This window comes from Tenacibaculum sp., assembly GCF_050290165.1.
GTDB lineage: Bacteria > Bacteroidota > Bacteroidia > Flavobacteriales > Flavobacteriaceae > Polaribacter.
In genome coordinates, this window is the sequence record NZ_JBNKHD010000002.1 from 1 (window position 1) to 57671 (window position 57671).

Here is a 57671-nt window from a genome sequence, read left to right on the forward strand (position 1 = left end):
ATATTTTCCCAAGAAGCAGAGCAGTGGGGGGGTGAGTTTTGTAATGCAACCCAACAAACATACCGATACACTTTTTATAGTTGATGAAGCGTCAATGATTTCTGATGAAAAGCAGAATGCTAAATTGTTTGAAAATGGTTCATTATTAGATGATTTAATCTCTTATGTGTATTCAGGGAAAAATTGTAAAATTATATTTATAGGAGATACTGCACAGTTGCCACCTGTAAAACTAACGATGAGCCCCGCTTTAGAAGCGGATAATCTGTCTTTTGAGTTTAATAAAGAAGTTACCGAAATTGAATTGGATGAAGTGGTACGACAAGAAGAAGGCTCAGGAATATTGGCAAATGCAACAGATTTACGTTTGTTAATTCAGAATGAGTCTACACATTTTCAATTCGATTTAAACTATCCTGATATCATCCGTTTACAAGATGGGTATGATATTCAAGATGCCATAACGATGGCTTATGACGGAGATATAGGAGTAGAAGATACTGCTATTATTGTGCGTTCAAATAAACGAGCTAACCAATACAATCAACAGATACGAACTAAAATCCGTGGACAAGAAAACGAGATTTCTACAGGCGATTATGTAATGGTGGTAAAAAACAATTACTATTGGTTAAAAGATTCTTCATCTGCAGGATTTATAGCAAACGGTGATATTTGTGAAGTGATGCGTATTAATGCAATTAAAGAATTGTACGGATTTAAGTTTGCTGAAGTGGAAGTCCGAATGATTGACTATCCTGATATGAAACCTTTTGAAACAGTATTATTACTTGATACACTTACAAGCGAAAGCCCATCATTAACTTATGAAGAATCTAACCGATTATATGAAGCGGTAAAAGAAGATTTCGCTCAAGAAAAATCGAAGTATAAACAATTTATGGGCGTAAAGAAGAATAAATATTTCAATGCACTACAGGTTAAATTTTCATATGCTATGACTTGTCATAAATCTCAAGGAGGACAATGGAAAACAGTGTTTATTGAACAACCCTATTTACCAGATGGAGCTTCAGTTGAATATTTACGTTGGTTATATACAGCTGTTACCCGTGCCCAAGAAAAATTGTATCTGATAGGTTTTAAAGACGAGTATTTTCTAGATTAGAAGAAATAATAAACCAGTTTTTCTCTACTTGTAAAGTAATCTACATTTTGTTATAGAAGTGTTAGCGTTTTGTTAATATGATTTAAACTCAAACTAAAAAAGTTACATTTGTGTATTACTCAAACTATTAAAAATGCACAAAAAAGTACTGCTTTCCTTTTCTTTTTTATTGATTTCGCTAACAATAAACGCTCAAAAACCACAAAAATTAAACTCAAATCAGATTTATGAGAAAATACAAAAGTTAAACTTTTTAGGTTCAGCTTTGTATATAGCAGCTCATCCTGATGATGAAAACACACGATTAATAGCTTATCTATCGAATCATGAAAAAGCAAGAACTGCCTATTTATCGCTAACACGAGGAGACGGTGGTCAAAACTTGATAGGTCCTGAAATGCGTGAATTGTTGGGAGTAATTCGTACCCAAGAATTGTTAGCAGCGAGAGGAGTTGATGGAGGAGAACAACGCTTTTCAAGAGCTAATGATTTTGGTTATTCAAAACATCCAGATGAAACGTTAAAAATTTGGGACAAAGAGAAAGTGTTAGCAGATGTAGTTTGGGCAATTCGTACTTTCAAACCAGATGTAATTATCAATCGCTTTAATCACAGAACACCAGGAACTACACATGGGCATCATACATCTTCTGCAATGTTGAGTGTTGAAGCTTTCGATTTAGCTGGAGATAAAACAAAATACCCAGAGCAGTTACAACATACAAGTACATGGCAACCAAACAGGTTGTTCTTTAATACTTCTTGGTGGTTTTATGGAAGTGAAGAAAAATTTGCAAAAGCAGATAAAAGCAAGATGTTAAACTTTGATATAGGAACCTATTATCCTTTGAAAGGATTGTCTAATAATGAGGTAGCGGCTATTGCAAGTAGTCAACACTTATGTCAAGGTTTTGGAAGATTAACCACTAGAGGAAGTCAAACGGAGTATGTTGAATTTTTAAAAGGAGAATTCCCAAAGGATAAAAAAGACATTTTTTCAGGAATCAATACCACTTGGAATAGAGTAGAAGGAGGTGGAGAGATTGGGGATATTTTATATGATGTAGAGCAAAATTTCGATTTTGTAAATCCGTCAAAACATCTTCCAGCATTATTAAATGCGTATCAAAAGGTTCAACAATTAAAAGATGAGCACTGGAAATCGATTAAGACTAAAGAATTAAAGGAAATTATCGAAGCCTGTGCAGGATTGTATTTAGAAGCCTCAGCAGTGAACTCTAGTGCAACGCCAAATAGTACTGTTGATATCGATTTTGAAGTTTTGAATAGAAGCGGATTGTTAATAGAATTATCTTCTATAAAAATACTTCCAGTGCATAAAAAAATAGAGAAAGATATAGATTTAGTTAATAACGAAAAGAAAACGTTTAAAGAAACAATTTTGATACCTGAAATTTCGTATTCATCACCGTATTGGTTACAGCAACCTTGGAGTATGGGGATGTATACAGTAGAAAATCAGGAATTAAGAGGGAAACCTGAAACTCCAAGACCAATTCAGGTTCAATTTAATTTGATGATTGAAAATCAGGCTATTTCTTTTGTTAAACCAGTAGTCTATAGGTATTCAAAACGCGATAAAGGAGAAATCTATGAGCCTTTTGAAATACTACCTAAAGTAACTACAAAGTTGAACGATAAAGTATTGATTTTTGCTACTTCGGAACCAAGAAAAGTAAGTGTAGAAGTGAGAGCTGGTGATGTGAATACTACTGGAAAAATAAGTTTACTAGCTCCAAAAGGGTGGAAAGTGCTTCCAAAAGAAGCAGATTTTTCAATCGCACAAAAAGGAGATATTCAATTGGTAGACTTTACAGTAACTCCAACTGAAAATGAATCAGAAGGATTACTTAAAATAAAAGCTCCGGTTGGAGGGAAAGACTATGATAAAGAATTGGTAGAAATCAATTATGATCATATTCCAAAGCAATCGGTATTATTAACTTCTCAAGCTAAAGTTGTTCGTTTAAATATAGAAAAGAATGGAAGACAGATAGGGTATATTCAAGGTTCAGGAGATGCGATTCCTGAAAGTTTACAACAAATTGGTTATGAAGTAACAGAATTGAATGTAAATGAAATCAACGGTAATTTAGCTCAATTTGATGCGGTAGTTGTTGGAATTCGTGCCTATAATACTAATAAAGAGTTACAATTTAAGCAGAAGTATTTATTGGATTATGTTAAAAATGGTGGAAACTTAATAATACAGTACAACACGAATAGAGGAGTAGATGTGCAAGCACCATATGAATTACAATTATCACGCGATAGAGTAACTGATGAGTATTCTGAAGTAACTATGTTAGCTAAAGATCATTCTATTTTAAATTATCCAAATAAAATTACCGAAGCTGATTTTAATGGATGGGTACAAGAACGTGGACTATATTTTCCTGACAAATGGAGTAAAGAGTACACTCCGATATTATCTATGCATGATAAGGGAGAATCTGCTAAAAATGGAAGTTTGTTAGTAGCAAAATATGGAAAAGGAAACTATATCTATACAGGCTTAAGTTTCTTTAGAGAGTTGCCAGCGGGTGTTTCTGGAGCCTATAAGTTGTTTGCTAATTTATTATCTGTAAAAGAAAATATGGTGGTTGACGAAAAATAAAGCTTTGTCAAATACACAAAACAAAAGAAGCTAGGTTTTAACCTAGCTTCTTTTGTTTATAAGTAAAATAGTACTAACTATTCAATTACTATTTTAACTAGCAAACCTTTATAACCAATAGCGATGAAAGTATTTTCGTTTAGTGCTTCAACATCATTCCAAGCGGCAGTAACAAATTCATGGTTAATACGTTTCCAATGATCACCATTGTCTTTTGAAAAAGTCATAAATTCACCGTCTGCTAAATTATTTGATTTATTACGACCAACAACTATTATATTTTTCGACCTTCCGGTACCTAATGCTACAGCTGTTAAACGGTTATTGTTATTGTAATCAAAAGTTTGCCAATCGTATGATGAATAAGTACCATAAATTCCACCTCGTTCATTTTCAGCATTTACAATACCATTGCTACCAATAGCCATAACTATTCCATCCTTACAGGCAATATCATTATAACGTATAGCTTGCTGAGTTTCTATTAATTCATACTGACCTTCATACTTTCCTACTAGAACTCCCTTATCATTTAAACCACCACCAATAACCATATAACCTGTTTCTTTAATATAGTCGACACTACTAAGCATGTTATTTTCCATCATTTTTTGAAATTCATCGTTTCCTACGTATTCATTCCATAATTCCCCTTCATTCCAAGATAAGAAAATAACTCCTTTTTTGATAGCTTCTTTATATCCAACGATATAAATTTCATCATGAATATCATAAGTAATATCCTTTAAGATAATTCCTTTGTTAGTTAAAACGTTATTAATATCCCAAGTTTTACCCGAATCTTTTGAGATTATAATTTCTCCTGTAAATGCTATTGCTACAATTAAATTAGACTTTAAAACTTTAATTTTTTCTATATAAAAAGAACCGTCGGTAAATACTTTTTCCCAAGTATTACCTCCATCAATAGTTTTAAATATTTCTGAAGCTACAGATTTGTTATTTAACATAGAAGCAGCAACATAACCTATTGTTTCATTTTCAAAATCTATCGATTTTAGAGGAAGTTCTGTAAAAGAATTCATTTTTGTAATTTTTACAGATTCGTTAGGAGGTGTAGTACCACCATCATTGCCTCCCGAATTTGGAGTGTCATCATTGCTAGAGCAAGAAGTAATAAGGACTAGGCTAAGAATAATAATAAAGATTTCTCTTAATTTCATGTTTTAAATTTTTTGTGTTTTTAATTATTTTTCTGCAATCAATCTTTTATTAAAAAGCGAAGAATTTATGGGGTACTTAAAAAGAAAATAAAAGACTATTACCCACCTTTTTAAAACTTAAAATAAGTATAGCGATTAAAAGTTAGGTTACTATTAATGGTCAAAGTAAAATAAGTTGAGACATAGCTTTTTCGCGCGAAGGTAAAGCGAAGCAATAGAAAGAAGTGTTTTGTGTTTGTTAAAAGTTTATTAATTTCTAATACTGACTTTCTATCTACTTCTGAAAGGAAATCAAAATAAAAAAGGTTTATTATTTCTCAAAAGAATAATAGAAACTGTAGCTAATTCTGAGTAAAGATATTTTATTTAAAATAAGTGAAGTCTATGTTTATTTTGTGTGAAAAACAAAGAGGGGTAGTTTTTTTATTGAGTGAGTTTTAACTACTTTTGGCACCGATTAAAAAAAATTATATGAAAAGACTACTACTTTTTACGCTAGTCCTTTTTGGCGTATATGTAAATGCTCAAGAAATTTCTCAAAGTGATAAAGATGCTTTAATAGCGCTTTATAATGCTACAGATGGAGCAAATTGGACAAACAAATGGGATTTGAATGACTCTCCACAGAATTGGTATGGAGTAAAAACAAATGTGGTTTTTGGTGCATCGGGTGCCGAAAGACATGTTGATGAAATTAACCTACCTAATAACAACCTAGTGGGGACTTTACCATCAGAATTAGGAAGTTTGAAGAGTTTGAATGTATTAAATCTTTCAAATAATTCAATTTCTGGAGCTATACCAGGCGGTTTAGGTTATGCAAAAGATTTAAATTATTTATATCTTCAAAATAATCAATTATCTGGAGATATACCTGTTGAACTTTTTACGCTTACTGAAAGACACTTTGTAGAGATAAATTTAAGTTCAAACCTGTTAACTGGTAAACTACCAGTTGAAATAGGTAATGCAATTGCAAACGTGGGTGATGTTTATGTATCAAACAATTTGCTTACAGATTTACCAGATTATACAGCGAGTACTTTATTTAGAATAAAAACCTTAGATGTAAGTAATAATAATATTCCTTTCGCTGTGTTTGAAAGAGCTTCTTCTTTTGACAACATAGCTAAAGTATTAGAAGATAATGTAGCAACGCTTACTTATAGCCCGCAGAACAAAATCAACGAGGAAGAAAACATTGTTTTTGAGGAAGGAACAAATGTTAGTTTTTCGGTAACAGGCTTGTCAAGTACTAATAATACCTATCAGTGGTTTAATAATAGTGCTTCAATCACAGGGGCTACTAGTGCTACCTATCAAATAACTAGTGCTAGTTTAGCAGATGCAGGTACGTATTATTGTGAAATACAAAATCCAAGTGTACCAAACTTAACTTTAAAAAGGAATAATATTGTTTACAGAACAGTAGAGTCTATTAGTGACAAAAATGCTTTGATAGCATTTTATAATACTACCGATGGAGCTAATTGGACAGATCCATGGGATTTGAATGCAGATATAAGCATTTGGAAAGGAGTAACAACAAACGCTGCTGGTAGGGTAACAGAATTAAACTTAAGTAATAGAGGACTTAATGGAACATTGCCTGTAGAGATTGGTAATTTATCAGAATTAAAGAGGTTATTTTTGTACAAAAATCAATTAACAGGAATCATACCTTTAGAAATTAAAAACTTAACCAACTTGACTTATTTATGGTTGAATAGTAATAATTTAAATGGTGTTGTGCCTGAAGAAATAGGAGATTTAACCAATTTAGAAAGTTTGGATTTAAGTTATAACGAGTTAATGGGAAGTATACCTTCTGCAATAGAAAACTTAACTAGCCTAACCAGTTTAAATTTAAGAACAAATAAGTTAACAGGAAACATACCTTCAGAAATTGGGAATTTAATTGATTTAACATCTCTAATTTTGAGCTCTAATCAACTAACAGGAGTTATACCTACAGAGATTGGAAACTTAACGAACTTAAGAAATTTATGGTTATATAAAAATAAGTTAACTGGAAGTGTACCACTAGAAATTAGAAATCTAATTAATTTAAAAAAAATATTATTAGATAATAATGAGTTAACTGGAAGTATACCATCAGAAATTGGTAATTTAATCAATTTAACAGATCTAAGTTTATCTAGTAATCAACTAACAGGAAGTATACCTACTGCAATAGGAAACATAACTAACCTAACCAGTTTAAATTTTAGTACAAATAAGTTAACAGGAAATATACCATCAGAAATTGGTAATTTAATTAGTTTGACATCTCTAAATTTAGGTTTTAATCAACTAACCGGAGTTATACCATCAGAAATTGGTAATTTAATCAACTTAAAAGTTATATACTTAGGTCATAATAAATTAACTGGGGGTATACCTTTGGAAATCACAATGTTATCTAATTTAGAAAGTGTGATCTTACGTTACAATGAATTGACAGGGGTAATACCATCAGAAATTGGTAATTTAATCAATTTAACAGATCTAATTTTATCTAGTAATCAATTAACAGGAAGTATACCATCAGAAATAGGAAACTTAACTAAGTTAATAAATTTAACTTTAGATGGTAATCAATTAACAGGAAAGATTCCTGTGATATTTAAGGATATGATAAATCTTAGTAATTTATCTATCCATAATAACAGTTTTACATTTGTCGATTTAGAAGATAATTTTTTATTGTTAAAAGACAAATTGAGGAGTTATGACTATCATCCACAATCTGATATAGGTGTTCCAGAAGTACATAACATTGATCAATATAAATCTATTACTTTTACAGTAAATAGTACTTCTAATAATAATAATTATCAATGGAAGTTCAAAGGAGAAAATATAATAGGAGCAACCAATAAAAGTTACACTTTAAATAGTGTAACCACATCTGATATAGGAGAGTACAACTGTATTATTACTAATAGTATAGTTTCTGGTTTAATATTATCTAGTGAACCTATCACTTTAAATGTTAATATTATTGATACGGATAATGATGGGGTAAATGATGATATAGACAAATGTTTAGATACACCAGCTGGAGAATCAGTAAATGTAGACGGATGTTCGGATAGTCAATTAGATGATGATAACGATGGAGTAAATAATGCTATAGATTTATGTCTAAATACTCCAATAGGGGCGATTGTAAATGAAAAAGGATGTTCAGAAAATAATAGTGATAAAGAAGCACTTATAGCGCTTTATAATGCTACTGATGGAGTAAATTGGACAGAAACATGGGATCTTAATGCTCAAATGAGTACATGGAAAGGTGTTGTCTTAGATACTTATGGTAACGTTACAAAATTGGATTTATATTTTAATAATTTAAATGGGATGTTACCCTCTGAAATAGGTAATTTAACTAGTTTGATATTTTTAAATATTTCTTCTAATAAGTTAATTGGAGAAATTCCGCCAGAAATAGGTAATCTTATCAATTTAAAAAAATTAAGCTTTTCAAATAATCAACTATCTGGAGTAATACCTAAAGAGATTGGAAAATTAACCTTTTTAGAGGAATTAAGTTTGGGGGGTAATCAACTTACAGGTGCTATACCAATTGAAGTAACTAATTTAACTAAATTAAGAGACATCTCTTTATCACAAAATCAATTATCAGGAGAGATACCCAAAGAAATAGGAAAATTAACCTTTTTAGAGAAATTAAGTTTATATACAAATCAACTTATAGGAGATATTCCACTAGAAATAGGTAATCTTACGAACTTAACATACTTAAATATAGCTAATAATAAATTGACAGGAGCTATTCCAAAAAGTATAGGAAATTTAATAAAAATACAAAACATTTCTATAGGAACAAATCAACTTACAGGAGAGATTCCACTAGAAATAGGTAACCTCACTAATTTAAGATTTTTATATTTATTCAATAATCAATTAACAGGAGAAATACCATCAGAAATAGGTAATCTTGTTAGCTTAGAATACATATCGTTAAATAGTAACAATTTAACAGGAATAATACCAGGAGAATTAGGTAACCTTATTAATTTAGAATTTCTGATGTTGGAAAAAAATAAATTGTCTGGATTTATACCTTTTGGGATAGAAAACTTAGTGAAGTTAAGATGGCTTAGTTTAGCTGAAAACGAATTAACAGGAATAATACCAATTGAAATAGGTAATCTAATTAATTTAGAATATTTGTCATTAGATAAAAATAATTTATCAGGACCCATACCTTCTGAGTTTGGAAATCTTAATAAGTTGGAAAGTGCATATTTGAGAGGAAATCAATTATCAGGAAAAATACCTTCTACTATTAAAGATATGGATAGTTTTGATATTTTAGTTATAGAGAACAATAATTTTGTTTTTAAAGATTTGGAAGATGAATTCTTGCCAATTAAAAATAAATTAAAACACTATGTATATGATTCACAAGCGCACTTAGATGTATCAAAAGAAATAACAGTTAAACAAAATGAAAGTATAACCTTTAGTGTTGAAGGAACTTCAAGTCCAAATAATATTTATACTTGGCGTTTAAATGGAAAAAACATTCTAAATACTAAAGATAAAACGTTTACTATAAGTAAAGCTGACATTGATGATAATGGAGTATATGACTGTCTTATAACAAATAGTGTGGTTACGAATTTAACATTAATTAAAAAACCAATCACCTTAAATGTAGAAATTATAGATGCAGACAATGATGGAGTTAATGATGATATTGATCAATGCCCGAACACAGTTGAAGGTAGTGTCGTTGATGCTAATGGTTGTGCTCAATACCAATTAATTGATATAGCACCTAGTGATATTCAGGTTATGGTAAACAGTACAACTTGTCCAGATAAAAGTAACGGTATTGTAAACCTTTTATTTAAGAAAGATTATACTTATAAAGTAATTTTGGTAGGACAAGATGTAATAAATAAAACTTTTGAAAATGTAAACTATACTTCTGGATTAAAAATTACAGAGTTACCTGTTGGAAGTTATGAAATATGTGTTACCGCGTCAGAGTTGCCTAGTTTTAGCCAATGTTATAATGTAATGGTTAGCACTCCAGCAGCCTTAAAAGTTTCGCAAAAAAGTTTAACAGGTACTTCAATTACGTATCAAGTTTCAGGAAGTGAAAGTTATAAAGTAACCGTAAATAGTAATGAATATTCATACTCTTTTAAAGATGCTGGTAAACAAGAAATAACTGTTAATTTGGACAGTGGAAGTAACTCTGTAGAAATAACAACAAATAAACCATGTCAAGGTGTTTATAACAAGAGTATTATTGTTAATGGTATTACATTGTATCCTATTCCTGTTACAAACTATCTAAACATTTCTGGTGTTACAGATAATACTGCTATGGTTACAGTAAGAAGCCTTGAAGGAGCTACTGTATTATCAACTAAACTTGATGTTTATAACGGAGTAGCTAAATTACCAATGGATACTCTAGCTACAGGAATGTATCTTGTAACAGTTACTACTTCAACACAAACTGTTAACACTAAAATATTCAAAAAATGAGAAAACTAATATTTATACTATTTACACAATTAATTTTAACTTCTTGTGGAGGAGGAGGTAGTGAAGACCCAATACCTTCAGAACCAGAATTAGGGGCTTTTGAATTAGTCTTTCCTGAAAATAATACGCTTTGTACAGAAGGAACTAAAATATCTGACAACGAAGTTTCTATTCCCCTAAAATGGAGTAACTCTACAAATGCTACATCTTATGAAGTAGTACTTACTAATACTGAAAGTGGAAATAGAATTGAAAAAATAACTAACATGAATTTTATGAATATTACTTTGCCAAAAGCGACAAAATTTTCTTGGAATGTTGTCGCTATTAGGCAAGATAATGTAAAGCAAAGTAATAACACATGGAATTTTTATACAGAAGGAGTTTCTACTTCTAACCATGCGCCATTTCCTGCAAGTATAACTTTAAAAGATAATAAAGATAGTACCATTAATATTAGTTGGGTAGCATCAGATCTTGACAATGATATTTTAAAATATAAAGTATATTTAGGGGAGTCAAAAGATACAGTTGAATTAATTAAGGAAACAGAAAGTAGTATTATAGAAAAACAAAGTATTGATTATAATACAATCTATTTTCTAAAAATTGTAGTGTTAGACAAAAATGGAAACTCATCGTCTAGCACTAAGGAGTTTAGGTTTAATATTTAAACACATATAAATTTATACTTTAAAAAGCTGCTGTAGTCTAATTACAGTAGCTTTTTTTATTTAAAAAGATTGATAGAAACTGTAGCTAATTCTGAATTTGGAAACTTTTTAAAGGTGTTTTTATCAGAGGTTAATCCAATAGATTCCATAGCATTCATGTATTCATCCAGCTCAATAATGTATTGATCAGAATAACCATGTGTAGCATCATAAGCGGTGGCAGCTGTCTTTCCTAAGTTTTTAGCAACCAATTCTGGTTTTGATGTATGTAATTCGATTAGTAATAAACCAAATTTACTGATATATGGTTTCCACTTGGTAAAATGTTGTTTTAAAGACTCTACTACCAAATTGTTGTTTAAACGTTTTCCTCTGTATGCATAAGCTCCTGTTGAACTGGTAATAGCCAAATTGTTGGTTGGAGCAGGCTCTTGCCAAATTCTATTGTGATCTAAAAATGTTCGAACATTCAATAAGTCAGAAAGATTGATTCCATATTTATCATGTAAATCTTCTGATAGCGCCTTCGGATTTCCAATATCTCCCCAAATCACTTTTGCCCAAATATCTGCTTGTACTAAGTTTTTTCGAGTAATTTTTAATGCAGCTTCATTATAATCGACACCAATAAGCAATAGTGGATAGTCCTCCAACATAGTACCTCTTTTGGTTTGGTTTTCTATCACATTGAATAAATGCTTTAAAAACGCACCGTTACCACAGCCAACATCTAAAATACCTTTTGGCTGCTCATTGATAGGTTTGTTGAACAGATTGATGATAATTTCATCAATTACCTTAAAATAGGTTGAATGTGCACCACCGCTTCCCCAAACATTCATTTCTCTATCTACATGAATTTCGTCATTTCCAATGTCAGAAGTTCTAAAAATATCAGGATTTCCAAAAATAAGTTTGTCTAGTTTTCTAAGAGTTGGAATGTAAGATACTGTAACTCCATAAGCACTTGCTCTCCGGGCAAAAAACAAGCCTTCATCGGTAAATTCATACGAATCTTTTGTTTTGGTAAACCATTTTAAACGAGTTAACAAGTCTAACAACCGACCAAAGTTTTCAGCATCTTTATGAAATTCATCTGCGCTAAATTTAGTTTGCATAAAGTATTTATGAAACATACCGCTCATTCCTAATAAAACAGTAGTTGGACCAACGATAATCCCTTCAATATGTGTAAGAATTTGGTTCAAAATTTCTTTTTCTTTGGAAGTTGAAGGAGGTTCAATTCCAAAATTATTGGTAAAATTTTGATACAAGCTTTCTAACTTTTCAAAAGGCTCAATTTCAAACTTTCTAGCACTGTAATTTTCAGAGAACTTTAATAAAATAAAAGCTTCTTTATAAATGTGAAAGTATGAAAATGCAATAGCAGAAACTTCTTTGATTTCAAAATGTACAGTGTTATGCGTATTATCTACATGTTGTATTAACCAACCTTGCGAACATAATGTTCTTAAAGCCACATTCAAATAGCCATCGTTAGCATTAAACTTGGAAGCTATTTCATTTAAACTAGCTGATTTTTTCTCTAATAAGTAGTTTGTGATTCCTTTTTCGTGTAAGATGTATGCTGCTGGACAAGTCACAATTCCGTCTAAGTGACGAAACAACCTACTTCTTAATGCAGATTTTTCTTGTTTGGTTAACATATAAGAATGATTATTTGTCTTAAATATAGCTATTTAAGTTTAAATGTTTTTCATCTTATTTTAAGTTTTAAATATTATTTATAAGTGAATGTAAAAGATGTAACCCATATGGTATCTGAAGAGGTAGATTTCTTCTTTTGTTTAAGACAATTTCCTCTGCTGTCTTTTGTGATACACTCAATATTAATTGTATCTACAGGATTGTTGTCTTTATCCGTAATAACTATTTTGTTAAGGTCACCGTTGGTATATTGATATTGATGTGTGTAGAATGTAGAAAAATTATCTACTATTTTATCAATTATATCGTCTTGAGTATAATGTACAATAATTTCATTTTGTTTATACTGTTTTTGAGTATAACAGCTAATACGTTCTCGTTGTTTTGGTTTCCAACGAGTTTTACAATAATATGGAAGTTTGTTAGGGTACGAATGCTTTTCAAACCAAAGACGCTTTTCGGTCTTTTCAATAAGATTACCAAGACTATCAATAGTTTTTGATGTTTTTACGCGTCCGTTTTTAGTAAAGTGTATAGTTTTGGTTTGAAGTAATTTTTTTTGATTGTTTTCAACGATATATACTTCTTCTCTTATGCTTTTAATATCATCTGAAAAACCATGTTTTTTTAGATATTGTTTAGAAACACATGATTGTAGTATGCAAAGAAGTAAACAAAATAGAAGCTTTTTCATGTGTAATGAAATTTGACTCTATAATATACTAAAGATTATTTAGAATTTGATCATATACAAAACAGTAATAGTCTTGATATTGAGGGAGTAAAAAGTTTTCGTAGTCTTTAGTATGTAAAATGGTCTCTAAGTTGAATAATTTTAGCTCAGCAACCTCTTCTTCTTGCAGTGTTAAGTCTTTAAGAGGAATTGTTAATTCAGCAATAAATACATGATGAAATTCATTATCAATAATTCCATTAAGATGATTTACCATGTGTTTACGTGTACCTATTTTGTGTAGATTTTCAGTAAGTATATCAAAACCTATTTCTTCTTTTACTTCTCTAAGAGCTCCAGTTATGACATCTTCACCTGCAGCAATATGACCTGCAACCGAAATATCCCAAAGTCCAGGAAATACTTTTTTGTTTAAAGCACGTTTTTGAAGCAATATTTTTTTATCAGAAGTGTATAACCAAACATGAATGGTAGGGTGGAAGTACCCGTGTTTATGGGCCTCAGATTTTAAACAGGTTTTGCCTGTATAATTTCCATTTTCATCAACGATATCTATTAATTCATCCATTGTATATTAAAATCCATTCTTTAGTAGTTGTTATATCATCACTTTCAGCATGCATCGTAAAACCATTCTGTTCGTAAAAATAACGAAGATTTTCTTCTTCAATAGTTAACCAAAACTTTTGATTTGGATAATCTTTTTTCAATAAGGTTAAAAATACACTAGCATAGCCTTTATTTCTATATTTTTCACAAATCCAAATATAGCCTAAATATAGATACCCCTTTTCGAATAAATAACTGTTACTTTTTTCAAAATTAGTAGCATAAGGAGGCATTTTGCGAAACAAAATACCTCCTCCTATAAGTTGATTGTTTACATATAATCCCACTATTTTAGAAGTGGCTTTATGTTTTTTCCAAACCGGAATTATTAATTCTTGCCATTCATTAGATAGAATAGAAAAATAATGAGTTTCATTATTAATAACTTTAATTAGTATGGAATCAAATTTCTTTATAAGAGTCCCCATGCCCATAGTTTATCTGAATCTTCTAGCCAACGATCACCAATATCAGTTCGATAATAACTATTGTTAATAATGATGTTATTTATTCGGTTTTGCATCATTTTTTGAGCGTCTTTCATAGTAACACCAGTACCAGTAACCAAAAGAGCAATTCCATCATTACCTGTTATTAACCATTCTGAATTTACTTGTTTTATATGGATAGGATGTACTCCTTCCTTCATTTCTTTTTTAAAGAGAATTACTGAATCTTTTGAAAACAATTCAAAACTTTTTTTATCCTTAAAAGGAAATGGAGGAACTACCATATAAGCACCTACTTGAAAACCTTTTTTAGTGTTGATAATAAAGTGTTTTCCTGTAGTAATTTTGTAAAAAAGAGTTCCTATAGGTTCATTAATTCCATCTCTTTGTATATATATCTGTGGGTACCCGAAACGAGAAGTAAACTCAAGAGGGTAAATTCCATTACCATTTACAATACAGTTGATGTCAAGATGTCCTACAAACCCTTTTTTTTCTAACGTATGCTCAAATTTACCGAGTGTTAGTTCAAAAATAGGAGAATCTTTTGTCCAAAACATGCTAGTTCCCATTTCACCAGTAGACACTCCTAATTCTTTTGGAAAGAACTTTTTATGCTCGAAAGAGATGTTATAAGGTTGAATAAAATTAGTACCATTAAAAAAGGCTGAAACAGCTATTTCTACACCTTTTACTTTTCGTTGTAATTGGAAATTTCCAAAACTATCTCCCCAAGATTTTTTATAGGCCTTTAGCATTCTAATTACGTCTAAGCCTTTATCATCAGTGCCTACAAATAATAATTGCTTTAAGTCTTGTGTTTCTCCACAAGGTTTTACCACATAAGCATCTGGATTTTTTTCAACATAATTGATAGCTTCTTCAAAATTGAAAAATTCTCTAGAAGGAAGTGTTTTAATCTTATGTTTTTTTAATTCTTCTTGTCCGAAATTTCTATCTAATTCAAGCAAATCGGTATATTCAGATCCACCAAAAACAAGTTTCCCATTATTTCTAAGCTCATCGCATATTTTCCCATATCCAGTGTAATCAAAAATGATAATGGTAGCCCAGTCAATGTGCTTTTTCCAGTCGCTTACTTTTGTAATAAATCCGAAACCAATTTCTCGTGAAGATTTGTCTTCGATGAACATTTTAACCGAATGTCCTTCTTGTTTAATGGTATAAGCGATATCAAGTGATTCGCCCCATTTAGAAACGAATAAAAAATTCAATTTTTCATTCGTTTTTAGGTCTGTTTTAGCTTTTTGAAGAGATGCCATATAGACCTAGCAAAAAAGTAAAATCATATAGTTTAAAGTGATACAATATTTACTTCAAAATTACTAAATTGTTTGATACAAAATTGATGGGATGAAATAAAAAAAGCCTGTTTAATTAAACAGGCTTTTTGAGATTATTTAAAGTAAGAGAAGTTTTCTCCATCTTCAATTTTTAATAAACTTTCGTAAATCATCTTAATTACGTTTTCAACATCTTCACGATGAACCATCTCAACCGTAGTATGCATATAACGTAAAGGCAATGAAATTAAAGCAGAAGCAACACCGCCATTGCTGTATGCAAAAGCATCTGTATCAGTACCTGTAGCTCTCGATAAAGCTGAACGTTGGAAAGGAATTTTGTTTTCTTCGGCAGCTTCAATAATTAAATCACGTAGTTTTTGTTGTACAGCAGGAGCGTAGGCAACTACTGGTCCCTTTCCTAACTCTAAATGACCTTCTTTTTTCTTATCGATCATAGGAGTGGTAGTATCGTGTGTTACGTCTGTAACAATAGCTACGTTAGGTTTAATGGTTTGTGTAATCATTTCAGCACCACGTAAACCAATTTCTTCTTGAACAGAGTTGGTGATATATAAACCAAAAGGTAATTTCTTTTTGTTTTCGTGTAATAAACGCGCTACTTCAGCAATCATAAATCCACCCATACGGTTGTCCAAAGCACGACATACAAATTTGTTGCCATTTAAAATATGGAATTCATCAGGATAGGTAATTACACAACCTACATGTACCCCTAGTTCTTCAACTTCCTTTTTGGTATTGCAACCACAATCGATAAAGATATTTTCAGGTTTTGGTGCTTCTTCGTTAGCTTTGTTACGCGTATGAATTGCTGGCCAACCAAAAACTCCTTTTACAATTCCATTTTTTGTGTGAATGTTTACAATCTTACTTGGTGCAATTTGGTGGTCACTTCCTCCGTTACGAATAACATAGATTAATCCATCATCAGAAATGTAATTTACATACCAAGAAATTTCATCTGCATGTCCTTCAATAACTACTTTATATTTAGCTTCAGGGTTAATTACACCTACAGCACTTCCATAAGTATCTGTGATGAAATCATCAACGTATGGTTTTAAGTAGTCCATCCATATTTTCTGACCTTCCCACTCATATCCAGTAGGAGCTGCATTGTTTAAGTATTTTTCTAAAAAGTCTATTGACTTCTTAGTTAATATTGATTTTTTAGCCATAGTATTGTATGATTAAAAGCTTTTATAATTGAATTAACTCCAAAACTTTCGTTTTTCGTTCAATTCTTCTTGTTCTTTAATTTGTTCTGGTGTTAATACCTTTAAAAAAGAAGGATGCTGTTCAATTGCATATTGAATCTTTTCAACGATATTTTCAACAGTTTCGTTTTCGTAATCTATTTCTAAAGGTTCTTTGATTACCATAGATTGTAATACATTACGTTTTTTAATTTGTAATCCTTTTTTATCAAAAGAACGTCTAAAACCGTCGATTACTATAGGTACAACAACAGGTTTATAGGTTTTAATAATATGTGCGGTACCTCTTCTAATAGGTTTAAAAGCAGTGGTTGTTCCTTGAGGAAATGTTACTACCCAACCATCATTTAAGGCTTTACCAATGTTAGAAATGTCTGACAATTTTACTTGTCTGTTTACATTTTTTCCTGCACTTCGCCAGGTTCTATCAATAGATACTGAACCAGTATAGGCAAATATTTTAGGTAGTAAACCAGAACGCATGGTTTCACCTGCAGCTACATAATATACATTTAATTTAGGATTCCAAATGTATCCTATATTATTGATATTATCTACTCGACCTTTTAGAGCTGCATTAAAAACATGAAACATGGCAGCTACATCAGCAAAGTAAGTTTGGTGGTTAGAAATAAAAAGTACATTTTGTTCGGGGAGTTGGCGTATAATTTCTGAACCTTCAATTTGTAGTTCGTTAAAACGACGATAACGACCATGTGAAATAACCCCTAAAATACGGATTAACCACTTTTTAATCCATAAAATATGTCCAAAAGGATTCCTTTTAAATAAAGGCATTTTATAATCAGGTTTTATTAGTGTAAATGCTAAATTACAAAAGAAAAATAGAATAAAACTATTTAAACAAATCTTTAATTTCAGAGAGCATCATAGCTGTAGCGCCCCAAACGATGTAATCATTTAATTTAAAGCAAGGTACCTCAATGTTTTTCATATAAGAAGTTTCCATTTCTACTGAAGCTACATTTGAGTCGTCTAATAAATCAGCTAATAAAACTTCAATGATGCCAGCAACTTCGTCATTAGGGGTGAATAATGGAGTCTTACTAGAAACTCCAATAAAAGGAGCTACTAAAAAGTTACTAGGTGGTATGTAAGCATTTGAAGTTTGCCTAATAATTTGTATAGTTTCAGAAGCTATTCCAACTTCTTCATAGGTTTCTCGTAAAGCAGTAGTTTGTAAATTATTATCTGAATGGTCAAATTTACCACCTGGAAAACTGATTTGTGATGAATGAGCTCCATTGTAACTCGCTCGTTCTGTAAGTAAAAAACGAGTTTGATTATTACTGTCAGGGTAAAATAATGCTAAAACAGCTGCTTTTTTTGGTTGTTTACTTTTAATAAGTTCTTCTGAAAAACGAGCACGTAGTTTTGGAGCGAGCTTAAATTGTGATGTTAAACCACCCAATTGCTTTTTTTGTAATTTTTCTATTTGATTGATGAAATCAGAAAAAATCATTTGTTTTTTAGTATTTTAGAACAAACATATTAATTTACAAAACAAAATGTATATGTTCTGGCTTGAATTTTGATTTGTGAATTATAGAATTAATTTCAATGTAAATGAACAGAGAAAAAAAGTATCAAAAATTAGTATTGAGTTTGTTGTTTGATGTCATAGGATATGTATCGTACCTAATTCCGGGTATTGGAGAGTTGTCAGATATTGTATGGGCGCCAGCATCAGCATATATAATGACTAAAATGTATAAAGGGAACAAAGGTAAAATTGCAGGGGTTATAGCTTTTATAGAAGAAGCAATGCCAGGGTTGGATATGGTACCTACATTTACTTTAATGTGGTTGTATGCCTATGTGTTTTCATCCTCTAAAGAAGTTAAAAAAACAATAGAAGTTTAAATACTTTTCAATATATTAAAACAAAAAAGGCTACCAAAATGGTAGCCTTTTTGTGTCTTTGTAGGAAAAATTATTTTTTAATAATTTTTTTAGTAAACGATTTTTGACCATCATTTACCTCAAGGATATAGATTCCTTTATTTAAGTTAGCAATATTAATATTGTTATGAGTCACTTTTCCATTCAATACTTGTTGTCCTGTAAAACTTGTAATTCTAAAAGTAGCATTTCTGTCATCTGCCAATTGAATTTTTACTATATCTGCTGTAGGATTTGGCGAAACACTTGCGCTAAAAATAGGAGCTTCGTTTTCCAATTTTCCATCTATAGTAACGGTGTTATTCTCTAATCCTTTTGCACTACTACCAATATTAACTGTGTAATCTTCAACTTCACCATAAGAGAAAGTTTCACAAGCTGATGGAGCAGCATTCCACTTCATAGAAACACGCATTCTTGTCGTTCCTGATAAAGCAGAAGTAGGCACAGAAAAAGTATATGATAAGTTTCCTGAACTAGAAGAGGAACCACTTACAACTTCTTCTGAAGATTCAAAAGTTCCGTTTTTATTGAAATCAATCCATACTTTCCAATATTCTGTGTAAGAAGAACTAGCAAAACCAGCACTTACAACAATAGTATTATTTCCATAAGGAAGATTTGCTGTAAGAGAGGTAAAGTCACCATATCCACCATTAGCCCCTGTCGCATTTGAAACTCCTCCAATAACAACGTTATCTATCCATTCATAATTTGTATTATTTCCTTTAGAGCTACAGTAAGAAACGGTATTTGTTAAAGTTGTTACATTTACAGTGTTGCTTGCTGAAGAAATATTATTAGCAGCATCTTTGGCTTTTACAGAAAAAGTATAGTTTGTAGCAGCTGTTAAACCGCTAACTGAATAGTTTGTAGTAGTTACAGTTGCTATTACAGAACTACCTTGAAATACGTCATATCCAGTTACTTCAATGTTATCTGTAGCTGCTGTCCAAGTTAGACTAACCGAAGTTTGTGTAATATTAGAAGCAGCAACATTGGTAGGTGTAGATGGAGCTGTAGTATCTGGAGTAGAAGTTCCACCATCAATGTTGTGGTTTCCCAAGCCACTAAAGGTATCATTAGCTAAAGTATTCCATTCAGAAGTTGTATAATTACTGTTAGGAGAATTAATAGAAGATTTTCTTTGTAAAGTTACATCTTGAGCAAACGTAGATGAGCTATTAGGATTACCAATTAGATCAATTAATTTACTCCCTTTAAATAATCCTACAGCATCATTTCCGTTAAAAGAAAGTACTCCAGTATCAGTTCTATCTGCTTTGTTAAGTATTGTACTAGAAGCACTACTATTAGCAATTACGTATACATTACCATTAGCTAATTGACCACTTAAAGTAAGTGTATTTGTCCATCCACCGCCATTAGCAGCTTTCTTTAAAGAATATCCAGATAAGTCTACAGAACCTCCAGTAAAATTAGCTATTTCTATAGCTTTATTATTTGAAGAACCTTCTACATATTCAGAAATTAATAAATCTGTAGCAGTTCCATTTCCACCACCAGAACTTGGTTGAGTTGTTATAGAAACAGTATTACTTGCAGCAGATTCATTACCAGCAGCATCTTTAGCTTTTATTGAAAAAGTATAGTTTGTAGCAGCCGTTAAACCTGTAACATTATAAGAAGTACTTGTTACTGTAGTAACTTTAGTAGTGCCTTTATATATATCGTAACCTGTAACACCAATATTGTCTGTTGAAGCATTCCATGTTAAATCAACAGAAGTTTGTGTAACATTTGAAGCAGCTAAGTTAGTGGGAGCAGAAGGAGCTTGTGTATCTGAGCTGCTTCCTCCACCAAATAAATCTTCAGCTTGTGGACCTCCCCAAATTTCAGTAGCAAAAGCAGGATTATCAATAAATGGATTACGATTTCCTTGAAGGTTTTCAAGAATAGGGTTACGTTGTTTTTCAAAATCAGAAACAGGATCGTCAACATTCCATTGAATGAATAAGGTAAGCATGTTAGTATCTGAAGCCATTGTAGAACCTGTACCAACACCTGTAGGCAAACATTGACTGCCGTAACGTAAATACATGTACATCATCATACGAGCAACGTCTCCTTTCCATTCATCACCAGGGTACCATCCATTTGCAACATCACCAGCATTTCCTGAACCTGTAGCAAATTTTTTACTACTTCTTTGTGAATTGAAAGAGATATCAGCAGCTCTTAAATGGTGAGCATCAGCACCAGGACCAGAAGTTCCTAAGTTCGGATTTCCTAAGGATTTTGCATATACATGCTCTCTGTTCCATTGTGTGCCAGCTGTACCACCATTAGCATCTTTATCTCTTGTTCTATCTGTTACGTAATTACCATCAGTATCACTATATCCATATATTAATAGCACTTTATTAGGATTGTTAGGATCTAAATCTGTTTGTTTTAGAGCATCCCAAATACCAGGAGTATATGATAGGTTAGTAGTGTGAGTATTGATAATTTTTGTAGCTAGCTCGTTTTTCAACGCAGTGCCAGTTAAATTCAAATTCACATCGTTGTAATAAGAAGGAATTTGTGAAAATACTGATAACGAAGTTATCAATATAAAGAAGGGTAATAATTTTTTCATGTAAATGAACTTGTGTTAAAATTTTGTTAATACGCTACAAATCAACAAAAAAAAGTAAATATAGAAGGTTACCAAAATGTTAACATTCAATATCGTAGAAGCTATAAGAAACAAGATGATATTTTTTCCTTTATTTTACGTAAATTTGCAGGCTAAATTTAGAGATTGATTATGAAGATATCATACAATTGGTTACGACAATTTTTACAAACAGACTGGGAAGCTGAAAAAACAGGAGAATTATTGACAGACTTAGGTCTTGAAGTAGAAGGTATAGAAACTGTTGAAAGTATTAAAGGAAGTTTAAAAGGAGTTGTTGTAGGAGAAGTAAAAACTTGTGTAAAACACCCAAATGCTGATAAGTTAAAAGTTACAACTGTTGATTTAGGAGATGGTAATCCAGTGCAAATTGTATGTGGAGCACCTAATGTTGATGCAGGACAAAAAGTACCTGTAGCAACTGTTGGTACCATGTTGTATGATGAGAAAGGTGAAGGATTTAAAATTAAAAAAGGAAAAATAAGAGGAGAAGAAAGCCATGGAATGATTTGTGCCGAAGACGAATTAGGTTTAGGTAAAGGTCATGATGGAATTATGGTGTTAGATGAAAGTTTAGCTCCAGGAACTCCTTGTTCAGAAGTTTTTAATATTGAAACTGACTACGTATTTGAAATCGGTTTAACACCGAACCGTGCGGATGCGATGAGTCATTTTGGTGTATCTCGTGACTTACGTGCAGGTTTAATTCAACAAGGAACGAATATAGAGTTGATCTCTCCATCGGTATCAAATTTTCATGTAGACGAGCGTACACATAAAATTGATATTGAAATTGAAGATAAAGATTTAGTGCCCCGTTATTGTGGTATTACGATTACAGATGTTGAAGTAAAAGAATCTCCTGAGTGGATTCAAAATAAATTAAAAGCAATTGGGTTAACCCCTAAAAATAATATTGTAGACATTACTAACTACGTATTGCATGAGTTAGGACAACCATTACACGCTTTTGATGCTTCTAAAATTAGAGGAGGTAAAGTGGTAGTGAAAACCTTAGAAGAAGGAACAAAGTTCACTACGTTAGATGATGTAGAAAGAGAATTATCTTCTGAAGATATCATGATTTGTGATGCTGATAGCAAGCCGTTATGTATTGGTGGTGTTTTTGGAGGAGCAAACTCTGGAGTAACTGAAAGTACACATACTATCTTTTTAGAAAGCGCATATTTCAACCCTGTTTCTATTCGTAAAACAGCAAAGCGCCACGCGTTAAATACTGACGCATCTTTCCGTTTTGAAAGAGGAATCGACATCAATTTAACTAAGTATGCTTTAAAGCGTGCAGCGTTGTTGATAGAAGAATATGCAAATGGGAAAATGTCTTCAGATATTTTAGACTTTTATCCAGTTAAGGTTGAAGACTTTGAGGTATTCTTATCATTCGAAAATGCTTACAAATTAATAGGTCAAGAAATTCCAAAAGAAACCATTAAAAAGATTTTAGCTTCATTAGATATTAAAATTAATAGTGTTACCGAAGCTGGTTTAGGATTGGTAGTACCTTCATATCGTGTAGATGTACAACGTGAAGCAGATATTATTGAGGAGATTTTACGTGTGTATGGTTATAACAATATAGAGTTCTCTCATAAGCTAAACACTTCAATTTCTTTTGATAACGATAAAGAAGTTAAAGTTGAAAATATTGTAGCGGATCAGTTGTCATCACTTGGTTTCAACGAAACTATGGCAAACTCATTAACAAAGGCAGATTATATTGACTTGTCTGAGAGTTTGAATCCTGAGCACAATGTAGAGATGCTAAATCCGCTGAGTAACGATTTAAAAGTGATGCGTCAGTCGTTATTATTTAGTGGTTTAGAGTCAGTAGCTTATAACATCAACAGAAAACAAAATTCGTTAAAGTTTTATGAGTTTGGAAAAACCTATCACAAATACGAAAGCGGATATCAAGAAGATAAACATTTAACGCTGTTTGTTACAGGAAATAGAACTCCAGATAGTTGGAGAGTAGCAACTCAAGCATCAGATTTCTTTTATTTGAAAGGAGTTGTAACAACATTGTTAAGTCGCTTAGGAATTGATAATTTAAAAACAACACCAACTAAATCAGATGTATTCTCAGAAGGAATTACACTAAGTTTAGGAAAAACGAAATTGGTTGAATTGGGTGTAGTGAAGAGAGCTATTTTAAAAGAGTTTTCTATTAAGCAAGAAGTATTGTTTGCTGATTTAAATTGGCAAAATATCTTAGATTTAGTAGGGAAGAAGAAGATTAAAGTAACTGATTTACCTAAGTTCCCAGCAGTTAAGCGTGATTTAGCATTGTTGTTAGATAATAAGATAGAGTTCAAAGATATTTACAATTTAGCATTTCAATCAGAAAGAAAACTGTTGAAAGAAGTAGATTTGTTTGATGTGTATGAGGGAGATAAATTACCAGAGGGTAAAAAATCATATGCAGTTAGTTTTGTATTGCAAGATGAAAACAAAACGTTAGAAGACAAACAAATAGACAAAATAATGCAGAAATTACAGCAAACATTCGAAAAGAATTTTGAAGCTGTATTAAGATAATTCAGAAGCTCCATTTTTGGAGCTTTTTTTATATTTTTAAATAAAAAACACAAGAATATCACCTCAAACGTAGTCGAGAAGTCATAATTAAAACAAACCAACATAAACTGATGTACAAATTACTTATTCGCCCAATTTTCTTCCTTTTTGATCCGGAAAAGATTCATCACTTTACATTTTCATTGGTAAAGTTCTTATCAAAAATACCTGGAGTTCCATCTATTTTTAGAGGAATGTATCAAGTAAATGATAAAAAATTGGAGCGTAACTTATTTGGATTGACTTTTAAAAATCCAGTAGGATTAGCTGCAGGATTTGATAAAAATGCAGTTTTATACAACGAGTTAGCAGATTTTGGTTTTGGTTTTGTTGAGATTGGTACGGTAACACCAAAAGGACAAGTAGGAAATCCTAAAAAACGTTTATTTCGTTTGAAAGATGATAGAGGAATCATCAACCGAATGGGATTTAATAATGAAGGGTTAGCAGCAGCTGTTGAGCAATTAAAAAAGAACAAAGGAAAAATAATTATTGGGGGAAACATTGGTAAAAACACCAATACAGCTCCTGAAAATTATACGGAAGATTATGTTACTTGCTTTAAAGGATTACATCCGTATGTAGATTATTTTGTACTAAATGTAAGCTGTCCAAATGTATCTAGCCATGCAAAATTAGAAGACGCTGATTATTTGAAGGAATTGATCACTGAAGTTCAGAAATTAAATAATGCAGAAGCACAGCAAAAACCAATCTTGTTAAAAATAGCTCCAGATTTAAATAACCAACAATTAGATGAAATTATTGAATTGGTTGCAGAAACCAAAATTGATGGAGTAATAGCATCGAATACTTCAGTAAATAGAGAAGGTTTAAAGACTTCTAAGCAACGTTTGGAAGAAATTGGTAATGGAGGTTTAAGTGGACAACCAGTTAAAGAGAGAAGTACAAGAGTGATTCAGTATTTAGCAGATAACTCTAACAAAGCATTTCCAATTATAGGAGTAGGAGGCATCCATTCTGAAAAGGATGCTTTAGAAAAGCTGAAAGCTGGGGCAGATCTTGTACAAATTTATACAGGATTTATTTACGAAGGACCTAGTTTGGTAAAAAGAATCAATAAAGCTATTTTAGCTGAAAGTTAATTTATGCTAGAAACCCTCATTTCTTTTGTGTTCGCTACGACTACTTTAGCTATTTCACCTGGTCCTGATAATATTTTTGTATTAACACAAAGTATTGTTAATGGAAAAAAATATGGATTAGCTACTGTTGGCGGTTTAATGACAGGATGTATAATTCATACTACTTTGGTGGCTTTTGGAGTTTCTGAAATCATTAAACAAAATCCAAATTTGTTTTTTATCATTAAGTTATTTGGAGCAGGATACTTACTGTATTTAGCCTATCAAGTATATAAAAGCGATGCTAAAATTGCATTTTCTACTGAGAATGTTCAGAAAAAATCAACCTTACAATTATATAAAAGAGGATTTTGGATGAATGTGTTAAATCCGAAGGTGACTATCTTCTTTTTAGCTTTTTTTCCACAGTTTTTGTTCTCTGACACCTTGTCAAATGTCATACAGTTTTATGTACTAGGAGGCTTGTTTATATTAAGCTCATTTATCATCTTTTCTTCAATAGCTATCTTAGCAGGAAAGATATCGGAGTATTTAAAACAACACGATAAAGTAGGAGTATACCTAAAATGGGCACAAATAGTGGTTTTTATAGGTATCGCGATGCTTATTTTACTCTAAGAATGTTTAGTTCCAGTTCTTTCTGATTAACAATTGCTCAATATGTGCATAATGGTGGTTGCAATGCCAAGCATAAATACCAATATTATCTTTTAATCTCACATCTTCATTCCCATCTGGGTGAATAAAATGTTTGTTTAAATCTTCTTCTGTTAAACCTTTTAAGAAATAAACCCATTTAGCATGTAATGCCTTTAGTGCATCTAACGAAAGTTGAATTGGAGCTGTTTTAGAATCGAATAACTCTGCCCAACGGTCTTCAAAATACCCTTTAATAACAGGCTTATCTTCAGTGAGTGTCCATTTAAAACGAGTATAAGAATTATGATGACTATCAGCACAGTGATGTATCACTTGTCTAATAGTCCACCCGTCTTTTCTATATGGGGTATCTAATTGTTCTTCAGATAGGTTGTTAACAAGTCTCTTTAATTTTTCAGGAAAAAGCTCTAGGGTAGTAATCCACTCAGTAATTAATTCAGAAGATATTTCAGTAGGAATACTAGGTTTTCCAATAGGGTATTTTAATTTGTTCATTATTCTTCATCTTTAGAAGTAAGTTTCTCTAAAGCACGTTTAGAACTTCTATTTTCAGGGTTTATTGTTAATGCTTTTTTATAATATTCAATAGCATTTGCTGTATCTTTCATTCTAGCATAAGCGTCACCTGTACTATCGTAAGTATTAGAGCTATTTGGGTACAATTCGATATTAATCTTAAAAACGTTAATAGCATTTTTATATTCTTTATTTCTAAGGTACATATATCCCAAATCATTTAGGTTTTTTTCTCTAATTACAGGAGTTAAACTATCTTTTTCTTTAATAGCTTTGTAACCTTTTAAAGCAGCCTCAAAATTACCTTCAGCTAAATATTCGCTAGGTAGTTTCTCACCTTTTTTTAGTTTTTCAAAAACATACTTTTCTCCCTCATGTTCACGCTTTTCAGCTAATTCTATATTGTTTTTATCTGAATTAAAAATCAATTTTTCATTTAGTTCACGAACGTAAAAGGTAGAATCATTAACTTTTAAAGGCTCTAAATCTTGATTACGCCATTTTAAGAGTAGTTTATCATCATCATTAAAAGTAACTTCTATAATTTCATCGGCATTAAAGTAATAACGTCCTGTTGCTTTCTCTATAAAATCTGCTGAATTTTTATTAGAAGTACAGCTGAAAATTAGTACAATAAAGGAAAGAAATAAGAGTTTGGTTTTCATTTTATGGCTAGTTTTTGTTAACAATGATACCTATATGACGACTGACAACAAAATTAGTTACAATTTAAGTTATTTATAATTTTCTTGGCATAACAATTGACTAATAGAATAGAGGGTAAGCATTAGTGTACGTTTATTTATTGTTTATCAATAGTTTACAGGGTTTATTTAGTGGGTGTTATTTTTTTATATGATAAATAATGCCACTATGACAGAATATATTAAGATATGAGCAAATCAAAAATAATTCATTTAGACAATTTGTCGCTTCAAGATGTTTTTAATGAAGATTCTGAGTTAATACCTTTATTAACACCAGAAGACGAAGAATTAATAAATCAAGAAAGTATTCCAGAAGAGTTACCAATTCTTCCATTACGTAATACTGTATTATTTCCGGGAGTTGTAATTCCAATTACAGCAGGAAGAGATAAATCTATTCAGTTAATTAAAGATGCTAACAAAGGAGATAAAGTAGTTGGAGTTGTAGCACAAAAAGATACCGAAATAGAAGATCCTACGATTGATGATATTTATCAAACAGGTGTAGTAGCGCAAATTTTACGCGTGTTAAAAATGCCTGATGGTAATACAACTGTTATTATTCAAGGGAAAAAGAGATTTGAAATTGAAGAGATAACGCAAGAAGAACCTTATTTAAAAGCTAAAGTTCATGAAGCTAAAGATGAGCGTGATATTGACGATCAAAAAGAGTTTGATGCAATTATTGACTCTATTAAGGAGTTAGCTTTAGAAGTTATTAAGGAGAATCCAATGCTTCCTTCTGAAGCGTCTTTTGCAATTAAAAACATTCAATCTAGCTCGTTTTTGGTGAATTTTATTTCATCAAATATGGAGTTGAGTGTAGCGCAAAAGCAAGTGTTGTTAGAAAAAGATAATTTAAAAGAGCGCGCGCTATTAACACTAAAAAATTTAGATAAAGAACTTCAAAAGCTACAATTGCGGAATGATATTCAATCTAAAACAAGATCTGATTTAGATAAGCAGCAACGTGAATATTATTTACATCAGCAGTTAAAAACTATTCAAGATGAATTAGGAGGAGTATCTCACGATCAAGAGTTAGATGAGATGCGTACTAAATCTCAATCTAAAAAATGGAATAAAGAGGTAGCTGAGACTTTCGACAAGGAATTAAATAGATTGAAGCGTATGAACCCTCAAATGGCAGAATATGGGGTGCAGCGTAACTATTTAGAATTGATGTTAGAGTTACCTTGGAACGAGTATTCTAAGGATAAGTTTGATTTAAAGAGAGCTCAGAAAATTCTAGATAGAGATCATTTTGGTTTAGAAAAAGTAAAGGAACGTATTATCGAACACTTAGCTGTTTTAAAGTTACGTGGAGATATGAAATCGCCTATTATTTGTTTATACGGACCTCCAGGTGTTGGTAAAACATCGTTAGGAAAATCGGTAGCAGAAGCATTAGGTCGTAAATATGTACGTATGTCATTAGGTGGTTTACGTGATGAAGCTGAAATACGTGGTCACCGTAAAACATATATTGGGGCAATGCCAGGGCGTTTAATTCAGAATATAAAAAAGGCAGGAACATCAAATCCAGTTTTTGTATTAGATGAAATTGACAAACTAGGACAAAGCCATCAAGGAGATCCTTCATCAGCAATGTTAGAAGTATTAGATCCAGAGCAAAATACGCACTTTTACGATAACTATTTAGAAGTAGGTTATGATCTTTCTAAAGTGTTATTTATTGCTACAGCTAACAATATTGGTGAAATTCCATGGGCTTTACGTGATCGTATGGAAATTATCAATGTATCTGGATACACTATTGAAGAAAAAGTTGAAATAGCTAAGAAGTACTTATTTCCTAAGCAGTTAAAAGAGCATGGATTATCGAGTGAACACTTAACTGTTGGTAAAAAGCAGATAGAAAAAATAGTTGAAGGTTATACACGTGAATCGGGAGTTCGTGGTTTAGAGAAACAAGTAGCGAAAGTGGTTCGTTTTGCAGCAAAATCTATCGCAATGGAAGAGGAGTATAATGTTGTTTTAACGAATGAAGATATCGAAAAGATTTTAGGCCCTGCTCGTTTAGAACGCGATAAGTATGAGAATAATGATGTTGCTGGTGTAGTTACTGGTTTAGCATGGACAAGTGTTGGTGGTGATATTTTATTTATTGAATCTATTTTATCCAAAGGAAAAGGAAATCTTTCTATTACAGGTAATTTAGGTACGGTTATGAAAGAATCTTCAACAATTGCGATGAAATATATTAAATCGAATGCTGAAGAGTTTGGTATTAATCCAGAAGTATTGGATAAATATGATGTACATATCCATGTACCAGAAGGAGCTACTCCAAAAGATGGACCAAGTGCAGGTATTACTATGTTAACTTCATTAGTGTCGGTTTTTACGCAACGTAAAGTAAAAAATAAACTGGCAATGACAGGTGAAATTACACTACGAGGAAAAGTACTACCAGTAGGAGGGATTAAAGAGAAAATATTAGCAGCAAAAAGAGCTAATATTAAAGAAATAATTCTTTGTGCTGATAATAGAAAGGATATAGAAGAAATTAAAGAAAGTTACTTAAAAGGATTACAGTTCCATTATGTAACAGATATGAGTGAGGTAATAGATATTGCACTTACTAAACAGAAAGTGAAGAATGCTAAGAAATTAGTTTAATATTTAATAAAGCCACTTATATTCAGATAAGTGGCTTTATTTTTTTGATTACTTCATCAACTCATCACCTGGAAGAACAAATGGTTGACACCAGCATGATACCATAGGAGGTATGCCTATACACACATATCTTGTATGGTCAGGACATTGTATTAAACCTCCATTAATTTCTCTTTGTTCTGTTTTGTTTAAAACGTTCCCTAAATTTGAAATTGACTTTAACATAATTTCTTGATTTTAGTTGTTAATAATTTTAATGATCAAAGTCCTTAGGAAGTTCTTCAACGTATTCTGCTTCACACCAGCACCCCAACCAGTTGCACTTTAGTACTTGACCTCTTGGACAAGTAATTTGGCCTCCATTAATAGTCCTTTGTTCTGATTTATTCAAAACGTTTCCTAAGTTTGAAATTGATTTTAACATGGTTAATTAATTTTAATTTTCCTTACTCTTATATATGCTTTTCAGGTTCCGCATTTTTTGAATTATTCCACACAAATATTGAGCATTTGATAGAAGAAAAGAAGAGATGGAAGTCATTATTTAAGAAAAAGGGTGGGATTATTTAAAAAAAATACCACTACAAAACCTAGTTTAAACAATTGGTAGTTAAGTGTTTATATTTGTTTTGTAAGGAGAGAAGAGTATATGTGAGCAAGTAGTAGGTAAAAAAGATAATTTTACCTAACTAAAAATTTAAACTTATGAAATATCTATCTATTGAGTCATTAAAGAAGTATAAATTAACTCGTGAAGAAAAATCTAAAATATTAGCAAAAGGAACAAGGCTAGATGGAGGACCTGATACAGATGGAGAAGAAAATTGCTTTCCAATAATCATAGATCCTATAACTATGTTACCTTATAAAAATCCACTATGTTTATAGTAAACCTAGTGTAATTTTAATGCAGATTTATAACTCCTTATTAATTTTTTCTATAAATTGATAAGGAGTTATTCCTGTATATTTCTTGAAAATACGAGTAAAAGATTTGGCATTTTTATATCCAGCAATTTCCGCTATGGCTTGAGTTGTATACGATCTAATCTTTTTATCATTTGTCAACAGTTTAGCTATATAATCAATACGTAACTCATTTGTATAGTCATTAAAACTCATTTTTTTATACTTTTTAATGACATTAGATAGGTAGGTTGTATTGGTGCCTATTTTCTTAGCGGCATTGTATAGGTTGAAATCCTCTTTTAAATAATAATGATTCTTCTCTATTTTAAATAAACCATCAATAATCTGTTGGTGTTGTTCGTCATTTATTTTTATTCTATTGGAGGTATTTAAATTGTATTCAGAGTTTGAGTGTTTAGCTAATAATTCGTCTAGTTTACTTTTTGCTTTATTCTTTTCTCTTTTATTTTTTATAATAAAAATACCCGCAACGATTAATGTTAGAACAAGAATTGAAATTAAAAGGGTATATAGATATGTCTGTTTATTTAGCTTATGAATTTTCTTTTTAAAGTCTGTTTCTTTATCAATTTTATATGCTTCTTTAAATTGTTGTCTTTCTTTGGTAGACATTTTACTATAAGCTTTTAAAAAGCTGTTCAAAAAGTAATTTGCGGAGTCAATTTTTTTCTGTTGAGAATAAATTTTCGATAAATAATTTAGGGTATTGATATAATTATAATCCAGTAAAGTATCTTTTTTTAGATTAAGAGCATGAAGAAAATGCTTTTTAGCTTTATCATAATCATTAGACATAAAATGATTATAGCCCGAATTGTAATTAGCCTTATATAGATATGATAGGGAATTCACTTTTTTAAAAAGAGTTAAACTTTTATCAAGATACATATTAGCATTACCATATTCTTTTTTTAAGCTGTAAGCTGTTCCTAAACTGTAATAAATCCTAGCAGTATAATAATCTTCATTATTCAAGTCTTTGTTTTTTAGTAACTTGTTATAATGAGTTAATGCAGAATCTATGAATTTATGATTTAAAGTGTCTTTTTTATATAAAGTCGTATAAATAGCTCCTAGATTTAATTCTGTCTTATACTTTTGAGTAAGATATTTGTTTCCTAGAACTTGTTTTTTTTCTTCCAAGAGAGCAAGTGTTTCCTTACCTTTTAAAAGAGCTTTTTCAAGCTCATCCATGTCTTGATATATTAACGCTATATTGCCTTTAATCTTAATTATTCGCTCAACATCATCAGATTGTAGCGCATAATTTTCCGCTTTTAAATAATGATCTAATGCAGGCTTGATTAAGTTTCTCCTTTTATTTGTATTTCCTAGCAAAATATATATATCAAAGAGCATGGAATAATTTTGCTTTGTTTCAGGAATGTTAAGCAGAGAGCTCTGAATAGTATTTTTGTAATAATTAATATCAACAGGTTGTTTTTCCCTCGTTTTAAGATACTCAATGGCTGCATATGCAAATGTCTTATAAGAAATGTTATCGCTTTGAGATAGTTTATCCATATAATATAAAGAGCTATCTATTCCTATTTTTCTATTCAAATAAAATTTGCTCTTAAAATTCTCAAGTTCAATACTGCTGTATTTGTTTGTTTGAGAAAAGCATACAGTGAGATTAAAAATAGTTAGAAAGAGAATTGAAAGTTGCTTTGGCATTATTTTTTGAGAGATTAAATTAATTTTAAAAGTAAGACATTTAAATGTATAAATTATTGACCTTAGTTTTTTATAAAAAAAGAAAGTTATTCTATTGGCATATAAGTGATTAAAGGTGTGAAAGAACATGAAACTTAATAGTAATAACTAGAGATATATCCAATCCTAATGAAGAAATAATAGAGTTTTTATGAATATTTTTTAATAAATGATTGTTTTTTAGATGTTTAAAATAAAAGATATTAACTAAATACTTTTTAGTTGTAAAAGACGTTGTTGTTTTAGTTATAATTAAAAACAATATCAAACTCAAACCCTTAAATTTATGAAAAAACTCCTTTTTGTAGCAGCACTTATGCTTTCAGCTGTATCGTATTCACAAATTGAATTTATTGAAACCACTAAAACTGAAGTTACTGGTAAAATTGAATATGTTTATTTAGAGAAAATAGGCAATGAAGCTTATAATTTCTATTATAAAAACATAAATGACCCGATACATGAATATGTTCACTTTTCGTTTAAAAACCTTGATAATGATATTGAAAAACTATATCAAATAATTGCTAAAGGATTTGAAGAAAGTCCAAGAGATCCTTATAAAATAAAAGCAAATGGAGAAGTAGTTTGGCTTAAATACACAAAAGAAGAAGGAGTTACGTTATTACAAATTCAGCAATATGTGAGTAGAGATCCAGATGTTATGACGGTTTCGAAATTACTTACATTTAATGATGTAAATAAGTTATTTAATAAATAATTACAATAAGTTAAGAATATAAAAAAGCAGCTTTAAAAGCTGCTTTTTTATGTTTATATAGTAGAACTTTAATCTAGTTCTTTGCTTTACTTTTAAAAGCATCAAACTTATTGGTAGTTTGTTTAGGCCAACTGTTGTTTGAAGTATCAATATCAGCTGTTTCTAAATCTGGATCGACTACTATACTCTTAATTTCTTTAGAAGAAGTAAACACTCTAAGGACTTTAGTGTCGTCTTTCTTCCAAATTTGAGCAGGGAAAGTTTCACGCTTTTTAGTCCCATCAGCATAGGTAAGCTCTACAATAATAGGCATTACTAACCCACCTGGTTTTTCAAACTCTACTTCATACATATATGCAGGAATATCAGTTAAACCAGCTTTTTCATCTGTCGATAATCCGTTAATGTATGACTTTACGTCTGCTGAATTAGCTTCATCTTTATTTGTAGTCAAGTATACTAACTTACCTAAACGAGCAAAATAAGAAGGATACTGTTCTTGTAATTTTTTTGTTTTTTCGTTTGGTTTGTCCGTTAAGTATAGAGGTTTCACTTCTTTAATACCTATATCATTATAATCGGTAGTATAAAACCATCCTCTCCAAAACCAATCTAAATCCATTCCTGAAGCATCTTCCATAGTTCTAAAGAAATCAGCAGGAGTAGGGTGCTTGAACATCCATCTTTTAGAATAGGTTCTAAATGCATAATCAAATAATTCAGGTCCCATAATTGTATGACGTAACATGTATAAACCTGCAGCAGGCTTTGTATAAGCATTTGGTCCAAAGTTATGTACATAATCACCTTGAGACATGATAGGGCTTAAGTTATTTTGATCTAAGCTCATATAACGTACAATATCTTTTGGTAAGTTACCTGTATTGTAATTTGGGTCGTAATCTAATTCTGCTAACGTTTCAACGAAAGAGTTTAAACCTTCGTCCATCCATGTCCATTGACGTTCATCAGAATTCACAATCATAGGGAAGAAGTTATGACCAACTTCGTGTGTAATTACTCCAATCATTCCATTTTTAACTCTATCAGAATAGCTTCCATCAGGATTTGGACGTCCAAAATTGAAACAAATCATTGGATACTCCATACCTTGATCTTTTGCATGTACTGAAATTGCTTTTGAGTATGGATAATCAAATGTTAATTTTGAGTATTCTTCTAAGGTATTAGCAACAACTTTAGTAGAATGCTCTTCCCATAAAGGGTTTCCTTCTTTTGGGTATAAAGAAACAGCCATAACTGTTTTACCATTAATATTTACAGCCATAGCATCCCAAATATACTTTCTTGAAGAAGCAAAAGCAAAATCACGTACTTGATTCGCTTTGAAATGCCAAGTTTTTGTTTGAGTTGTTCCTGCTTTTTCGTTCTCTTCAGCTTCTTTTTGAGTTACAATAAAAACAGGACTTTTATATGATTTTCTTGCTTTTTCCCAACGATTACGTTGTTCTTTACTAAGTACATCTTTTTCGTTTTGTAATTCACCTGTTGCATCTAGAATATGATCAGCAGGTACAGTAATCTTTACATCATAATCACCAAACTCTAAAGCAAATTCACTACGTCCCCAAAACTGCATGTTTTGCCAACCTTCTACATTGTTATACACACAAAGTCTTGGAAAGAACTGTGCAATAGTATAGTTTTTGTTACCATCAGGGAATACTTCAAAACCAGAACGACCTCCATCTTTAACAGAGTTGTTGATTAGATAGTTCCATTTAATTTTAAATTTAAAAACTTCACCTGGAGCTAATGGCTTAGGTAAGTTAATTCGCATCATCGTGCGGTTAATAGTGTGAGATAAGTCTCTACCATCAGCATATTTTACAGATTCAATTTTAAAACCAAAATTTTTAGGTTTTCCCATGTTATCTGTTACAAATTTTTCTGGCGTTTGAAAACCACTAGCACCTTTTGATTCAGCCAAAGGGGTCTCAGAGTCAGGTGCACGCATGTTTTGGTCTAACTGTAACCATAAATACTCTAAATTGTCTTTAGAGTTATTGTGGTATGTGATATCTTCTTCACCATAAATCTTGTTAGTGGCTTCATCTAAGCGTAAGTTCATTACATAATCAACCTTTTGTTGTGTATATGCATGACCTGGAGCTCCTGAAGCTGTGCGTTGATCATTAGGTGTTGCTAAAAAGTCTTTTAACTGGCGAAATTTATTTTGATCGACATGACCTTTTTGTGGCTCTTTTTTTGGTGCTTCTTGCGCAAATAACGATGCTGAAACAAAAAGGGCTGAAAATAGTAGAGTAGAGTATTTTCTCATCTTTTGTTTGTTAATTTTGAAAAATATGCGGAAAGTTAATGAAATCTTGTTGGTAAAAAAGAGAGTGTCTTAAAAATTTAACAAACCTTTATCATTTTTTTTAGATAAGAACAAACTTTTACGTTTATTTTTTATTGTGGCTTTGATAAGATTTTGTTGATCAGGAAAATATTTAACTAAAATGTCGTTTTCTATTTGAATAGAACTAGGCATTGATATATTTTCTATCTCTAAATAAAAATAAACAATATTGCCATCGTATTCTTTTCCAATAAACTTGTATTCAACATTCTTGTTATTAACTGTTAGCTTAAAGTGTTCTTTTAAATACTTAAAAAAATAAGCATCAGTATTTTTAAGTTCATTTTTAGTGTCTAATTGTAAATCTACATTATAATCGTTATTGATGGCAACTTCAATGTCATCCATAAATACGTTCATAATCATTTGAATGCTACGAGTATCTTCTCTATATTGAATTTCAGTTAAAGCAATATAGTATTTATGTATTGTAAATGACAATAAAGTAAAAGCAAAAAGGAAAATAATAACTTTTTTCATGAATAAAACTAGGTCAAAAACTAAGCCAAGTTACTGCTTTTCGATAAGTTTAAGGTAACTGTAGTGTTCTTTTCTTAAAATTTTAATCACTTTTAACATTTCATTTTCTTGATATAACTTTTCAATTCCTAACGGATTGCAATACTCAAGATAGTTATAATACTTGTCTACTGGAATTTTTAACTCCACAAAAAAGAAATCTTCACCTAGTTCGTTTAGTAATTTAGCAGGAAAATTTTCTTTAAGTGTTAGTTCTTGACGAAGTTTCCACAGATTTTCTGATTCTTTAACAGGAATTTTATTGGTAGTACCAAAGCCCTCAAAAGTAGTAGTAGGATCAACTCTAACTAGATTTGGTTTTACATGTTTGCTAATGTGATCATCAGAGGCATATTTATCATAATTTACATTAGAAAAATCTGTAGCCTTGGTAGCAATCTCTTGTAATTTATCACGCTTTACTTTTTTTAAGTCTTTAGTAAGGTCTCCAGAAAGTTCATTGGTTCTTAACGAAATTTCTTCTAATTCATAATCTTGTCTTTCTAAGGTGGTTCTTTTTCGATATTTATTAAAGTCTTCTTTGGTTAGTTTTTCAAAAATAGTTTTATATCCAATTGATGTATACCTGATAGAATCATTAGGTTTTGCAAAAATTCTGTATTCACCATTTTCATTTGAAAATGTAGCCTGGTTTGTAGAAAAGTTAACAATATGCGCATTTTCTAGTACGCCATTTTCATCATAAATGATTCCAAATAACGTTTTTCGTTCTTCTTGAGAGAACACAATTTGTGATAGGAAAATAAAGACAAGCAATACTTTTTTCATTACAAGACTATTTTTGTGTTTCTTCTAAAGATACAAATATTTTAGGAAAAAAGTAAGGCTAAAGATTTGAAAAATAATTGATTATTTGTGTTCGGGGTAGTTTTTTGGATTTAGTTTTTTAAATACTTCTGATTTCTCTTTTAAGAAGGATATCATAGCTACCTCATTATTTAAAAGAGAGTGTTTGAAATCATCAGCTTCTTCAGAAAAATAGATAAACCTAGAAATATCTTGTTGTAAAATTCTAAGTTCATGCTTTATGAATATGTGATAATTGTTATGTATAAGCTGTATCCTCTTTTCTTTGTCTTCAATCGCTTTTAACTTCTTTAGTTTTTTTATTCTACCAGATATCCAATTAAGTAAAGGGTCTATGGGGATACCAGCAGAACTCGACATGGCTGTATGTAATCTTCTTTCTGCAGGAGTTAAAATTCTGGAACCTGCGAACGGCAATTTTAGGGTCTTAGCATTAATTTCTTTTTCAGATTTGATATGTTTGGTATCGGTAGATATGTATCCTAAAAGGTTGTGCTCTTTTATCTCCACTTCATTTAATTCAATAGGAACTTTTGTAAGTTGAATCGTATTTTCGTGTAATCCAAAGTGATTGATTTTAACTACAATTTTTTTGGTTTCATAGCCTACAAATGATAAACGTAAGGTATCATTTGGTTTTGCTAAAATTCGAAATTCACCAGCATCATTACTAAAAGTACCTTGTTTTGTATTTAGATTGATAATATGTGCGTTTGATACTGCACCCACTTCATCGTATATCGAAGCGTAAAAGAAAGATCTACGCTCTTGAGATACAATTTTTAAGGAGAAGATTAAACAGATAGAAAGTAATAATAGCTTTTTCATTCTTTTTCCTTTATTGCTTTTAGATAAGTATGACTCTCTTGCTGTAAGATATTAATTACTTTGAGAATATTTCCATTTTTATATAACTTTTCTATATCTAAAGAATTACAATATTCTAAAAAATGAAGATATTTTTCCTTTGGAATTTTTAGTTCAACGAAAAAGAAGTGTGAACCGAATTCAGAAAGTAATTTTTTAGGAAAGCTTTCTTTAAAGCTAATTTCTTTTCGTGTTCTTTTAAGTTCTTGAGAGTATTTATCCGGACCTGAGCTAACCCCACCTCCAACACCAGCAAATTTAGCTGTAGGATCGGTTTCTTTTCTCATATTAGGAGCTTTTCCTCGGGCTATTATATCAATATCAGATACTACAGATTCTTTAAAGTTAATTTTAGAAAAATCTAATGCATTTTCAGATTTAGCTTCTGCAATGTCTTTAGGAGTTTGTTTTAAATCTGCATAAAGAGAACCTGTTAAATTGTGTTTTTTAATTTGAACTTCATCAAGCTCAATCAATTCTTTTTTAAGCGCTATTTTATTCTCTACTATACCAAAGTGATTGACTTTAACTACAATTTTTTTGGTTTCATATCCTACGAACGATAAACGTAAGGTATCATTTGGTTTTGCCAAGATTCGAAATTCACCATTATCATTGGTAAATGTACCTTGTTTTGTGTTAATATTTATAACATGTACATTAGGAATTGGACCTAATTCATCATTTACACTAGCGTACAAAAACTTTCGGTTTTCTTGAGCTGATATTTTTAAAGAGATTATAAAAAGTAAAGTGAAGGGTAGTTGTTTTATCATACAGTTATTTTTGTGTGAGTCTTATATGTTCATTTTCTAGTAGGTAAGGAGAATTTTTACTATTTTCAATCAATACAGAGGTGAGTTCTAAAACTTTATCCTTTTTATATAGGTAAACGATGCCTTTTGAAATGCAACTCTCTAGAAACGAGTTAATGTGTTCTTTTTTAATTTTGAGTTGATAAACAAAAAAACCGTCAGTAAAATGTTTTCTGATTTTTGCTAGGTTTTGATCTTCTACTTTTAGTTTTTTTAATAATCTTTTTTGTTTGTTTTTTCCATTAAGCGCATTGATAAGCCCTGTGAGACCTATAGTTACTCCAGATTCTATTTTCACTGTCTTTTCATCTTTCGGTTTGTTATTAGCATAAGGAAGATTTAATGTTTTGGCGTTGACAACCGGAGCATTGTTAGGCATAATGTCTTTATCTACTTCAAAAATTCCTTTTTTTCTTTCCAAAACCACCTCATCAAGCATATGACTTTTGCTATCAACATAAATAACAATGTTTCTTGATTGAATATTCTCTTGAGCAATAGTAAACTCTTTATACTCTAGGTTTAGATGAGAAATTAAGAGAACATCATTTTTTGTAGCTAAAATTTCAAACCTCCCGTTTTCATTAGATATTGTACCTACTGTTAATTTCTTATTGATAATATGTACATCTTGTGTTGGAATGCTATCTATAAAAACAGTACCGGTAATAATTTTAGGAGTGTTTTGAGCAAATAGTAAACACGAGTAGAAAGTAAAAAAAGCAATTAAAAAGTTTCTCATAGCACAAATAAACTACCAACTCGTCTTAAAAATGTTTTAACGACATGGTAAATTTTTGTTAATTTGAAATATAAAGAGTTAGTAAAAGATACTTGATGCTAATCAAGTATAAATAGATATTGTATACATGAAAAAATTAATAATAGCGAGCACCTCTACAGTACATGGAAGTGGTTATTTAGAATATATTTTACCAACCTTAACTGATTTTTTTAAGGAAGCATCAACAATTTTGTTCATCCCTTATGCGCGTGCAAGTGGGAAAACTTATGATGAATATACAGCGATAGCTCGTAATGCTTTTGCTACAATTAATAAAGAGGTAAGAGGAATTCATGAGTATGAAAATCCCAAGGAAGCTATTCAACACGCGGAGGCAATTTTTACTGGAGGAGGAAATACGTTTGAGTTGGTAAATCAATTGTATAAAAATGATATCATTCCAGATTTAACAAAAGCTGTAGAAAATGGAACTCCGTATTTGGGTACTAGTGCAGGAAGTAATATTTGTGGCGTGACGATGATGAATACTAACGATATGCCTATTGTGTATCCACCAAGTTTTAAAACTTTAGGATTTATTCCGTTTAATATCAATGCACATTATTTAGATCCGAATCCAGATTCTACCCATATGGGAGAAACTAGAGAAACTCGTATTAAAGAATATCATATTTTTAATGAAACATCTGTATTAGGATTACGTGAAGGAAGTTGGCTAGAAGTGAACGGAGATTCAATTGTATTACGAGGAGTTTATACAGCACGTTTATTTCAACAAAATAAAGAATCTGTGGAGTTAGATACAAATACAGAGATTAGTCAGTATTTATAAAGTGTTAATTTTAAATGTGTTAGATATAGGTTGGTTCATTACACAAGTACTAAACCATTTTTATATTTTGTCTTTTTACCGGCCATACCTAGAATTCATAGGTTAATGTATAAGATTTATGCTCTTGTTACATTTTTTCAAAAAATACCCTTTTATTTTTTCAACTTTGTGTTGTAATTAAAAACAAATTATTCGATTGAGTAGCTACTACCTGTTTAAATTACAAAGGTGGAATCCGAAAAGCCAATTTTTAAATAGAGTAGGAAATATTTAATACATTTAATTATGAGCTTTGATTCAAATTTTTATTATCGCTTAAGTACAATGTTCAGAGGAGACAAAATGGATTTAGACATTTTTAATGGTGGAGAATTCAATAATATGCCTCACCTAACTACCGAAGCTAATTATTCTGGACAATATTGGTCTATACAACCATCAGAACAAAAGGGTTATTATCGTTTAAGTACAATGTTTAGAGGATCTGAAATGTGTTTAGATGTTTACAACGGAGGGAAATATAACAATATGTTACATTTAGTACCTAAAGCTAATTATTCTGGACAATTTTGGAAGATTGAAGAAACTTCTAACCAACCTGGATATTATCGATTAAGTACAATGTTTAGAGGAGACAAAATGGATTTAGATATCTTTAATGGTGGAGAATTCAATAATATGCCTCATTTAACTAAAGAAGCTAATTATTCTGGGCAGTATTGGATGTTTGAAAAAACGAAACAAAGAATACAAGAGACAGCTTAATTAAAATTAACTAAATAATAATATGCAATGCATTTATAATTAATTGTGTTGCATATTATTAAATTGAGTATAATAATTTTATATGTAGTTTGTTGCGTGAAATGGATAAGTATTTTTTGAAATAGACTAGAACAAACAGCTACATATAATCAATGTTAGTAATAGAATTATTTGATTTATTAACTCTTTATTTGTCTAGTGGAAAATATCGTTCTTTTATGATGTTGAAATGATGGATTTGATGAGCTGTTATTGTTAGACCAATTGTATATAAAGGCATTTCGTATTCAAAAAAGACACAATTTGTTTCGAGAATATCTTGATTAAAAGATTTAAACATCATAATAGTTGATTGACGTACAATTCTGAGCTCATTTACCAACTGTTCAATGGTTAATTCATCTGCATTTGAATTTGTACCCATTATTTCTTGATCAAGTGCTTCTGGAATATGTCCTTCATTACGAGCAAACAATATAGCACGATAACACCAAATTCTTTCCCAATCTATCAAATGTTGTAGTATTTTATGAATAGACCATTTACCTTTTTCATAAGTGTTTAAACCAATCCTCTCTAATTTAGCGATGTCCAATTCATCAATTTTTTTCAAACTTAGCTCAAAAGCTTCATCGAGTTCAATATTTCCATTAAGCTTTAAAACATATTCTAAAAAGGCTGGATTTTTTTTGATTTCTGATTTTTCCATTTTTGCTTTTTATGTTGTTAACTTTTAAATATACTTTAATTTGGGGTTTGGAACAGGTGTTAGCAATTCCGAGTGGATTCGGACGTACTCGAATCCGTCGTAATTACGGTTATACAATGTTGTAAACTGTTTAGTCATACATGTTCATAAAAGTATTATAGCAAAACACTTTATCTGGTGTTATCTCAATTATTTTATTTTTGTTAATATCTACTTTCCAAACTTTTAAAATGTCATCTTTATTTACTCGTGACTTATTTGATAAATATATTAAACCATAAATAAATTCCTCATTATCATTTTTGACTAATCTACACTCAGAAAGGTCATCCCATAAACTCCTATTTGTATCAGATAATACATGTACTTGATCTAAAATTTCATATTTGTTATTAGTTAATATAATAACATTTAAATTTCCTTTTTGGAGTAAATGAATATTTTTGTGTGTTTTATCCCAAGATTTTCCAATAGTTTTATACAATGATTTTCCAACTGTTTCATGAAACCCAAGAGAATCACGAAATTTTTCTATTTGTGAATAGCGTGAGAATTCTGAGCTGTTAGATTTGTATTGACCACTTTTAACTTTTCTTTCAATGTCTTTGATAATCTCAAGGTCAGTGTTTTTCTTTTGATTATTACAGCTTATATTTAAAATAAGAATTAAAAAAAATATTAAATGATTATTTTTCATATGGTTAGATAATTGTTTTACAATTTTTTTTGTCCTTTTTATACAATTGGCAAGATAAAAGAAAATCTGTGATTCAAGAAGGTTTTAATATTATCCATAAAAAAAGACTGCCGTTAAGCAGTCTTTTTATTATATATAAAGTTGTTTTATTAAGCCTTTTCTTGTCTACGTTCACAAGCTAAAAGGGTGTTTTTTAGTAACATTGCAATAGTCATTGGACCAACACCTCCAGGAACAGGAGTAATGTGTGAAGCTTTTTCTGCAACTTCGTTAAAAGCGACATCGCCTACCAATCTGAAACCTTGCTTTTTTGAAGGATCAGCTACACGAGTAATTCCTACATCAATAATTACAACATCTTCTTTTACCATGTCACCTTTTAAAAACTCTGGAATACCAATAGCAGCCACAATAATATCGGCTCTTTTGGTAATTTCCTTTAAGTTTTTAGTTCTACTATGGGTTAAGGTAACGGTAGCGTTTCCTACTTTTCTTTTTTGAGAAAGTAAAATACTCATTGGGCTACCAACTATATGGCTACGACCAATTACAACGACATCTTTACCAGAAGTTTCAATATTATAACGTTCTAATAATTCTAAAATACCAAAAGGAGTCGCTGAGATAAACGTGGGTAAGTTCAATGTCATTTTACCAACATTCATAGGATGGAAACCATCTACATCTTTATCTGGGTCAACTGCCATTAAAACTTTTTGTTCATCAATATGGTCGGGTAGTGGTAGTTGTACTATAAAACCATCAATGTCATGATCAACATTTAAAATAGCAATTTCATTTAGTAATTCTTCTTCAGTAGTTTCTTCAGGAAGGCGAACTAAAGTAGATTCAAATCCAACGCGTTCACAAGCTTTAACTTTGGCGTTAACGTAGGTTAAACTTGCTCCGTCATTACCAACAATAACGGCAGCCAAGTGTGGTACCTTCTTATCATTTTCCTTTAATGCTGCTACTTCTAAAGCAATTTCTTCTTTAATGTCTGCTGATGTTTTTTTACCGTCTAGTAAAATCATTTTTAGTGTGTTGTTGTGTGTTATTTAGTGTGTTGTTGTTTATTTAAAAAGAAAAAAGAGAAGCCGACAAAACTTCTCTCTTTTTAATATTATTTCATACCTTTCATCATTTGCATCATTTTTCTTCCGCCACCACCTTGCATCATCTTCATCATCTTACTCATTTGGTCGAATTGTTTCATCAACTGATTTACTTCTTGAACCGACGTTCCCGATCCTTTCGCAATTCTTTTTTTACGACTCGCATTAATCATTGTAGGCGTACTTCTTTCCGCAGGAGTCATAGAGTGTATAATAGCTTCAATTCCTTTAAATGCATCATCATCAATATCTACATCTTTTAAAGCCTTACCAGCACCAGGAATCATTCCAACTAAATCTTTCATGCTACCCATTTTTTTGATTTGATTGATTTGATTTAAGAAATCATCAAAGCCAAACTGGTTTTTAGCAATCTTCTTTTGTAGTTTTCTCGCTTCTTCTTCATCGTATTGTTCTTGGGCACGTTCTACTAACGAAACAACGTCTCCCATTCCTAAAATACGATCAGACATACGACTAGGGTGGAATACATCAATTGCATCCATTTTTTCACCCGTACCAATAAATTTGATTGGTTTATCTACTACCGATTTAATCGATAAAGCAGCTCCACCACGAGTATCACCATCTAATTTGGTTAATACAACTCCGTCAAAATTCAATACATCGTTAAAGGCTTTAGCTGTGTTAACAGCATCTTGACCTGTCATAGAGTCAACCACAAATAATGTTTCTTGTGGGCTCACAGCTTTGTGGATGTTAGAAATTTCCGTCATCATTTCCTCATCAACAGCTAAACGACCTGCGGTATCAATAATTACCACATTTTTACTGTTAGCCTTTGCATGCTTAATAGCATTTAGAGAAATTTCGACAGGATTTTGATTTCCTTCTTCTGCATATACTTCTACACCAATTTGCTCTCCAACTACACGTAGCTGGTTAATTGCCGCAGGACGATATACATCACATCCAACTAATAAAACCTGTTTTGATTTTTTAGTTTTAAGGTAGTTAGCTAATTTACCAGAAAAGGTTGTTTTACCCGAACCTTGTAAACCAGACATTAAAATAACGGTAGGAGAGCCCCCTAAGTTAATACCTACTGTATCACCTCCCATTAATTCGGTTAACTCATCTTTAACGAGTTTAACCATTAATTGTCCAGGGTTTAACGTAGTTAATACGTCTTGTCCTAAGGCTTTTTGTTGTACAGTTTTGGTAAACTCTTTCGCAATTTTAAAGTTAACATCGGCATCTAATAAAGCTCTACGAACTTCTTTTAGCGTTTCCGCAACGTTAACTTCGGTAATTTTTCCGTGTCCTTTCAGCGTATGTAACGCTTTATCTAACTTTTCGCTTAAATTATTAAACATGTATCGGCTTCATTTTTTAGAGGCACAAATTTAGTTATTAGTTGTTAGTTTTTAGCAATTAGGAGGTATAATTTTTTTATAAAAGAGCATGATTTATTGCTGATTGTAGTAATAATCCTACTTAGTGATAATAAAAATGAGAAAAGAGATGTTATAAATCTTCTGTAAAATGTTTACGTTCTTTTTCTTCACTAAACTTTTCTGCATTGAAATTTTTAGAAGCATTTCTCGGAATAGATAAAGATTTCCAGTTTTCATTTTGCATCATTTTGCCTAAAAAAACCAATTGTCCTATGTGATAAGAGTAATGACATAACTGCCTGTTAATAGCTTCGACAACTGAGTGTCCTTGGTTTCTGATGTATACAATTTTTTCTAAATCGTCTTCAGTTAACGGATTAATTGCTGTAAATAAACAATCCCATCCTTGTTCCCAATAAGCAATTACTTCTTCTTTCGTTGTAAATGAATTGACAAATTCTCCATCACGATTTCGCCATGACTTTTCTCCATCTTCGGTTAAAAAGTTTGTCCAACGTGAAAGCATATTTCCAGCTATGTGTTTTGCAATGATAGCGATAGAGTTACTTTCTTCATTCACTTGCCAAAAAAAATGCTCTTCACTAATTTGAGCAAAAGTTTTATCACCTAAAGATTTATAATATTCAAATTGCCTTTGTATACTAGAGTGGTATGAGGTATTCATAGAAATTGATTTTTAAGAACCTCTAATTTACAAAATTTCCAGGAAATTATTTTTTAGGAATAAACTCTAAAGCAACTCCATTAACGCAATGACGTTTACCCGTAGTTTCTTTTGGACCATCATCAAAAACATGCCCTAAATGGCTACCACAAGTTTTACATCTTAACTCGGTACGTGCATATCCTAATTTGTAATCGACACCAAACTCTATGTTTTCTTTGATAGCACTATCAAAAGAAGGCCAACCACAGCCAGAATCAAATTTACTGTCAGACTTGTACAAAGGTGTTTTACAAGCAGCACATACATAAACACCTTCTTTATAATTTTTGTTCAAAGGACTTGAATTAGGACGTTCTGTACCAGCTTCCCTTAATACATGGTATTGTTGAGGCGTTAACAATTGTTTCCATTCACTATTAGTTTTATTTACTTTAGGCTTTTTTGGGTTTTGAGCATTTGCAGAAAAACTGAATAGAACAGTTAAAAGGAAGAAGAAAATTATTTTTTTCATAATTATTGTGTAATAAAATCGACAATTCTGGAAGCTACTTTTGAATTACGAAGAATTTTAGTGTGTCCAAGCCCTTCAGTAATTAAAAGTTTTCCGTTTTGTAGGTTTTGACGAATTTTTACAGCACAACTTACAGAGACATCTCCGTCTGTTGTATCATGAACAACTAATGTAGGAATTGTAATCTTTTTAGCAACATTACTTGATGAATGGATATCAATATCTCTTTGCCATTTTTTATCAAATAAACGCTTCATTTTCTTTGCAACGATAGGCTTTACGTGTAAGTTCTTAGTGAAATTTAAAATAACATCGGAAATTTTATCTGCAGATCCAACACTAACAAATTTGTTTACTGCAAAACTTTCAGAGATAGCATTAAACAAACACATGGCTCCAAATGAATGTCCTATGGCTGCTTCAAAAGGACCAAATTGTTTGTTAATTTCAGTAATAGTTTCTAAAAATTCAGGCATTTCGGTAGTCTTTCCTGCAGAGTTTCCATGAGAAGGTCCATCAAAAGAAATAACCATATAGCCTTTTTCAAGCAGTTTATCTGCAATCATGTAAAGTTGTGTACTTCTTCCTGCCCAACCATGAACAAATAAAACTTTTTTGGTAGAATATCCATACGAAAGTACTTGAATACTTTTTGCTATTGATGGCACGTTTATTGTTTTCTTTTGAGCGCTCTCTAACATTACTTTTTCTCTCTTAGGCATAGGAAAACTTACAGGAGTTGTAAATAATTTAGCGGCGAACTTAGCCGTTAAATGAGTAGAGAAATTTTGTAACGTCTTTGAAAAAAGAATGATAGGAAGAGGAATGTTTAGACTAGGAGGAAAGATGTTTGAACTTTTAAGATTCATTTATTTAGTTTTTTATGATAAATATAGAATTTGTAATTTTAAACACATAATTTTACGAACAACTTTGTGACAATCGCCTGCAAGATTGTGTCAAAAATTAATATAATCAGAAAACGTAAAACATTTAAAAATGAAAAAAATTATAGCTTTAGCGTGTGTAGCCGTTTTTTTAGTGCAATGTAGCACGGTGCCTATTACAGGGAGAAAAAGATTAAACTTTGTAAGTGATGCTGAAATATTACCAGCGAGTTTTGCGCAGTATCAAGGTTTTTTAAAAGAAAATAAAGTATCTACAGACGTAACAAAAACAAACCAAATAAGAAAAGTAGGAAAAAACATTTCATCAGCAGTGGATCGTTTTATGCGTGCTAATGGAATGAAGGCTGAAGCTGATTCTTACAGATGGGAATTTAATTTGGTTGAAGATAAAACAGTAAACGCTTGGTGTTTACCAGGAGGAAAAGTGGTTTTCTATACAGGTATTTTACCTATTTGTGCAAATGAAGACGGAATTGCAGCTGTTATGGGACACGAAGTAGCGCATGCTTTTGCTAAGCACGGGCAGGAACGTATGTCTACAGGTCAATTACAACAATTAGGAGGGGTAGCATTAGCTGTAGGTACTCAAAATAGCGAAAATGCTAAATTGTGGAATATGGCTTATGGTTTAGGAACACAAGTTGGTGTTATGTTACCATTTAGTAGAAGTCATGAAACTGAAGCTGATAAATTAGGGTTAGTTTTTATGATTATGGCCGGATATAGAGGTGAAGCAGCAGCTGAAGTATGGGTAAGAATGAGCCAACGTTCAGGAGGAGGAGCACCACCAGAGTTTATGAGTACTCACCCTTCAAACGAAACACGTATTCAAACATTAAAAGCTTATTTACCAGAAGCTAAAAAATTAGCAGCAAAATACAACGTACCTGCTAGTAAATAAAGCTCATTAAATTATAGTATATTGCAAACCGTTCAATCATTTTTGAACGGTTTTTTTATTATAATTCATATGTACAAAATAGGAGACAAGAAATTAATTAATGGTTGGGCATTTTACGATTGGGCAAATTCAGTGTATTCATTGGTAATTAGTACAGCCGTTTTTCCGTTGTATTATAGTGCGGTAACTGAAGGTAAAACAGTACGTTTTTTAGGAATGGATTGGGAACACCCCGATAGTTTATATAGTTATGCACTATCTTTTTCATTTTTAGTGGTTGCTTTTATTTCACCTATTTTATCAGGTATTGCAGATTATACAGGAAGTAAGAAAAAGTTTATGAAGTTTTTCTGTTCATTAGGAGCAATATCAGTAATGAGTTTATTCTTTTTCGATGGAATTGATACTGTATGGATTGGTATTTGGTTTACTATTTTGGCTAGTATAGGTTTTTGGGCCAGTTTGGTATTTTATAATGCTTATTTACCAGAGGTAGCTCATCCAGAGCAGCAAGATAGAGCTAGTGCAAAAGGATTTGTATATGGTTATATAGGTTCGGTGATTTTATTAGTAATCAACTTGGTTATGATTATGTTTCCAGAAATTTTAGGAATTACCTCAGGTATGGCTTCTAGAATTTCTTTTGTGATGGTAGGTATATGGTGGATAGGTTTTGCTCAGATAACTTTTAAACGTTTGCCAGGAAACGTTTATAACAAAAAACCAGAGAAAGATTATATATGGAAAGGATATAAGGAGTTACAAATAGTAATTAAAGAGGTGCTAAATTATCCAACATTAAAGCGTTTTTTAATTTCATTTTTCTTACTAAGTATTAGTGTACAAACTATCATTTTAATGGCTGCCATCTTTGGTTCTTCTGAATTGGGACTGTCATCAACTAGTTTGATAATTACTATTTTATTAGTACAAATTGTAGCTATTTTAGGAGCTATATTATTCTCTAGATTGTCAGAAAGATGGGGGAATATAACCGCATTAAAAGTAACTATTGTAGTATGGATGCTGGTGTGTTTTTGTGCATTTTTATTAGATAAGTCTCAAGAATATGTAGCTGTTTATTTTTATGGACTAGGAGGATTGTTAGGACTGGTACAGGGAGCTATTCAAACGTTAACACGTTCTACCTATTCAAAATTATTACCTGAAACAGAAGATCATGCAACGTATTTTAGTTTTTATGATGTAACAGAAAAAATAGCTATTGTACTTGGAACAGCAGTATATGGTGCTTTAAATGCAATTACAGGGTCTATGCAATGGAGTGTTTTATGTTTGGCTATCTTTTTCTTAGCTTCTTTTATTATTTTGAGTTCTCTTAAAAAGACAAAATACGTAGTGTAGCTAAAAAGGAGTTGGAGCAGTAAAACTCATTTGTTTTTGTGTTGTTGGATGTACAAATGTGATTTTTTCAGCATGTAAGTTTAGTCTGTCGGCTTTCCTTCCGTATAAATCATCACCAACAATAGAGATATTTAAACCTAAATGATGAGCCGCATGTACACGTAATTGATGCGTACGTCCTGTAATAGGATAGAAGTATACTTTAGTTTTATTCTCTATAACTTCAATGGTTTCCCATTTAGTGAGTGCTTTTTTACCGTGTTTATAACAAACAAGTTGCTTAGGACGATCTTCTAGATCTACTCTAAGAGGAAGGTCTATTTGACCATTATCATCTGTTAAAACACCATCTAATAAAGCTACGTAGCGTTTTTGTATCGTTTTTTCTATAAACTGAGATTGTATAGCTTTATAAGTTTCTTCGTTTTTGGCAATTAATAAAATTCCTGAGGTTGACATATCCAAACGATGTACTACTAAAGGTCCTGTAGCATTAGGATATAACTTTTGAATTCGACTGTATACCGAATCTTTAATTTCTTTCCCTTCTACGGATAGTAAGTCATGTGGTTTATTGATTACTATGATATCTGCATCTTCGTAAAGAAAAGTGATTTCTTTTTCACTCGTTAATTGAGTTTCTAATGGATTATCATCAATAGGCAATCCTTGTAACATGTGTGTTAAAATAGGCTTGCACTTTCCTGTACACGCAGGATAAAAATTTTGATGTTTTCTAACGGAGGTTTGTAATGGTTTTCCCCACCAGAATTCTGCCATACAAATAGGACGTAACTGATGTTTAAAAGCATATTGTAACAATTTAGGAACACAACAATCACCTGCACCAGCAGGAATATTCTGATCTGAATTATTAAAAATTGCTAATAAGTTTTGAACTTCTCCTTTAGAGTTTAAGAAAGAATAATGCTTAAAGATTTCTTGCTGTACCCAAGCAGAAAGTTCCTTTCGTTGCTTCTTTAAATTCTTAATTTCTTGTTTAAATGTTTCATAAACATCTTTTAAAGGGGCTATTTTATCATTCAAATACACTTCGTATTCACGTAGATAAAATTCCTCATTAATGTTTAACTGATTGTTTTGTTGTTCAAGTTTTTTTCTAAGATTTCTGCGCTGTTTTATTTTAGTATATTCTTGTACAAGTAAGTTATTGTGTTGCTCTTGTGTTTGTTGATATACTTTTTTAGTCTTTATATATTCAGGAGAATTTTCTATAGAAGCTATTTTTGAATTTATCTGATTAAGTTTTTCTTCTGTAGTAAGATAAAAACCGTTTTTATCTAAAACATCAAAAACAGGCGGGACAAAATGTTTGTGTTGAGTACTTTCGGCTAATTTACCCGAAAAAGCTGCCAAATAACCTAAATCTCCATTTACATTTTGAACAACTAAAACACCAAACATTTTACCCAAAGCATCTTTGTTGTTAAAATTTTCAATACCAAAGTCATGAAAAAAATCTGTTTGATATGTTAAGTATTTTTGTAGTTCTTTTGAGGCAATTTCAGCTAAAAGGTGAGGTGTGTAGTTATACGGATAGGTAAACTTTTTAGGCAATGAAACTGTAGAAACATCGGAAGAAAAAGGAATAAATTTTGTCATAATAAAAAGAAAAGTGTTGCGAGAGCAACACTTTATTTTATACTTTAATCATTATAAATTTTATCGTATAAATCTTGATACATTTCTTTAATAATGTTTCGCTTCATTTTCATGGTAGGAGTAAGTTGACCTCCATCAATAGACCATTCATCAGGAGTTATTTCGAAACGTTTTATTTGTTCCCATTTTCCAAATTTTGAGTTACAGTAATCAACCTCCTCTTGAATACGTTCAACTACTTTTGGGTTTCTAATTAAATCAGCATTATCACCTAGGGTAATATTATGTCTTTGTGCCCATTCACGAACAAATTCAAAATTAGGTTGGATAAATGCTGCAGGCATTTTTTCTCCTTCACCAATCACCATTACCTGTTCAATAAAACGCGATTGTTTTAATTCTCCTTCTAGTAATGGTGGAATTACATATTTTCCACCTGAAGTTTTGAACATTTCTTTGGTACGTCCTGTAATTTTTAAGAAACCGTCTTTACAAATTTCTCCTTTATCTCCAGTATGAAAATAACCATTTTGAAGAGCTTCAGCTGTTTTTTCAGGATCTTTATAATATCCCTGCATAACATTTGGCCCTTTAACTAAAATCTCTCCTGTGTCGGCAATTTTTACTTCAACACCATCAATTACTTTACCTACAGTACCTAGTCTAAACCCACCGTTACGCATATCATTTACAGAAATTACAGGCGAAGTTTCAGTAAGTCCATAACCTTCCATTACTGGCATACCAGCGGCAGTAAAGATTCTTGTTAAACGAGGTTGTAAAGCTGCAGAACCTGAAACCATTAATTTTAGTTCACCTCCTAAAGCATCTTTCCATTTAGAGAATATTAATTTACGAGCAATTGAAAGTTGAAGTTCGTACCACCATCCATTAGCTCTATAAGGTTCGTATTGTAAACCTAATTCGATAGCCCAAAAGAATAATTTCTTTTTAATACCTGTTAATTCGGCTCCTTTAGCATAAATTTTATCGTAAATTTTCTCATATAACCTCGGAACAGCAGTCATTACATGAGGTTTTATTTCTTGCGCATTTTCACTTAACTTATCAATAGCTTCAGCAAAATAGATAGAAATTCCACAGTACTGATAAAGGTATAAAAGCATACGTTCAAAAATGTGACATACAGGTAAAAAACTCAATGCACGTCCTTGGCCGTATACTAATGGTACTCTTTTTTCACTGCTCAACACATTAGAAACGATATTCTTATGAGTTAGCATAACACCTTTAGGGCGTCCTGTAGTTCCTGAGGTATAAATTAGGGTAGCCAAATCGTCTGTGGTAATGGCTGCTTTACGTTGTTCTAACTCCTCTTGATTACTTTCGTCTTTTCCAAGTTCTAAAACTTCTTTCCAACTTTTTTCATTTGCAATATCATCAAAGGTAAAAACAGCTTTAAGTTTTGTGTTTCCTTTTATTTGATTCAATTTTTCTAAAATAGTTACATCAGAAACAAAGCAATAAGTGGCTTCAGAATGATTTAAGATGTATTCGTAGTCTTCTTTTGAAATAGTTGGATAAATAGGTACATTTTGTGCTCCTGTTTGTAATATTCCAATATCACAAACATTCCATTCTGTACGATTGGTCGTTGAAATTACAGCAACTTTATCATTTGCTTGTACACCTAATCGTAACAAACCTCTACTAATAGTGTTGGCCTGATCAATGTATTCTTTAGAAGAAATAGATTGCCATTTACCGTTATACTTGGTTGTAAAAGCTTGATCTAAATTATATTTTTCTAGTTGATAATAAGGAAAGTCAAAGAGACGAGTAATTTCAATCGACATATGTTCAATTTTTGGGCTCTGCAAAGTATAAAAAATACCCTGATTACACAAGTTTCACTTTACTTGTTGATTTATTGAGGATTATATATTTTTTTGCGCAAATTATTGTATTTTTCTAAGATAATTTTTCGTCTCATTTTCAATGTAGGAGTTAAATGACCTTCATCAATGGTCCATTCATCAGGAGTTATTTCGAAACGTTTTATTTGTTCCCATTTTCCAAATTTTTGATTATAAAAGTCTATCTCTTTTTGTATTCGGTTAATGAGTTTTTCATCTGTAGTGATATCTGTAATTATATGCTGGTGTCGTTTGGCCCATTCTTGTACAAAGTCGAAAGCAATTTGTATGAGAGCAGCAGGCATTTTTTCGCCTTCCCCGATCACCATTACTTGTTCTATAAAACGTGATTTTTTTAATTCACCTTCCAAAATAGCAGGAGCGATGTATTTACCTCCTGAGGTTTTAAAAATTTCCTTTTTTCTATCCGTAATTTTTAAAAAGCCTTCTTCGTCTAATTCTCCTATGTCTCCAGTGTGAAAAAAATCATTCACCATCACTTCCTTAGTTTCTTCAGGAGCTTTATAATATCCTAACATTACATTAGGGCCTTTCACTAAAATTTCCCCGTCCTCAGCTATTTTTACAGTGGCTTTTTCGATGACTTTCCCTAACGTTCCAATTTTAAAACCATTATTTCTTATATCGTTTACTGAAATGGCAGGAGAAGTTTCGGTAAGTCCGTAACCTTCAAATACAGGAATTCCAGCTGCAGTAAATACTCTTATCAATCTAGCTTGTGTTGGAGCACTTCCTGCTAACATAAACTCTAATTGTCCACCTAAGGCTTCTTTCCATTTAGAAAAAATAAGTTTGCGAGCAATTGAAAGTTGAAATTCATACTTCCAACCGTTTGCTTTGTAGGGTTGATATTCTTCACCAAGTTCCAAAGCCCAAAAGAACAAACGCTTTTTAATTCCAGATAAGTCACTTCCTTTATCTACAATTTTATCGAAAACCTTTTCGAGTAATCGAGGAACTACAGCCATAAAGTGAGGTTGAATTTCGCGTAAATTTTCTCCAACCTTATCAATACTTTCTGCAAAATGAATTTCAAATCCCATATATTGAGAATAGTAAGAGGCTGCACGCTCAAAGATGTGGCATATAGGGAGGTAGCTTATTACTTTTTTTTGATTGTCTTGTAAGTTGACTCTTTTTCCTACAGCAAACACATTGCTTACAATATTATGATGTGATAGCATAACTCCTTTAGGTATACCTGTTGTACCTGAAGTGTAAATAATCGTAGCTAGGTCTGATGGTTTTATGGTATCTTTTAAATTATCTACGCTAAGTTGGAGTGTTTCATCATTCCCTAGATTAAGGAAAGAGTTCCAACTGTAGTCAGTATCTAATTCTTCAAAAGTGAACACCTTTTTAAGTTGAGTTTGATCTTTGATTTTAACAACTTTTTGATATAGTTCATCATCAGAAACAAAGCAATAAATACTGTCAGAATGATCTAATATGTATGCATAATCTTTTTCAGAAAAAGTAGGATATAAAGGAACATTGATAGCACCTATTTGCATAATACCTATATCTAATAAATGCCATTTAGGCTGATTTACAGAAGTAATTATTGCTATTTTATCTTCTGGTTTAACTCCAAGGTTAAGTAAGGCTTTGCTTATGGTATTTGCCTTATTTATATACTCTTGCGTAGAAATACTTTCCCATTCATTTTTCTCTTTGGAAACTAAGCAATTTTGTTGTGGGTAGTTTTCTAGTTGATAGTAGGGAAAATCAAAAAGACGTGTAACTGTTGAAGATATATGCATGTATATGGTTTTGTTGACGCATAAATCTATAAAAAATAAAAGAGAATTATTAAAAAAATACGCAGTCTTGATTAATTATATAACTTGCTAACCAAACTCTTATAAGTTTGACCTATTGGAACTTTTTGTTCTTGAATTATAATACGGTTACCCTCTATAAACTTAATTTTATTTATGGCAACGATGAATGATTTATGTACTCTTAAAAATTGGTTAGGGTTTAACAAAGATTCATAATGAGAAATCTTTTCATGACTTACAATCATTTCATCTATTAAAAATAGTTTTGTATAGTTTCCATAAGCTTCTATAAATAACAAATCATTTAAGTCAATTTGATGATGTTTTTTATCTCCCTTGATAAAAATTCGGGTATTGGCTTGACTTGCCTGTATACTTTCTTTGTGGCTTGTCTTGGTAGATACAGTATCAGATACTTTATTAACAGCTTTTACCAAACGATCAAAACTAAACGGTTTTAAAAGATAGTCTACAACATTGAGTTCAAATCCTTCAAGAGCATGTTCTTTGTAGGCAGTAGTAATAATGGTTTTTGGTGGATTTGAAAGTGTTTTTAAAAAATCTAAACCTTTTAATTTGGGCATGTTTATATCTAAAAACATAAAATCAACGGTGTGTTCATTTAGAAATTGCATAGCTTCCATAGCATTGTAACAGCTTTTTTCTAACCGAACATGAGGTAGCATACTACAAAATTCTGTTATAATTTCATGAGCTAAGGGCTCATCATCAATAATTATATAGTTAAGCATGCTTTGGGGTTTTTAACTGTGTTTTATAGATACTGTTTGTTGAACTAATATTTAGCTCATGTTGTTGATTGTATAACAAAGATAGTCTTCGCTTTAAGTTTTGTAATCCAATTCCTTTAGAATTGTTTATTTCACTTGCATCAAAATTGTTTTCTATATCAAAGTAAATAAAATAAGCATCTTCGTATAAATCAATATGAATGAAAGCTTTTTCTGTAAGTGTTTCTATACCATGTTTAAAGGCATTCTCTAGTAATATAATATATAATAGAGGAGGAACATCATAGGAGGTGTCAATATTATGATTGAAGATTATTTCTACTGACTTTTTGTAACGGATTTTATGCAGCTCTATGTAATTATTTAGGTATTCTATTTCTTCTGAAATTTTTACTTTTTCTTTTTCTCCATCATAAATGGTATAGCGCATCATGTCAGATAGTTTTAGTACAACTTCTGGTGCTTGGGGTGAATTTTTGACTGTCAGTGCGTATAAGTTATTTAAAGTGTTGAAGAAAAAATGAGGATTTATTTGAGTTTTTAGCAGTGCTAATTCTGTTTTAGATTTTTCCTTCTTTAACTCTTGTATCCATTTCCATTGTTCAAAAATCCAAAGAACAAAGAAAACAGGAATGGGTAAAAAGAATATGTAAAAAGGAGTTTCTTTTTTTACTTTTAAATAGGCTTCTAAATCACCAGAAAACAATCTGAGGTACAAAAAGTAAATAAGTAAAGGGGTATACAAAAATGCAATAAGCTTCCAATACTTTTTTATGAAATTAGGAACTAAAAAATAAGCCAAACCAAACCAAAAAATCATTAAAGAAATGAAGGTGATTGGATTGTCTGGAAGTTTCATGTAAGAATCATAAAGTACTGTAAAAAAAAGTAGGATAAAAAGCACTCCAATGCCAATTACAGCTTTCTTTTTCTTCTTTAAATATTGATAATTGTGTATGGGCAAGGCTATAACTAACGCCCAAAAAACAGTAATTACAATAACCTCAACAGGTTGGTCTCTTGGAATATTAAGAAAATTAAGAAAATCTAATAAAGCAAAAAAAGGAACTATAACTAGAAGTCCAATAAAAAAGGCTTTGTATTTCTTTAAAAGTTCAATCATACTTCAAAATTACTCATGTAAAACTGTTCTCACAATTATATTGATAAACACTATTGTTTTTGAAATGAACAAAGAGATTTTTTAGATGAATTTTGGTTAGTAATTAAATATACATTGTGTGAGTTAAAAACAAGAGGATACGTCATTTTTAATTTATTTAAAAGAAAAGGGAGTAGAGATTTGCTGCAAATAAAACAAATCTTACATGAATACATTAACTATAACTAACCTTACCAAAACATACCCTAACGGAGTTAAAGCATTAAACGGAATCAATTTAAAAATTTCAAACGGAATGTTTGGCTTGTTAGGTGCTAATGGAGCGGGTAAATCTTCTTTAATGCGTACGATAGCTTCTTTACAAGAACCCTCTTCAGGAAAGATTGTATTTAATGACTATGACGTTATTAACAAACCTGAAGAAATACGAAAATACTTAGGGTATTTACCTCAAGAATTTGGTGTATACCCTAAAGTGTCTGCTGAGAAGTTGTTAGATCATTTAGCAATTTTAAAAGGGATTACTAATAATACTGAACGCAAAAACCAAGTAGCTTCATTATTACAACAGGTAAACCTATATCAGCACAGAAAGAAAGCGGTACATACTTTTTCAGGTGGTATGCGACAACGTTTTGGTATAGCACAAGCTTTATTGGCAAACCCTAAATTAATTATTGTAGATGAACCTACTGCAGGCTTAGATCCAGAAGAGAGCAATCGTTTTTTAAACCTTTTAAGTGAAATAGGAGAGAATGTAATTGTCATCTTATCTACTCACATAGTAGAAGACGTTCGAAACTTGTGTACGAAAATGGCAATTTTATCAGAAGGTCAAATCATTTCACAAGGAAATCCAAAAGAATTGGTTGCGAGTATTCAAAATACTATTTGGACGAAAATTATTGCTAAGAATGAAATAGGGCACTATAAAAAATTGTACGATGTAATCTCTACAAAACTAGTGGCAGGAGAAACACAGATAAGAGTTTTTTCAGAAACTACATTATCTAACGGATTTGAAAAAATCCGTCCGAATTTAGAAGATTATTACTTCGCTACATTATTTCATTATAAAAAAGCCTAATCTATGTTTAAGAAACTATTACAATTTGAAATTTATTACCAATTAAAACAACGTGCCTTTCCTTTATTTGTACTACTTTTTTTAGGATTAGGGTATTTTACAGGAAGCCAAGGAC

The 57671-nt window shown here is 31.2% G+C and carries 49 protein-coding genes (1 of these 49 running past the window's edge); 17 read left to right on the forward strand and 32 right to left on the reverse strand.

Features of this window, described 5'->3' with window-relative positions:
- Nucleotides 1-1129: ATP-dependent DNA helicase (locus ACQY6M_RS01965; RefSeq protein ID WP_428744903.1), on the forward strand; the 1129-nt coding region annotated here is incomplete at its 5' end.
- 133 nt (nt 1130-1262) lie between these two features.
- Nucleotides 1263-3767 (forward strand): PIG-L family deacetylase, encoded by a 2505-nt coding sequence (locus ACQY6M_RS01970; protein WP_428743059.1) that lies wholly within the window; start codon nt 1263-1265, stop codon nt 3765-3767.
- A gap of 77 nt (nt 3768-3844) precedes the next feature.
- Here ACQY6M_RS01970 and ACQY6M_RS01975 read toward each other — a convergent pair whose 3' ends face one another.
- On the reverse strand, nt 3845-4951 hold the full coding sequence (locus ACQY6M_RS01975; RefSeq protein WP_428743058.1) for a WD40/YVTN/BNR-like repeat-containing protein: 1107 nt from the start codon (nt 4949-4951) through the stop codon (nt 3845-3847).
- Between the two features lie 471 nt (nt 4952-5422).
- Here ACQY6M_RS01975 and ACQY6M_RS01980 point away from each other — a divergent pair, with 471 nt between their 5' ends.
- The gene (locus ACQY6M_RS01980) at nt 5423-10483 is read left to right on the forward strand and encodes a leucine-rich repeat domain-containing protein (RefSeq protein WP_428743057.1); all 5061 of its coding nucleotides are present in this window, start codon (nt 5423-5425) and stop codon (nt 10481-10483) included.
- On the forward strand, nt 10480-11157 hold the full coding sequence (locus tag ACQY6M_RS01985; RefSeq protein ID WP_428743056.1) for a hypothetical protein: 678 nt from the start codon (nt 10480-10482) through the stop codon (nt 11155-11157). The genes ACQY6M_RS01980 and ACQY6M_RS01985 overlap by 4 nt, the downstream gene beginning before the upstream one ends.
- 56 nt (nt 11158-11213) lie before the next feature.
- On the opposite strand, the gene ACQY6M_RS01990 is transcribed toward ACQY6M_RS01985, so the two are convergent.
- The 8 genes from ACQY6M_RS01990 to ACQY6M_RS02025 form a co-directional block, all read right to left on the reverse strand.
- Nucleotides 11214-12824 (reverse strand): class I SAM-dependent methyltransferase, encoded by a 1611-nt coding sequence (locus tag ACQY6M_RS01990; protein ID WP_428743055.1) that lies wholly within the window; start codon nt 12822-12824, stop codon nt 11214-11216.
- A gap of 74 nt (nt 12825-12898) precedes the next feature.
- The gene (locus ACQY6M_RS01995) at nt 12899-13519 is read right to left on the reverse strand and encodes a hypothetical protein (RefSeq protein ID WP_428743054.1); all 621 of its coding nucleotides are present in this window, start codon (nt 13517-13519) and stop codon (nt 12899-12901) included.
- Between the two features lie 28 nt (nt 13520-13547).
- Nucleotides 13548-14087, reverse strand: coding sequence for an NUDIX hydrolase (locus ACQY6M_RS02000; RefSeq protein WP_428743053.1), 540 nt, complete (start codon nt 14085-14087; stop codon nt 13548-13550).
- Nucleotides 14080-14556 (reverse strand): GNAT family N-acetyltransferase, encoded by a 477-nt coding sequence (locus ACQY6M_RS02005; RefSeq protein WP_428743052.1) that lies wholly within the window; start codon nt 14554-14556, stop codon nt 14080-14082. Before ACQY6M_RS02005 ends, ACQY6M_RS02000 begins: the two co-directional genes overlap by 8 nt.
- Nucleotides 14541-15860, reverse strand: a complete 1320-nt coding sequence (locus ACQY6M_RS02010) for a phosphoribosylamine--glycine ligase (RefSeq protein WP_428743051.1) — start codon at nt 15858-15860, stop codon at nt 14541-14543. Before ACQY6M_RS02010 ends, ACQY6M_RS02005 begins: the two co-directional genes overlap by 16 nt.
- A gap of 134 nt (nt 15861-15994) precedes the next feature.
- Nucleotides 15995-17083 carry a M42 family metallopeptidase gene (locus ACQY6M_RS02015; RefSeq protein WP_428743050.1) on the reverse strand — a complete coding sequence of 363 codons (1089 nt, stop codon included), beginning with the start codon at nt 17081-17083 and terminating at the stop codon, nt 15995-15997.
- A 33-nt stretch (nt 17084-17116) separates the two neighbouring features.
- Complete coding sequence (locus ACQY6M_RS02020) at nt 17117-17920, reverse strand: lysophospholipid acyltransferase family protein (RefSeq protein ID WP_428743049.1); 804 nt, start codon at nt 17918-17920, stop codon at nt 17117-17119.
- A 58-nt stretch (nt 17921-17978) separates the two neighbouring features.
- Complete coding sequence (locus ACQY6M_RS02025; protein WP_428743048.1) at nt 17979-18605, reverse strand: NUDIX hydrolase; 627 nt, start codon at nt 18603-18605, stop codon at nt 17979-17981.
- A gap of 104 nt (nt 18606-18709) precedes the next feature.
- Here ACQY6M_RS02025 and ACQY6M_RS02030 point away from each other — a divergent pair, with 104 nt between their 5' ends.
- Nucleotides 18710-19006, forward strand: a complete 297-nt coding sequence (locus ACQY6M_RS02030; RefSeq protein WP_428743047.1) for a hypothetical protein — start codon at nt 18710-18712, stop codon at nt 19004-19006.
- 70 nt (nt 19007-19076) lie between these two features.
- Here ACQY6M_RS02030 and ACQY6M_RS02035 read toward each other — a convergent pair whose 3' ends face one another.
- On the reverse strand, nt 19077-21647 hold the full coding sequence (locus tag ACQY6M_RS02035) for an endonuclease (protein WP_428743046.1): 2571 nt from the start codon (nt 21645-21647) through the stop codon (nt 19077-19079).
- 171 nt (nt 21648-21818) lie between these two features.
- Here ACQY6M_RS02035 and pheT point away from each other — a divergent pair, with 171 nt between their 5' ends.
- The 3 genes from pheT (at nt 21819) to ACQY6M_RS02050 (ending at nt 26008) form a co-directional block, all read left to right on the forward strand.
- Nucleotides 21819-24245 carry a phenylalanine--tRNA ligase subunit beta gene (gene pheT, locus ACQY6M_RS02040; protein WP_428743045.1) on the forward strand — a complete coding sequence of 809 codons (2427 nt, stop codon included), beginning with the start codon at nt 21819-21821 and terminating at the stop codon, nt 24243-24245.
- Nucleotides 24246-24355: 110 nt separating this feature from the next.
- Nucleotides 24356-25390: a quinone-dependent dihydroorotate dehydrogenase gene (locus ACQY6M_RS02045; RefSeq protein ID WP_428743044.1), complete on the forward strand. Its 1035-nt coding sequence runs from the start codon at nt 24356-24358 to the stop codon at nt 25388-25390.
- A gap of 3 nt (nt 25391-25393) precedes the next feature.
- Nucleotides 25394-26008, forward strand: coding sequence for a LysE family translocator (locus ACQY6M_RS02050; protein ID WP_428743043.1), 615 nt, complete (start codon nt 25394-25396; stop codon nt 26006-26008).
- 6 nt (nt 26009-26014) lie between these two features.
- On the opposite strand, the gene ACQY6M_RS02055 is transcribed toward ACQY6M_RS02050, so the two are convergent.
- Both ACQY6M_RS02055 and ACQY6M_RS02060 read right to left on the reverse strand, forming a co-directional pair.
- The gene (locus ACQY6M_RS02055; protein ID WP_428743042.1) at nt 26015-26545 is read right to left on the reverse strand and encodes a YfiT family bacillithiol transferase; all 531 of its coding nucleotides are present in this window, start codon (nt 26543-26545) and stop codon (nt 26015-26017) included.
- Nucleotides 26545-27231, reverse strand: a complete 687-nt coding sequence (locus ACQY6M_RS02060; RefSeq protein WP_428743041.1) for a tetratricopeptide repeat protein — start codon at nt 27229-27231, stop codon at nt 26545-26547. The genes ACQY6M_RS02055 and ACQY6M_RS02060 overlap by 1 nt, the downstream gene beginning before the upstream one ends.
- A gap of 228 nt (nt 27232-27459) precedes the next feature.
- Between ACQY6M_RS02060 and lon the strand changes: the two genes are divergently transcribed.
- Entirely contained in the window at nt 27460-29916 is a 2457-nt protein-coding gene (gene lon / locus ACQY6M_RS02065; protein ID WP_428743040.1) for an endopeptidase La, read from the forward strand.
- Between the two features lie 48 nt (nt 29917-29964).
- Here the strand turns inward: lon and ACQY6M_RS02070 are convergent, their stop codons facing one another.
- Nucleotides 29965-30141, reverse strand: coding sequence for a hypothetical protein (locus ACQY6M_RS02070; RefSeq protein WP_428743039.1), 177 nt, complete (start codon nt 30139-30141; stop codon nt 29965-29967).
- Nucleotides 30142-30621: 480 nt separating this feature from the next.
- Between ACQY6M_RS02070 and ACQY6M_RS02075 the strand changes: the two genes are divergently transcribed.
- Nucleotides 30622-30804, forward strand: coding sequence for a hypothetical protein (locus tag ACQY6M_RS02075; RefSeq protein ID WP_428743038.1), 183 nt, complete (start codon nt 30622-30624; stop codon nt 30802-30804).
- A gap of 27 nt (nt 30805-30831) precedes the next feature.
- Here ACQY6M_RS02075 and ACQY6M_RS02080 read toward each other — a convergent pair whose 3' ends face one another.
- On the reverse strand, nt 30832-32523 hold the full coding sequence (locus ACQY6M_RS02080; RefSeq protein ID WP_428744904.1) for a helix-turn-helix domain-containing protein: 1692 nt from the start codon (nt 32521-32523) through the stop codon (nt 30832-30834).
- 325 nt (nt 32524-32848) lie between these two features.
- On the opposite strand from ACQY6M_RS02080, the gene ACQY6M_RS02085 reads away from it, so the two are divergent.
- The gene (locus tag ACQY6M_RS02085; protein ID WP_428743036.1) at nt 32849-33283 is read left to right on the forward strand and encodes a hypothetical protein; all 435 of its coding nucleotides are present in this window, start codon (nt 32849-32851) and stop codon (nt 33281-33283) included.
- 73 nt (nt 33284-33356) lie between these two features.
- Here ACQY6M_RS02085 and ACQY6M_RS02090 read toward each other — a convergent pair whose 3' ends face one another.
- The 6 genes from ACQY6M_RS02090 to ACQY6M_RS02115 form a co-directional block, all read right to left on the reverse strand.
- Nucleotides 33357-35585: a M1 family metallopeptidase gene (locus ACQY6M_RS02090; RefSeq protein ID WP_428743035.1), complete on the reverse strand. Its 2229-nt coding sequence runs from the start codon at nt 35583-35585 to the stop codon at nt 33357-33359.
- 69 nt (nt 35586-35654) lie between these two features.
- Nucleotides 35655-36146 carry a DUF6702 family protein gene (locus ACQY6M_RS02095; RefSeq protein WP_428743034.1) on the reverse strand — a complete coding sequence of 164 codons (492 nt, stop codon included), beginning with the start codon at nt 36144-36146 and terminating at the stop codon, nt 35655-35657.
- Between the two features lie 30 nt (nt 36147-36176).
- Nucleotides 36177-36974, reverse strand: a complete 798-nt coding sequence (locus tag ACQY6M_RS02100; RefSeq protein ID WP_428743033.1) for a hypothetical protein — start codon at nt 36972-36974, stop codon at nt 36177-36179.
- Between the two features lie 81 nt (nt 36975-37055).
- On the reverse strand, nt 37056-37841 hold the full coding sequence (locus tag ACQY6M_RS02105) for a carboxypeptidase-like regulatory domain-containing protein (RefSeq protein ID WP_428743032.1): 786 nt from the start codon (nt 37839-37841) through the stop codon (nt 37056-37058).
- Nucleotides 37838-38656, reverse strand: coding sequence for a carboxypeptidase-like regulatory domain-containing protein (locus tag ACQY6M_RS02110; RefSeq protein ID WP_428743031.1), 819 nt, complete (start codon nt 38654-38656; stop codon nt 37838-37840). Before ACQY6M_RS02110 ends, ACQY6M_RS02105 begins: the two co-directional genes overlap by 4 nt.
- A 4-nt stretch (nt 38657-38660) precedes the next feature.
- Nucleotides 38661-39437: a carboxypeptidase-like regulatory domain-containing protein gene (locus tag ACQY6M_RS02115; protein ID WP_428743030.1), complete on the reverse strand. Its 777-nt coding sequence runs from the start codon at nt 39435-39437 to the stop codon at nt 38661-38663.
- A 127-nt stretch (nt 39438-39564) separates the two neighbouring features.
- On the opposite strand from ACQY6M_RS02115, the gene pepE reads away from it, so the two are divergent.
- The gene (pepE, locus tag ACQY6M_RS02120; RefSeq protein WP_428743029.1) at nt 39565-40272 is read left to right on the forward strand and encodes a dipeptidase PepE; all 708 of its coding nucleotides are present in this window, start codon (nt 39565-39567) and stop codon (nt 40270-40272) included.
- Between the two features lie 285 nt (nt 40273-40557).
- Complete coding sequence (locus tag ACQY6M_RS02125; RefSeq protein WP_428743028.1) at nt 40558-41037, forward strand: RICIN domain-containing protein; 480 nt, start codon at nt 40558-40560, stop codon at nt 41035-41037.
- A 187-nt stretch (nt 41038-41224) separates the two neighbouring features.
- Here the strand turns inward: ACQY6M_RS02125 and ACQY6M_RS02130 are convergent, their stop codons facing one another.
- The 7 genes from ACQY6M_RS02130 to ACQY6M_RS02160 form a co-directional block, all read right to left on the reverse strand.
- On the reverse strand, nt 41225-41746 hold the full coding sequence (locus tag ACQY6M_RS02130; RefSeq protein ID WP_428743027.1) for a DinB family protein: 522 nt from the start codon (nt 41744-41746) through the stop codon (nt 41225-41227).
- A 130-nt stretch (nt 41747-41876) separates the two neighbouring features.
- The gene (locus ACQY6M_RS02135) at nt 41877-42443 is read right to left on the reverse strand and encodes a hypothetical protein (RefSeq protein WP_428743026.1); all 567 of its coding nucleotides are present in this window, start codon (nt 42441-42443) and stop codon (nt 41877-41879) included.
- 149 nt (nt 42444-42592) lie between these two features.
- Nucleotides 42593-43477 carry a bifunctional methylenetetrahydrofolate dehydrogenase/methenyltetrahydrofolate cyclohydrolase FolD gene (folD, locus tag ACQY6M_RS02140; protein WP_428743025.1) on the reverse strand — a complete coding sequence of 295 codons (885 nt, stop codon included), beginning with the start codon at nt 43475-43477 and terminating at the stop codon, nt 42593-42595.
- 89 nt (nt 43478-43566) lie between these two features.
- The gene (gene ffh / locus ACQY6M_RS02145; protein WP_428743024.1) at nt 43567-44895 is read right to left on the reverse strand and encodes a signal recognition particle protein; all 1329 of its coding nucleotides are present in this window, start codon (nt 44893-44895) and stop codon (nt 43567-43569) included.
- A gap of 151 nt (nt 44896-45046) precedes the next feature.
- Nucleotides 45047-45601, reverse strand: coding sequence for a DUF1572 family protein (locus ACQY6M_RS02150; protein WP_428743023.1), 555 nt, complete (start codon nt 45599-45601; stop codon nt 45047-45049).
- Nucleotides 45602-45647: 46 nt separating this feature from the next.
- Complete coding sequence (gene msrB, locus ACQY6M_RS02155) at nt 45648-46115, reverse strand: peptide-methionine (R)-S-oxide reductase MsrB (protein ID WP_428743022.1); 468 nt, start codon at nt 46113-46115, stop codon at nt 45648-45650.
- Between the two features lie 2 nt (nt 46116-46117).
- Nucleotides 46118-46984: an alpha/beta hydrolase gene (locus tag ACQY6M_RS02160; RefSeq protein ID WP_428743021.1), complete on the reverse strand. Its 867-nt coding sequence runs from the start codon at nt 46982-46984 to the stop codon at nt 46118-46120.
- A 130-nt stretch (nt 46985-47114) separates the two neighbouring features.
- Here ACQY6M_RS02160 and ACQY6M_RS02165 point away from each other — a divergent pair, with 130 nt between their 5' ends.
- Both ACQY6M_RS02165 and ACQY6M_RS02170 read left to right on the forward strand, forming a co-directional pair.
- On the forward strand, nt 47115-47924 hold the full coding sequence (locus ACQY6M_RS02165; RefSeq protein ID WP_428743020.1) for a M48 family metallopeptidase: 810 nt from the start codon (nt 47115-47117) through the stop codon (nt 47922-47924).
- A 69-nt stretch (nt 47925-47993) separates the two neighbouring features.
- The gene (locus tag ACQY6M_RS02170) at nt 47994-49289 is read left to right on the forward strand and encodes an MFS transporter (RefSeq protein ID WP_428743019.1); all 1296 of its coding nucleotides are present in this window, start codon (nt 47994-47996) and stop codon (nt 49287-49289) included.
- Here the strand turns inward: ACQY6M_RS02170 and ACQY6M_RS02175 are convergent, their stop codons facing one another.
- The 5 genes from ACQY6M_RS02175 to ACQY6M_RS02195 all read right to left on the reverse strand — a co-directional run bounded on the left by ACQY6M_RS02175 (nt 49290) and on the right by ACQY6M_RS02195 (nt 56469).
- Nucleotides 49290-50912, reverse strand: coding sequence for a pseudouridine synthase (locus ACQY6M_RS02175; protein ID WP_428743018.1), 1623 nt, complete (start codon nt 50910-50912; stop codon nt 49290-49292).
- Between the two features lie 44 nt (nt 50913-50956).
- Nucleotides 50957-52729 carry an AMP-dependent synthetase/ligase gene (locus ACQY6M_RS02180; RefSeq protein ID WP_428743017.1) on the reverse strand — a complete coding sequence of 591 codons (1773 nt, stop codon included), beginning with the start codon at nt 52727-52729 and terminating at the stop codon, nt 50957-50959.
- Nucleotides 52730-52800: 71 nt separating this feature from the next.
- Nucleotides 52801-54573: an AMP-dependent synthetase/ligase gene (locus tag ACQY6M_RS02185; RefSeq protein WP_428743016.1), complete on the reverse strand. Its 1773-nt coding sequence runs from the start codon at nt 54571-54573 to the stop codon at nt 52801-52803.
- A gap of 71 nt (nt 54574-54644) precedes the next feature.
- On the reverse strand, nt 54645-55346 hold the full coding sequence (locus ACQY6M_RS02190) for a LytR/AlgR family response regulator transcription factor (protein WP_428743015.1): 702 nt from the start codon (nt 55344-55346) through the stop codon (nt 54645-54647).
- On the reverse strand, nt 55339-56469 hold the full coding sequence (locus ACQY6M_RS02195) for a sensor histidine kinase (RefSeq protein WP_428743014.1): 1131 nt from the start codon (nt 56467-56469) through the stop codon (nt 55339-55341). Before ACQY6M_RS02195 ends, ACQY6M_RS02190 begins: the two co-directional genes overlap by 8 nt.
- A gap of 205 nt (nt 56470-56674) precedes the next feature.
- On the opposite strand from ACQY6M_RS02195, the gene ACQY6M_RS02200 reads away from it, so the two are divergent.
- Together ACQY6M_RS02200 and ACQY6M_RS02205 are read left to right on the forward strand one after the other, a co-directional pair.
- A complete protein-coding gene (locus ACQY6M_RS02200; protein ID WP_428743013.1) occupies nt 56675-57556 on the forward strand; it encodes an ABC transporter ATP-binding protein in 882 nt (293 codons plus the stop codon).
- 3 nt (nt 57557-57559) lie between these two features.
- Nucleotides 57560-57671, forward strand: partial view of a M1 family aminopeptidase gene (locus tag ACQY6M_RS02205; protein WP_428743012.1) — the 5' end (the start) only. 3446 nt of this gene lie beyond the right edge of the window; 112 of the gene's 3558 nt are visible here — the first part of the coding sequence; the start codon lies at nt 57560-57562; its stop codon lies beyond the right edge, outside the window.

Excerpts from the sequence above, each read along its gene's own strand:
- ACQY6M_RS01970 (WP_428743059.1), top strand. The coding sequence starts at position 1,263 with ATGCACAAAAAAGTACTGCTTTCCTTTTCTTTTTTATTGATTTCGCTA.
- ACQY6M_RS01975 (WP_428743058.1), bottom strand. The coding sequence starts at position 4,951 with ATGAAATTAAGAGAAATCTTTATTATTATTCTTAGCCTAGTCCTTATT.
- ACQY6M_RS01980 (WP_428743057.1), top strand. The coding sequence starts at position 5,423 with ATGAAAAGACTACTACTTTTTACGCTAGTCCTTTTTGGCGTATATGTA.
- ACQY6M_RS01985 (WP_428743056.1), top strand. The coding sequence starts at position 10,480 with ATGAGAAAACTAATATTTATACTATTTACACAATTAATTTTAACTTCT.
- ACQY6M_RS01990 (WP_428743055.1), bottom strand. The coding sequence starts at position 12,824 with ATGTTAACCAAACAAGAAAAATCTGCATTAAGAAGTAGGTTGTTTCGT.
- ACQY6M_RS01995 (WP_428743054.1), bottom strand. The coding sequence starts at position 13,519 with ATGAAAAAGCTTCTATTTTGTTTACTTCTTTGCATACTACAATCATGT.
- ACQY6M_RS02000 (WP_428743053.1), bottom strand. The coding sequence starts at position 14,087 with ATGGATGAATTAATAGATATCGTTGATGAAAATGGAAATTATACAGGC.
- ACQY6M_RS02005 (WP_428743052.1), bottom strand. The coding sequence starts at position 14,556 with ATGGGGACTCTTATAAAGAAATTTGATTCCATACTAATTAAAGTTATT.
- ACQY6M_RS02010 (WP_428743051.1), bottom strand. The coding sequence starts at position 15,860 with ATGGCATCTCTTCAAAAAGCTAAAACAGACCTAAAAACGAATGAAAAA.
- ACQY6M_RS02015 (WP_428743050.1), bottom strand. The coding sequence starts at position 17,083 with ATGGCTAAAAAATCAATATTAACTAAGAAGTCAATAGACTTTTTAGAA.
- ACQY6M_RS02020 (WP_428743049.1), bottom strand. The coding sequence starts at position 17,920 with ATGCCTTTATTTAAAAGGAATCCTTTTGGACATATTTTATGGATTAAA.
- ACQY6M_RS02025 (WP_428743048.1), bottom strand. The coding sequence starts at position 18,605 with ATGATTTTTTCTGATTTCATCAATCAAATAGAAAAATTACAAAAAAAG.
- ACQY6M_RS02030 (WP_428743047.1), top strand. The coding sequence starts at position 18,710 with ATGAACAGAGAAAAAAAGTATCAAAAATTAGTATTGAGTTTGTTGTTT.
- ACQY6M_RS02035 (WP_428743046.1), bottom strand. The coding sequence starts at position 21,647 with ATGAAAAAATTATTACCCTTCTTTATATTGATAACTTCGTTATCAGTA.
- pheT (WP_428743045.1), top strand. The coding sequence starts at position 21,819 with ATGAAGATATCATACAATTGGTTACGACAATTTTTACAAACAGACTGG.
- ACQY6M_RS02045 (WP_428743044.1), top strand. The coding sequence starts at position 24,356 with ATGTACAAATTACTTATTCGCCCAATTTTCTTCCTTTTTGATCCGGAA.
- ACQY6M_RS02050 (WP_428743043.1), top strand. The coding sequence starts at position 25,394 with ATGCTAGAAACCCTCATTTCTTTTGTGTTCGCTACGACTACTTTAGCT.
- ACQY6M_RS02055 (WP_428743042.1), bottom strand. The coding sequence starts at position 26,545 with ATGAACAAATTAAAATACCCTATTGGAAAACCTAGTATTCCTACTGAA.
- ACQY6M_RS02060 (WP_428743041.1), bottom strand. The coding sequence starts at position 27,231 with ATGAAAACCAAACTCTTATTTCTTTCCTTTATTGTACTAATTTTCAGC.
- lon (WP_428743040.1), top strand. The coding sequence starts at position 27,460 with ATGAGCAAATCAAAAATAATTCATTTAGACAATTTGTCGCTTCAAGAT.
- ACQY6M_RS02070 (WP_428743039.1), bottom strand. The coding sequence starts at position 30,141 with ATGTTAAAGTCAATTTCAAATTTAGGGAACGTTTTAAACAAAACAGAA.
- ACQY6M_RS02075 (WP_428743038.1), top strand. The coding sequence starts at position 30,622 with ATGAAATATCTATCTATTGAGTCATTAAAGAAGTATAAATTAACTCGT.
- ACQY6M_RS02080 (WP_428744904.1), bottom strand. The coding sequence starts at position 32,523 with ATGCCAAAGCAACTTTCAATTCTCTTTCTAACTATTTTTAATCTCACT.
- ACQY6M_RS02085 (WP_428743036.1), top strand. The coding sequence starts at position 32,849 with ATGAAAAAACTCCTTTTTGTAGCAGCACTTATGCTTTCAGCTGTATCG.
- ACQY6M_RS02090 (WP_428743035.1), bottom strand. The coding sequence starts at position 35,585 with ATGAGAAAATACTCTACTCTACTATTTTCAGCCCTTTTTGTTTCAGCA.
- ACQY6M_RS02095 (WP_428743034.1), bottom strand. The coding sequence starts at position 36,146 with ATGAAAAAAGTTATTATTTTCCTTTTTGCTTTTACTTTATTGTCATTT.
- ACQY6M_RS02100 (WP_428743033.1), bottom strand. The coding sequence starts at position 36,974 with ATGAAAAAAGTATTGCTTGTCTTTATTTTCCTATCACAAATTGTGTTC.
- ACQY6M_RS02105 (WP_428743032.1), bottom strand. The coding sequence starts at position 37,841 with ATGAAAAAGCTATTATTACTTTCTATCTGTTTAATCTTCTCCTTAAAA.
- ACQY6M_RS02110 (WP_428743031.1), bottom strand. The coding sequence starts at position 38,656 with ATGATAAAACAACTACCCTTCACTTTACTTTTTATAATCTCTTTAAAA.
- ACQY6M_RS02115 (WP_428743030.1), bottom strand. The coding sequence starts at position 39,437 with ATGAGAAACTTTTTAATTGCTTTTTTTACTTTCTACTCGTGTTTACTA.
- pepE (WP_428743029.1), top strand. The coding sequence starts at position 39,565 with ATGAAAAAATTAATAATAGCGAGCACCTCTACAGTACATGGAAGTGGT.
- ACQY6M_RS02125 (WP_428743028.1), top strand. The coding sequence starts at position 40,558 with ATGAGCTTTGATTCAAATTTTTATTATCGCTTAAGTACAATGTTCAGA.
- ACQY6M_RS02130 (WP_428743027.1), bottom strand. The coding sequence starts at position 41,746 with ATGGAAAAATCAGAAATCAAAAAAAATCCAGCCTTTTTAGAATATGTT.
- ACQY6M_RS02135 (WP_428743026.1), bottom strand. The coding sequence starts at position 42,443 with ATGAAAAATAATCATTTAATATTTTTTTTAATTCTTATTTTAAATATA.
- folD (WP_428743025.1), bottom strand. The coding sequence starts at position 43,477 with ATGATTTTACTAGACGGTAAAAAAACATCAGCAGACATTAAAGAAGAA.
- ffh (WP_428743024.1), bottom strand. The coding sequence starts at position 44,895 with ATGTTTAATAATTTAAGCGAAAAGTTAGATAAAGCGTTACATACGCTG.
- ACQY6M_RS02150 (WP_428743023.1), bottom strand. The coding sequence starts at position 45,601 with ATGAATACCTCATACCACTCTAGTATACAAAGGCAATTTGAATATTAT.
- msrB (WP_428743022.1), bottom strand. The coding sequence starts at position 46,115 with ATGAAAAAAATAATTTTCTTCTTCCTTTTAACTGTTCTATTCAGTTTT.
- ACQY6M_RS02160 (WP_428743021.1), bottom strand. The coding sequence starts at position 46,984 with ATGAATCTTAAAAGTTCAAACATCTTTCCTCCTAGTCTAAACATTCCT.
- ACQY6M_RS02165 (WP_428743020.1), top strand. The coding sequence starts at position 47,115 with ATGAAAAAAATTATAGCTTTAGCGTGTGTAGCCGTTTTTTTAGTGCAA.
- ACQY6M_RS02170 (WP_428743019.1), top strand. The coding sequence starts at position 47,994 with ATGTACAAAATAGGAGACAAGAAATTAATTAATGGTTGGGCATTTTAC.
- ACQY6M_RS02175 (WP_428743018.1), bottom strand. The coding sequence starts at position 50,912 with ATGACAAAATTTATTCCTTTTTCTTCCGATGTTTCTACAGTTTCATTG.
- ACQY6M_RS02180 (WP_428743017.1), bottom strand. The coding sequence starts at position 52,729 with ATGTCGATTGAAATTACTCGTCTCTTTGACTTTCCTTATTATCAACTA.
- ACQY6M_RS02185 (WP_428743016.1), bottom strand. The coding sequence starts at position 54,573 with ATGCATATATCTTCAACAGTTACACGTCTTTTTGATTTTCCCTACTAT.
- ACQY6M_RS02190 (WP_428743015.1), bottom strand. The coding sequence starts at position 55,346 with ATGCTTAACTATATAATTATTGATGATGAGCCCTTAGCTCATGAAATT.
- ACQY6M_RS02195 (WP_428743014.1), bottom strand. The coding sequence starts at position 56,469 with ATGATTGAACTTTTAAAGAAATACAAAGCCTTTTTTATTGGACTTCTA.
- ACQY6M_RS02200 (WP_428743013.1), top strand. The coding sequence starts at position 56,675 with ATGAATACATTAACTATAACTAACCTTACCAAAACATACCCTAACGGA.